This is a genomic window from Mesorhizobium sp. B2-4-6 (assembly GCF_006442775.1).
Classification (GTDB): Bacteria; Pseudomonadota; Alphaproteobacteria; order Rhizobiales; family Rhizobiaceae; genus Mesorhizobium.
Genome location: NZ_VFVI01000001.1, coordinates 673,434 through 730,297 on the forward strand (window position 1 = coordinate 673,434; position 56,864 = coordinate 730,297).

The 56,864-nt window shown below is 64.4% G+C and carries 52 protein-coding genes (2 of these 52 cut by a window edge); 29 read left to right on the forward strand and 23 right to left on the reverse strand.

Features of this window, described 5'->3' with window-relative positions; all coding sequences use genetic code 11:
- On the reverse strand, positions 1-180 hold the beginning of the coding sequence (locus tag FJ957_RS03275; RefSeq protein WP_181180485.1) for an SDR family oxidoreductase. The gene continues 597 nt to the left of window position 1, outside the view; 180 of the gene's 777 nt are visible here — the first part of the coding sequence; its start codon is at positions 178-180; its stop codon lies off the left edge, out of view.
- Between the two features lie 211 nt (positions 181-391).
- Here FJ957_RS03275 and FJ957_RS03280 point away from each other — a divergent pair, with 211 nt between their 5' ends.
- The 6 genes from FJ957_RS03280 (at position 392) to FJ957_RS03305 (ending at position 5,816) form a co-directional block, all read left to right on the forward strand.
- Positions 392-1,027 carry an RraA family protein gene (locus FJ957_RS03280; protein WP_140828471.1) on the forward strand — a complete coding sequence of 212 codons (636 nt, stop codon included), beginning with the start codon at positions 392-394 and terminating at the stop codon, positions 1,025-1,027.
- Between the two features lie 182 nt (positions 1,028-1,209).
- Entirely contained in the window at positions 1,210-2,319 is a 1,110-nt protein-coding gene (locus FJ957_RS03285; RefSeq protein ID WP_246685759.1) for a branched-chain amino acid ABC transporter substrate-binding protein, read from the forward strand.
- Positions 2,320-2,450: 131 nt separating this feature from the next.
- On the forward strand, positions 2,451-3,362 hold the full coding sequence (locus FJ957_RS03290; RefSeq protein WP_140707867.1) for a branched-chain amino acid ABC transporter permease: 912 nt from the start codon (positions 2,451-2,453) through the stop codon (positions 3,360-3,362).
- On the forward strand, positions 3,362-4,321 hold the full coding sequence (locus tag FJ957_RS03295) for a branched-chain amino acid ABC transporter permease (RefSeq protein WP_246674177.1): 960 nt from the start codon (positions 3,362-3,364) through the stop codon (positions 4,319-4,321). Before FJ957_RS03290 ends, FJ957_RS03295 begins: the two co-directional genes overlap by 1 nt.
- Complete coding sequence (locus FJ957_RS03300) at positions 4,318-5,088, forward strand: ABC transporter ATP-binding protein (protein WP_348642537.1); 771 nt, start codon at positions 4,318-4,320, stop codon at positions 5,086-5,088. Before FJ957_RS03295 ends, FJ957_RS03300 begins: the two co-directional genes overlap by 4 nt.
- Positions 5,088-5,816, forward strand: a complete 729-nt coding sequence (locus tag FJ957_RS03305) for an ABC transporter ATP-binding protein (protein ID WP_140828484.1) — start codon at positions 5,088-5,090, stop codon at positions 5,814-5,816. Before FJ957_RS03300 ends, FJ957_RS03305 begins: the two co-directional genes overlap by 1 nt.
- 399 nt (positions 5,817-6,215) lie before the next feature.
- Here FJ957_RS03305 and FJ957_RS03315 read toward each other — a convergent pair whose 3' ends face one another.
- From FJ957_RS03315 to otnK, 10 genes are all read right to left on the reverse strand, one after another.
- Positions 6,216-7,883, reverse strand: coding sequence for a N,N-dimethylformamidase beta subunit family domain-containing protein (locus FJ957_RS03315; protein ID WP_140828487.1), 1,668 nt, complete (start codon positions 7,881-7,883; stop codon positions 6,216-6,218).
- A complete protein-coding gene (locus tag FJ957_RS03320; protein WP_140828491.1) occupies positions 7,873-8,766 on the reverse strand; it encodes an SMP-30/gluconolactonase/LRE family protein in 894 nt (297 codons plus the stop codon). Before FJ957_RS03320 ends, FJ957_RS03315 begins: the two co-directional genes overlap by 11 nt.
- Before the next feature lie 25 nt (positions 8,767-8,791).
- The gene (locus FJ957_RS03325; protein WP_246685760.1) at positions 8,792-9,811 is read right to left on the reverse strand and encodes an ABC transporter ATP-binding protein; all 1,020 of its coding nucleotides are present in this window, start codon (positions 9,809-9,811) and stop codon (positions 8,792-8,794) included.
- Between the two features lie 2 nt (positions 9,812-9,813).
- Entirely contained in the window at positions 9,814-10,800 is a 987-nt protein-coding gene (locus FJ957_RS03330; protein ID WP_140828495.1) for an ABC transporter ATP-binding protein, read from the reverse strand.
- A complete protein-coding gene (locus FJ957_RS03335; RefSeq protein ID WP_246674193.1) occupies positions 10,797-11,528 on the reverse strand; it encodes an ABC transporter permease in 732 nt (243 codons plus the stop codon). Before FJ957_RS03335 ends, FJ957_RS03330 begins: the two co-directional genes overlap by 4 nt.
- Positions 11,529-11,629: 101 nt before the next feature.
- On the reverse strand, positions 11,630-12,643 hold the full coding sequence (locus tag FJ957_RS03340; protein ID WP_140828503.1) for an ABC transporter permease: 1,014 nt from the start codon (positions 12,641-12,643) through the stop codon (positions 11,630-11,632).
- A 30-nt stretch (positions 12,644-12,673) separates the two neighbouring features.
- On the reverse strand, positions 12,674-14,179 hold the full coding sequence (locus tag FJ957_RS03345) for an ABC transporter substrate-binding protein (RefSeq protein WP_246685773.1): 1,506 nt from the start codon (positions 14,177-14,179) through the stop codon (positions 12,674-12,676).
- Between the two features lie 246 nt (positions 14,180-14,425).
- Entirely contained in the window at positions 14,426-15,136 is a 711-nt protein-coding gene (locus FJ957_RS03350) for a GntR family transcriptional regulator (RefSeq protein WP_140828511.1), read from the reverse strand.
- A gap of 128 nt (positions 15,137-15,264) precedes the next feature.
- Positions 15,265-15,915, reverse strand: a complete 651-nt coding sequence (locus FJ957_RS03355) for a class II aldolase/adducin family protein (protein ID WP_140828513.1) — start codon at positions 15,913-15,915, stop codon at positions 15,265-15,267.
- Entirely contained in the window at positions 15,915-17,192 is a 1,278-nt protein-coding gene (gene otnK / locus FJ957_RS03360) for a 3-oxo-tetronate kinase (protein ID WP_140828516.1), read from the reverse strand. Before otnK ends, FJ957_RS03355 begins: the two co-directional genes overlap by 1 nt.
- Before the next feature lie 109 nt (positions 17,193-17,301).
- On the opposite strand from otnK, the gene FJ957_RS03365 reads away from it, so the two are divergent.
- On the forward strand, positions 17,302-18,534 hold the full coding sequence (locus tag FJ957_RS03365) for an aminotransferase class III-fold pyridoxal phosphate-dependent enzyme (protein WP_140828518.1): 1,233 nt from the start codon (positions 17,302-17,304) through the stop codon (positions 18,532-18,534).
- 6 nt (positions 18,535-18,540) lie between these two features.
- On the opposite strand, the gene FJ957_RS03370 is transcribed toward FJ957_RS03365, so the two are convergent.
- The 3 genes from FJ957_RS03370 to FJ957_RS03380 all read right to left on the reverse strand — a co-directional run bounded on the left by FJ957_RS03370 (position 18,541) and on the right by FJ957_RS03380 (position 21,182).
- Entirely contained in the window at positions 18,541-19,218 is a 678-nt protein-coding gene (locus FJ957_RS03370) for a GntR family transcriptional regulator (protein ID WP_140640404.1), read from the reverse strand.
- 102 nt (positions 19,219-19,320) lie between these two features.
- Entirely contained in the window at positions 19,321-20,298 is a 978-nt protein-coding gene (locus FJ957_RS03375; protein WP_140828521.1) for a transketolase C-terminal domain-containing protein, read from the reverse strand.
- Positions 20,295-21,182, reverse strand: a complete 888-nt coding sequence (locus tag FJ957_RS03380; protein ID WP_140828524.1) for a transketolase — start codon at positions 21,180-21,182, stop codon at positions 20,295-20,297. The genes FJ957_RS03375 and FJ957_RS03380 overlap by 4 nt, the downstream gene beginning before the upstream one ends.
- 105 nt (positions 21,183-21,287) lie before the next feature.
- Between FJ957_RS03380 and FJ957_RS03385 the strand changes: the two genes are divergently transcribed.
- Together FJ957_RS03385 and FJ957_RS03390 are read left to right on the forward strand one after the other, a co-directional pair.
- Entirely contained in the window at positions 21,288-22,655 is a 1,368-nt protein-coding gene (locus tag FJ957_RS03385) for an aminotransferase (protein WP_140828527.1), read from the forward strand.
- Between the two features lie 42 nt (positions 22,656-22,697).
- Complete coding sequence (locus tag FJ957_RS03390; protein ID WP_140828531.1) at positions 22,698-24,131, forward strand: NAD-dependent succinate-semialdehyde dehydrogenase; 1,434 nt, start codon at positions 22,698-22,700, stop codon at positions 24,129-24,131.
- A gap of 21 nt (positions 24,132-24,152) precedes the next feature.
- Here the strand turns inward: FJ957_RS03390 and FJ957_RS03395 are convergent, their stop codons facing one another.
- Positions 24,153-24,833 carry a GntR family transcriptional regulator gene (locus FJ957_RS03395; RefSeq protein ID WP_140828535.1) on the reverse strand — a complete coding sequence of 227 codons (681 nt, stop codon included), beginning with the start codon at positions 24,831-24,833 and terminating at the stop codon, positions 24,153-24,155.
- An 81-nt stretch (positions 24,834-24,914) separates the two neighbouring features.
- Entirely contained in the window at positions 24,915-25,463 is a 549-nt protein-coding gene (locus FJ957_RS03400; protein WP_210239793.1) for a VOC family protein, read from the reverse strand.
- A gap of 138 nt (positions 25,464-25,601) precedes the next feature.
- Here FJ957_RS03400 and FJ957_RS03405 point away from each other — a divergent pair, with 138 nt between their 5' ends.
- Both FJ957_RS03405 and FJ957_RS03410 read left to right on the forward strand, forming a co-directional pair.
- On the forward strand, positions 25,602-26,522 hold the full coding sequence (locus tag FJ957_RS03405; RefSeq protein WP_140828543.1) for an aminotransferase class IV: 921 nt from the start codon (positions 25,602-25,604) through the stop codon (positions 26,520-26,522).
- Positions 26,519-27,286: an SDR family NAD(P)-dependent oxidoreductase gene (locus FJ957_RS03410; protein ID WP_140828546.1), complete on the forward strand. Its 768-nt coding sequence runs from the start codon at positions 26,519-26,521 to the stop codon at positions 27,284-27,286. Before FJ957_RS03405 ends, FJ957_RS03410 begins: the two co-directional genes overlap by 4 nt.
- Positions 27,287-27,289: 3 nt before the next feature.
- On the opposite strand, the gene FJ957_RS03415 is transcribed toward FJ957_RS03410, so the two are convergent.
- The 3 genes from FJ957_RS03415 to FJ957_RS03425 form a co-directional block, all read right to left on the reverse strand.
- Complete coding sequence (locus tag FJ957_RS03415; protein ID WP_140828550.1) at positions 27,290-29,476, reverse strand: alpha-ketoacid dehydrogenase subunit alpha/beta; 2,187 nt, start codon at positions 29,474-29,476, stop codon at positions 27,290-27,292.
- A 186-nt stretch (positions 29,477-29,662) separates the two neighbouring features.
- Positions 29,663-30,784 carry an NAD(P)/FAD-dependent oxidoreductase gene (locus FJ957_RS03420; protein ID WP_140828554.1) on the reverse strand — a complete coding sequence of 374 codons (1,122 nt, stop codon included), beginning with the start codon at positions 30,782-30,784 and terminating at the stop codon, positions 29,663-29,665.
- 2 nt (positions 30,785-30,786) lie between these two features.
- Complete coding sequence (locus FJ957_RS03425) at positions 30,787-31,476, reverse strand: GntR family transcriptional regulator (RefSeq protein WP_140828556.1); 690 nt, start codon at positions 31,474-31,476, stop codon at positions 30,787-30,789.
- 163 nt (positions 31,477-31,639) lie between these two features.
- On the opposite strand from FJ957_RS03425, the gene FJ957_RS03430 reads away from it, so the two are divergent.
- The 8 genes from FJ957_RS03430 to FJ957_RS03465 all read left to right on the forward strand — a co-directional run bounded on the left by FJ957_RS03430 (position 31,640) and on the right by FJ957_RS03465 (position 42,962).
- Positions 31,640-33,016: an aspartate aminotransferase family protein gene (locus FJ957_RS03430; protein ID WP_140828558.1), complete on the forward strand. Its 1,377-nt coding sequence runs from the start codon at positions 31,640-31,642 to the stop codon at positions 33,014-33,016.
- Positions 33,017-33,270: 254 nt separating this feature from the next.
- Positions 33,271-34,329 (forward strand): TMAO reductase system periplasmic protein TorT, encoded by a 1,059-nt coding sequence (gene torT / locus FJ957_RS03435; RefSeq protein ID WP_140828560.1) that lies wholly within the window; start codon positions 33,271-33,273, stop codon positions 34,327-34,329.
- A 109-nt stretch (positions 34,330-34,438) separates the two neighbouring features.
- Complete coding sequence (locus tag FJ957_RS03440; protein ID WP_140828561.1) at positions 34,439-35,926, forward strand: sugar ABC transporter ATP-binding protein; 1,488 nt, start codon at positions 34,439-34,441, stop codon at positions 35,924-35,926.
- Positions 35,923-36,948, forward strand: a complete 1,026-nt coding sequence (locus FJ957_RS03445) for an ABC transporter permease (RefSeq protein WP_210239792.1) — start codon at positions 35,923-35,925, stop codon at positions 36,946-36,948. The genes FJ957_RS03440 and FJ957_RS03445 overlap by 4 nt, the downstream gene beginning before the upstream one ends.
- Positions 36,945-37,934: an ABC transporter permease gene (locus FJ957_RS03450; RefSeq protein WP_246685761.1), complete on the forward strand. Its 990-nt coding sequence runs from the start codon at positions 36,945-36,947 to the stop codon at positions 37,932-37,934. Before FJ957_RS03445 ends, FJ957_RS03450 begins: the two co-directional genes overlap by 4 nt.
- A gap of 26 nt (positions 37,935-37,960) precedes the next feature.
- Positions 37,961-40,021: a hydantoinase/oxoprolinase family protein gene (locus tag FJ957_RS03455; RefSeq protein WP_140828563.1), complete on the forward strand. Its 2,061-nt coding sequence runs from the start codon at positions 37,961-37,963 to the stop codon at positions 40,019-40,021.
- 26 nt (positions 40,022-40,047) lie between these two features.
- Positions 40,048-41,841 carry a hydantoinase B/oxoprolinase family protein gene (locus FJ957_RS03460; protein WP_140828565.1) on the forward strand — a complete coding sequence of 598 codons (1,794 nt, stop codon included), beginning with the start codon at positions 40,048-40,050 and terminating at the stop codon, positions 41,839-41,841.
- A 209-nt stretch (positions 41,842-42,050) separates the two neighbouring features.
- Positions 42,051-42,962 (forward strand): DMT family transporter, encoded by a 912-nt coding sequence (locus FJ957_RS03465; protein WP_140828567.1) that lies wholly within the window; start codon positions 42,051-42,053, stop codon positions 42,960-42,962.
- A gap of 32 nt (positions 42,963-42,994) precedes the next feature.
- Here the strand turns inward: FJ957_RS03465 and FJ957_RS03470 are convergent, their stop codons facing one another.
- From FJ957_RS03470 to FJ957_RS03485, 4 genes are read right to left on the reverse strand one after another with little or no spacing between them, the layout of a single operon-like run.
- Positions 42,995-43,696 (reverse strand): RraA family protein, encoded by a 702-nt coding sequence (locus FJ957_RS03470; protein WP_140828569.1) that lies wholly within the window; start codon positions 43,694-43,696, stop codon positions 42,995-42,997.
- A complete protein-coding gene (locus FJ957_RS03475; RefSeq protein WP_140828571.1) occupies positions 43,696-44,811 on the reverse strand; it encodes a mannonate dehydratase in 1,116 nt (371 codons plus the stop codon). The genes FJ957_RS03470 and FJ957_RS03475 overlap by 1 nt, the downstream gene beginning before the upstream one ends.
- A 2-nt stretch (positions 44,812-44,813) precedes the next feature.
- Positions 44,814-45,599 carry a glucose 1-dehydrogenase gene (locus tag FJ957_RS03480; protein WP_140828573.1) on the reverse strand — a complete coding sequence of 262 codons (786 nt, stop codon included), beginning with the start codon at positions 45,597-45,599 and terminating at the stop codon, positions 44,814-44,816.
- Between the two features lie 12 nt (positions 45,600-45,611).
- Positions 45,612-46,349, reverse strand: a complete 738-nt coding sequence (locus FJ957_RS03485) for an FCD domain-containing protein (protein ID WP_140828575.1) — start codon at positions 46,347-46,349, stop codon at positions 45,612-45,614.
- Positions 46,350-46,535: 186 nt separating this feature from the next.
- Between FJ957_RS03485 and uxuA the strand changes: the two genes are divergently transcribed.
- The 10 genes from uxuA to FJ957_RS03535 all read left to right on the forward strand — a co-directional run.
- Complete coding sequence (gene uxuA, locus FJ957_RS03490) at positions 46,536-47,720, forward strand: mannonate dehydratase (protein ID WP_140829528.1); 1,185 nt, start codon at positions 46,536-46,538, stop codon at positions 47,718-47,720.
- 121 nt (positions 47,721-47,841) lie between these two features.
- Positions 47,842-48,984 (forward strand): extracellular solute-binding protein, encoded by a 1,143-nt coding sequence (locus FJ957_RS03495; RefSeq protein WP_140828577.1) that lies wholly within the window; start codon positions 47,842-47,844, stop codon positions 48,982-48,984.
- The gene (locus FJ957_RS03500; RefSeq protein WP_140828579.1) at positions 48,984-49,835 is read left to right on the forward strand and encodes an IclR family transcriptional regulator; all 852 of its coding nucleotides are present in this window, start codon (positions 48,984-48,986) and stop codon (positions 49,833-49,835) included. The genes FJ957_RS03495 and FJ957_RS03500 overlap by 1 nt, the downstream gene beginning before the upstream one ends.
- Positions 49,836-49,861: 26 nt before the next feature.
- Positions 49,862-50,893 (forward strand): sugar ABC transporter substrate-binding protein, encoded by a 1,032-nt coding sequence (locus FJ957_RS03505; RefSeq protein ID WP_140640355.1) that lies wholly within the window; start codon positions 49,862-49,864, stop codon positions 50,891-50,893.
- 224 nt (positions 50,894-51,117) lie between these two features.
- A complete protein-coding gene (locus FJ957_RS03510; RefSeq protein ID WP_140828581.1) occupies positions 51,118-52,101 on the forward strand; it encodes an ABC transporter permease in 984 nt (327 codons plus the stop codon).
- Positions 52,091-53,623 carry a sugar ABC transporter ATP-binding protein gene (locus FJ957_RS03515; protein WP_140828583.1) on the forward strand — a complete coding sequence of 511 codons (1,533 nt, stop codon included), beginning with the start codon at positions 52,091-52,093 and terminating at the stop codon, positions 53,621-53,623. The genes FJ957_RS03510 and FJ957_RS03515 overlap by 11 nt, the downstream gene beginning before the upstream one ends.
- A gap of 63 nt (positions 53,624-53,686) precedes the next feature.
- On the forward strand, positions 53,687-54,682 hold the full coding sequence (locus tag FJ957_RS03520; RefSeq protein ID WP_140828585.1) for an ABC transporter permease: 996 nt from the start codon (positions 53,687-53,689) through the stop codon (positions 54,680-54,682).
- 1 nt (position 54,683) lies between these two features.
- Positions 54,684-55,469: an SDR family oxidoreductase gene (locus FJ957_RS03525; protein ID WP_140828587.1), complete on the forward strand. Its 786-nt coding sequence runs from the start codon at positions 54,684-54,686 to the stop codon at positions 55,467-55,469.
- Positions 55,470-55,488: 19 nt separating this feature from the next.
- Entirely contained in the window at positions 55,489-56,694 is a 1,206-nt protein-coding gene (locus FJ957_RS03530) for a CaiB/BaiF CoA-transferase family protein (RefSeq protein WP_140828589.1), read from the forward strand.
- 2 nt (positions 56,695-56,696) lie between these two features.
- Positions 56,697-56,864: the start of an enoyl-CoA hydratase/isomerase family protein gene (locus FJ957_RS03535; RefSeq protein ID WP_140828591.1), read on the forward strand. It continues 615 nt past the right edge of the window; the window shows 168 of its 783 coding nt (coding positions 1-168); it begins with the start codon at positions 56,697-56,699; its stop codon lies beyond the right edge, outside the window.

The window sequence follows — 56,864 nt, forward strand, 5'->3', positions numbered from 1 at the left end:
AAGATCCGCTTCGAGCCAGACGGCGCGCTCGCCGAGACGTTGCGCATGCTCGCGACCGCTGTCGGCTTTCACATCCACGAGCACGACCTTGGCGCCGTCGGCATGAAAGCGCTCGGCACAGGCGAGGCCCAAGCCTTGCGCCGCCCCGGTGATGATCACGACTTTGCCCGCATGCTTCACAGCCAATTCCCTTTTTGATGCCAAATGAGGATATGTTATCCAATCTATCGTCAAGCGCGAGCTTATGGCAAGCCCGGTGTGGTGGGCGCGAAAGCGGCTCGCAGCGTGGAATTACAGGGAAATCGGCTTTTTCAAACAGCTTCAAGTAAGCCGGTTGACTTTGCTCTTCAAATGATGATTGGATAATATATTCACAAACTGGAGGATGAAAATGGCGGGCGGGCAGCGGGAAGGTGAACTGGTCGATGCGTTCCGCGTCTTTGCCACGCCGTTGATCAGCGACAATCTTGCCCGGGTGCCCGGCGCCGTCGGGTTGCGACCGTTCCACAAGATCAGCGGCATCATGGTGGGACGGGCGCTGACAGTGAAGACGCGCCCCGGCGATAACCAGTTCATCCATCGCGCGCTCGACCTGGTGCAGCCGGGCGATGTCATTGTCGTCGATGGCGGCGGTTACGAAGGGCGGGCACTCGTCGGCGAGATCATGACAAGCCTCGCTGCCTCACGCGGCGCCGCGGGCATCGTCATCGACGGAGCCATCCGCGATGCCGGCGCCATCGGCCGCAATCCATTTCCCTGCTTCGCGCGATCGGCCATCCACCTCGGCCCTTACAAGGACGGTCCCGGGGCGATCAATGTTCCGGTCTCGGTGGGCGGAATGGTCGTCGGTTCCGGCGACATCGTCGTGGGCGACGAGGACGGCGTCGTGGCGTTTCCGCTCGAGGGCGCCACGGCCTTGCTGGCAGCCGTCAAGGCGCAGGAGGCGCGCGAAGCCGACATCATGCAGAGCATCAAGGAGAACCGTTACCAGGGTGCCTATGCCCAGGCTTCGGCCAGCAGCCATTGAGTTGCAGAGCCTGACGCCAGAGCCTCGAGCGCAGGCCGGCTGGCGATTGCAAACATTGCAGCTCCGCCTCTGAAGGAGGAGCGCAACCTGGCCGATCCGCCCAGGGCGGCTCGGCGACAATCAAGCAGAATGCATTACGGGCCATGACCCGGATGCGCCAACAGGGGAAAATGGAGAGAATGATGGTTGTTTCCTTCAAGAGGCTTGCCTGCGCCACCGCCCTTGCCGGGCTGACCATGACCGCGGTTGCCGCCGCTGCCGACGTCAAGATCGGCATCGTCGCGCCGATGACCGGCCAGTTGGCCAGCGAAGGACAGGACATGGAAAACGCGGTGAAGATGGCGATCGATGCCGCCAATGCCAAGGGCGGCGTCAACGGCGACAAGATCACCACAACCACCGCCGACGACGCCTGCGATCCGCAGCAGGCGGTCACCGCCGGCAGCAAGCTGGTATCGGAAGGCGTGACGGCAATCGTCGGCGGCTACTGCTCCGGCGCCGTGTTGCCGACGTTGAAGATCTACGGCGATGCCGGCGTTCCGTTCGTCATCATCGGCGCGAATTCGACCAAGCTGGTCGCCGCCAATCAGGGCAATGCCTTCCTCGCCAACTCGACCGGCGACATGCAGGCGACCACCGCCGTCGAGCTCTTCAAGAAGAACGGCTACAAGAAGATCGCCGTCATAGACGAAGGCGATGCCTATTCCTCCGACCTGGCAAAGCTCACCGCCGAAGCCTTCAAGAACGCGGGCGGCGAGATCGCCGCCAAGGAAACCACCACCGCCGGCGAGCAGGACTATTCGGCGGTCGTCACCAAGATTAAATCAAGCGGCGCGGATGCCGTCTTCTGGACCGCCTATCATGCCGGCGGCGCGCTTCTCACCAAGCAGCTTCGGCAGGCAGGCTTCCAGGGCGGCATCGTTCTCGGCGACGGCAACAATTCGCCGGAATATCTGGAGATCACCGGCTCGGCCGGCGAGGGCGTGTTTCTGCTGTCCCCGCCAACCGTCGATCTCCTCTCCGGCGCTGCCGATTTCAGGGCCAAGTACAAGGAGGCCTACGGCCGCGACGCCGGCGCCTACGCGGCACTTTCCCATGATGTCGGCGACCTGATCGTAGACGCCATCGCACGGGCAAAATCTGCCGATCAGAAGGCAATCATCGAGGCGCTGAAAGCAAGCGACTTCAAGGGCCTGGCTGGCGAAATCAAGTTCACCGACAAGAACACGCTGCAGACGTCGAACTTCCGCCCGGTCGTCGCCAAGGGCGGCAAGTGGGTCGCCGCCGAGTAACCGACGAAACATGCTGATGCCGAGGCGGCCTTTTTGCCAGCCTCGGCATCATTCCTGTTTTTGCGGCTATGTGGCGGGCTATCGATGCTTCGCCAAGGCTCGACTTTTTCAATCTCTGCACCGGAGCATCAATGACGCTCGACCTAGTCATTCAGCAACTGGTGAACGGCCTGATTGTCGGCTCGTTCTACGCCCTGATCGCGCTCGGCTACAGCATGGTCTTCGGCGTCATCAAGCTCCTGAATTTCGCCCATGGCGATATCTACATGAGCGGCGCCTTCGTTGGCCTCATCGTGTTTTCCTTCGTCGGCGTGTGGGTCGGCAATGGCTGGGCGGGCGTCGTCTGCGCCTTGCTGGTTTCGATGCTGGCCGTAGGGTTGCTCGGCGTCGTCATCGAGCGCTTCGCCTACCGGCCGATGCGCAACGCGCCGCGCCTGTCGATCCTGATCACCGCGCTCGGGGCCTCGATGGTGCTGAATGGCACCGCGCTTGCGCTGACCGGCGGGCGGCATTTCGCATTCAGCACCGACCTCGGTTTTGCGGGCCTGGACGTTTCGGCCGTGCACATCACCTACACACAGATCGTGCTTGTCGCAGCCTCGATCCTGCTGATGGCTGGGATGCAGGCCTTTGTCTCGCGCACCATGTACGGCAAGGCGATGCGCGCCGTGTCGATCGACATGGGGGCCAGCCGCCTGATGGGCATCGATGTCGATCGGGTGATCGCGCTGACCTTCTTCATGGGGTCGGCACTCGCGGCCGGCGGCGGCGTCATGGCGGGCGCCTACTATGGCAGCGTCCATTTCTTCATGGGCTTCATCATGGGGCTCAAAGCCTTCACCGCTGCCGTCATCGGCGGCATCGGCAGTGTGCCGGGCGCCATGCTTGGCGGCCTGCTGCTCGGCCTTCTCGAGGCCTACGGGTCATCCTTGCCCTTCGTCGGATCGGAATGGCGCGACGTCTTCGTGTTCGGTGCGTTGATCCTGTTCCTGGTCTTCAAGCCGACGGGCCTGCTCGGGCGCTCGGTTGTGGAGCGGGTGTGATGAGCGACGGAGCCAGGACCTTGCCAGCCGCCGCGCAACCGCCATTGGTGCGGCGCTCGCATTTGCTGCCGGGTCTCGCCGCGCTTGGCTGTGCGCTGGTGCTGCCGCACTTCGCCAATGCCTATGTAACGGAGGTGGCAACCACGGCGTTGCTCTATGTCGTGTTGTGCCTCGGCCTCAACATCGTCGTCGGCTATGCGGGCCTGCTTGACCTCGGCTACGCGGCCTTCTTTGCCGTCGGCGCCTACACGACCGGCATCCTGACCTCGGAATTCGGCTTCAACTTCTGGCTCACGATTCCCGTCGCCATGGTGGCTGCCTGTCTGGCCGGTGTCATCATCGGCGCGCCGACCTTGAGGCTGCGCAGCGACTATCTGGCGATCGTGACCCTGGGCTTCGGCGAGATCGTGCGCATCATTGCCCGCAACCTCGATATCACCGGCGGCGCCAGCGGCCTCGTCGGTATCGAGCGGCCGGAGATACTGGGCTTCAAGCTGATGCAGGTGCAGCACTTCTACTATGCGTTCCTGACGCTCGCGCTGCTTGCCGTTTTCGCCTGCCTGAGCGTCGAGCGGTCGCGCATGGGGCGTGCCTGGTTCTATGTCCGTTATGACGAGGACGCCGCCGCGGGGATCGGCATCAATCGCGTGTCGGCCAAGCTGCAGGCCTATATGATGGGGGCCGTGATCGCGTCGGTGGCCGGGTGTCTCTACGCCGCGAAGATGACCGCGATTTCGCCGGAAAGCTTTACCTTCAACCAGTCGCTTCTGATCCTTTTAGGCGTCGTCCTGGGCGGCATGGGCCGCATCCCCGGTGTCGTCCTGGGTGCGATTCTGGTGGCCCTGCTGCCGGAGGTGCTGCGCGGAGCTGGCACCTATCGTCCGCTGGTCACGGCTGTGGCGCTGCTGGCAATCATGCTCTTCAGGCCGAACGGCCTGTGGCCGGACAAGCGGGGTTGACCATGGCCTTGCTGGAAGTCCGCGATCTGCGCCTCAGCTTCGGAGGGCTGAAGGTCCTGCAGGATATTTCGTTCTCGGTGGAGAAGGGCGCCATCAACAGCCTCATCGGGCCGAATGGCGCGGGCAAGACGTCCCTCTTCAATTGCCTGACCGGCTTCTATAAGCCAAAGGGTGGCTCGATCCGGCTGGGCGGCCGGCCGATCACCGGATTGCCGCCGCACCGCATCACAGCGCTCGGCCTTGCCCGCACGTTCCAGAACATCCGCTTGTTCAAGGAGATGTCGGTTCTGGAAAATGCCATGTCCGGCCAGCATTGCCGCAGCCGCCACGGCATCGTCTCGGCAATCCTGCACCTGCCGTCGCAACGGCGGGAGGAGAATATGATACGCGCGGCGGGAATGCGCTGGCTCGAGTTCGTCGGCATCGCTGAACATGCGCATCGTCTGGCCGGCAGCCTCTCCTACGGTGATCAGCGACGGCTTGAACTTGCAAGGGCCTTGGCCTCGGCGCCCGAGATCATCCTGCTCGATGAGCCTGCTGCCGGGCTGAACGAGCGCGAGAAGCTCGATCTTGTGCATTTGATCCGCCGCATTCGCGACGAGACCGGCGTCACCGTGCTTTTGATCGAGCACGATATGGGCCTTGTCATGCAGGTGTCGGAAAAGATCGTTGTCTTCGACTATGGCCAGAAGATCGCCGATGGCGCGCCGGAGGCCGTGCGCGCCGATCCGAAAGTCATCGAAGCCTATCTCGGCACGGAGGATTGATGGATACGGATATTGTCCTTGCGGCCGACCGGATCGTCACGCGCTACGGCAGCATCGAGGCGCTTCATGGCGTCAGCCTCTCGATAAGGCGCGGCCAGATCGTGGCACTGCTCGGCGCGAACGGCGCCGGCAAAAGCACGACATTGCGAACGCTGTCCGGTCTCATTGCTGCGTCCTCGGGAAGCGTCCGGTTCCTGGGTGAGGACATAACCAGGGTCCCGGCCCACCGGTTGCCGCATCGAGGTCTTGTTCACGTTCCCGAGGGACGGCGCATTTTCGGCGACATGACGATCCGGGAGAATCTTGACCTGGGTTCGTTCACGCTGACCGACGATGCGGAGCGGCGACGGCGGCTGGATCATGTGTTCGAACTCTTCCCGATCCTGGCGCGAAGGCACAATGGCGACGCAAGGAACCTGTCCGGCGGGGAGCAGCAGATGCTGGCGATCGGAAGAGCTCTCATGGCGGCCCCACAGATGCTGCTGCTCGACGAGCCTTCAATGGGGCTGGCGCCACAGCTGATCAAGGAAGTCATGAACATCGTGCAGCGCCTCAATCGTGAGGGCGTGACGATCCTTCTGGTGGAGCAGAACAGCAAAGTCGCATTGAAGTTCGCGGACTACGGCTACGTTCTAAAGGGGGGACGTATAGTGCTTGAAGGGCGGGGAAGCGATCTTGCGAATAATGACGCCGTCGTCAGCGCCTATCTGGGCGGTGTCGCGGCCTGAAAGCTGACCGTTCTGCGCATCCTCTCAGCCGAAAACGCCCATCGGAATTCCGGCGACGTCCGCCTTCGCGGAGAGCAGCGTTCGGGCGGTCCGTGCGGAGCGATTTGATGAAGAGTGCCTTCAGGTCGCTGCTGCCGAAGCAAGGCATGGTCGGCGCCGGCGTCGGCAGCGGGAATATCCCGGCGATCCGGCCGTCCGGGGCGAATTTGGTGATCCGGCCAGCCGTCACGCCCCCGCAACCCGGCCGGCTTGCCGGCAGGGCGCTTTTGCTCGAGTGCCAAGGCGCTTTCAGGTCTTGGTCCGGGTCGTCGGTCCGTTACCGAAATGTTTTAAGTGTCCGTACCTTCCGGAGTGCGATGGCCAGGACAAACCGGCAAAACGACAGCCCGCCACGCAATTTCATGCATTGGTGAAACGGTCGAGCACGTTGCGGGTGATCTGCTCGGTGAAGCGGTCGCCGCGCTTGAGGCCCATCACCCACTCGCAGGTCGCGGCGGTCAGCACTTCGCCCTTGCCGCGCGTCATGTGCACCATCATGCCGGCGCCGTATTTATAGCGGGCAAGCCCTTCCGGCGTCACCTCGCCGGTGACGCATTTCACCAGGCCCTCATGGTCGCTGCTGCGGACATAGTAACGGAAGCCTTCGCCGTCCGGCTCGTCCTCGGCAAGCACCGCCGGCGCCATGGCGAGGATTTGGATCGTTTCCGGCTGACCGTCGACCGGGACAGGATAGGGGAGGCCATGCCTGAATGTGTAGTCGAGGCCGTCGACCTCGTAGGCGAAGATGCGCTCCTTGTCGCCGAAGATATCGGCATAGTGAAGCCCGGTGCGGGCAAACACCCAGTGCTCGGGACGGTAGACGGTGAAGCCCTTCTGGCCGTGCGGCGCGAAGCCGCCCCAGGACGCGTAGAGCCCATGCAATCCGTTGACGCCGACCGTCGAGGCGCCCGGCCAGGCAACGTCCTTGTCTTCCCATGCGGTCGACAGCAGATGCGCCTTATCGGTGCCGGCGACCGGGTCGGCATTGACGGCGTTGAACTTGTGGCAGATCTGGCGCTTGCCGTCGTCCTCCAGGCGGATCTGCCAGAGGAAGTTGGCGCCGAAGCGCGCAAGCCTGCCGCCGCGTTCGACATAGGCTTCGATCGCCAGCCGCATCTCGCGGGTCCAGTATTCGTCATGGCCGACAATGGTCACGCACGGATAGGCGTCGAGCAGCTCCGGCCTGTAGTGCAGGTCGGTTTGCGTGATCATGTCGAGCTCGTAGCCTTCCTTCTCAGCCCACAGCACGAAGTGGCGGTCGAACTGCGCCCAGCCGGCGGCGGCGTAATATTGGCCGAAGCCGTTGGCATAGGCCCATTCCTTCATCGGGTAGCGCGGCGCGTCGCCGAACTCCGGCAGCGGGTCGGCGCAGATGCGCGGCGCTCCGGGCGGCAGCCAGACGACGCCGCGGGTCCACGGGCGCTCGAGCGAAAGCACGGGCGAGGGCTGGTCTTTGCCCGCACCGACAACGCCAAAATAGTGATTGGCGCCGCCGAAATCATTGTAGGCGGTCCAGGTGCCGGTCGGCAGGATCATCAGGATCTTCGCGCGGCGCGTCGCCGCTGTCGGACGCACGACGAAGAAATGGTGCTGGACGAACTTGCCGCCATTGGCGCGGGCGCAGGTCGAGACGACCCGGTAGAAGCCCGAGCGCAGATCGGCCGGCAGCCGCCAGCGGTGGCTGACGGGCCAGCCGCAGCCGGAACGATATGCATCCGCCGGCGTCGGCGCGAAGACGCCGGCGATGTCCTCGACCTTGTGGATGGTTTCCGGCCGATAGCCGTCGCGGTAGATCTCCAGCGTCCAATGCGGCGCGGTGGTCGAGGAATGGAAGACCACCTCGTCGCCCGGGTCATAGGACATCGTGTCCGTGTAGGTATAGACCTCGGGCAGGGCAGGGTCGCCGCGCGGCGCTTCGTACCAGGGGTTGGAGTGCCAATGCTCGTCGGCGGACATGGCCCAGGCTTTGCGCGGGCGGATGTTGACGGGGCCGAGTTCGGGCGGAACGAAATCGTCTTCACGGGACATTGGCTGGCTCACTCAGATCATCAGCAGGGAAGGTCGGTTGAAGCGTATACGAGACGAGCTGGCCGGGCAGGCCGAGCGTCACCCAGAGCCGGCCGTCATGGACGCAGCAATTGGTCGGGTCGCTGCCCTCGCCGCAATCGATCATCTCGACCAGTCGGCCGGCGGTGTCGAGGATCGCGACCCGGTCGCCGGTGCTGCCGGTGACGTAGAGCAGGCCTTGATGGAAGACCATGCCGTCCGGATTGAAGCGGTCGTCGAAACGAACCCATTCGGTTATCGCGCCGACGCTGCCGTCATTCCAGTCGAAGCGCAGCAGACGATGCTCTATCGTGATGCCGACGATCAACGAACCGTCGGGATGGAAGACAAGCCCGTTCGGGAAGCCGGTCATCTTGGCCAGCGCACGGACCGTTCGATCCTGTCCCGCCGCAAGCAGCTGCCCGCCATGGTAGGCCGCGTCGTCGGCGCCCAGAACCTCCCAGTTCTGCGGATCGGTGAACACGATCCCGCCTTCCGGCGTGAAGATCAAATCGTTTGGCCGCGAAGGCTTCGCTCCGGGGAGTTGGTCGGCGAAGTTTTCCCAGCGGCCGTCGAGTTGCAGGCGCTGGATGCAACCGGAAATCATTGGCTCGGCGAAATGCAGCTTCTCAAGCGACTCAGGCGCAAGGCCGCCATTGTTGCAGATATAGAGCGCGCCGTCGGGGCCGAGCCGCATGCCGTTCGGCGCGCCGGGAAGCGTGGCCAGTTCGCGCACGGCACCGTCCTTGAAGGCACGCACCTTGGCGTGGAGCAGGTCGACGAAGGCGATCGACCCATCCGGGAGCGCCACCGGTCCCTCCGGAAAGCCCAGGCCCGTCACGTGGATTTCCTTCGACCGTTTCATAACGCCTCCCTCTTTCGATGTGCTTCTAGCTGGCAACGGCCAGCCCGCGCCTGGCCCGTCCCACCTCGGCGCCTGCCCGTGCCGTTTCCTCGGGCGCAAGGTGGCAGGCGACCATCTGGCCGGTGCCGGGCATGCCGCGCAGCGGCGGTACGTTTGTCCGGCAAATGTCGCGCGCCAGATGGCAGCGCGGGTGAAACCGGCAACCGGATGGCACGTCGGCAGGATTGGGCGGATCGCCGGTGAGCATGATGCGCTTCCAGCCGACCTGACGGCGCGCGGCAAGCGTCGGCGCGGCCGACAGCAGCGCCTGCGTGTAAGGATGCAGCGGCCGCTGCATGATCTCGTCGGCCGTTCCTTGCTCGATGATGGTGCCGAGATACATCACCGCGATGCGGTCGGCGACATGGCCGATGACATCGAGATCATGCGAGATGATCAGGTAGGAGATGCCGCGCTTGCGCTGGATGTGCAGCATCAGGTTCACGATCTGCGCCTGGATCGATGGGTCGAGCGCGGAAGTCGGCTCGTCGGCGACGATGATTTCCGGTTCGAGCGCCAGCGCCCTTGCAATGGCGATGCGCTGCAACTGACCGCCGGAAAACTGGCCGGGCAGCTTTTGGATATCGATGTTCTCCAATCCGACGAAGGAGAGAAGCTCGCTGATGCGTGGCTCAAGCCCGCCGCCCAGCTTGACGCCATGCGTGTCGAACGGCTCGCGCATGATTTCGGCGATGGTCATGCGCGCGTTGAGCGAGGCGAGCGGATCCTGGAACACGGCCTGCAGGCGACGGCGGATCGGCAGCATGGGCCGGCTGCCGAAACGGGTCACGTCGACGCCGTCGAAGCGGACGCGCCCATCCGTCACGTCGACCAGCTTGAGCGCCAGCCGGGCAAGAGTGGACTTGCCGCATCCGCTCTCGCCGACCAGCCCCAGCGTCTCGCCCTTCCCGACGGCCAGCGAGACACCGGCAACCGCCTGCACGGCGCGGCCGCCGCGGCGTTGCGAGAAGGTTTTCGAGACGGCATCGAGTTCGAGAAGCGCCATGGTCAGCTCCTCGCGATTTCAAGAGGCTTGGCTGCCTCGATCGGATGGTGGCAGGCAAGCTCGACGGCGCCGAATTGCCGACGCGGCGGCTCGATGCTGCGGCAATCCTCCTGCGCGCGCGGACAGCGCGGATGGAAGCGGCAGCCGGACGGGAAGGCGCCCAGCCCGGGCGCGCCGCCGACGATGGCGTTGAGCTCCTGCTTTGCCGGCGTCTGCGAGATCATGGCGCTGGTCATCAGCGCCGCCGTATAGGGATGCGAGGGCTGCAGCATGATGGAATCGGCTGGCCCGACCTCGGCGATGCGGCCGGCATAGAGCACGAGGATCCGGTCGGCCACTTCGGCGACGACGCCCATGTCGTGGGTGATCAGGATGATCGTCAGCGCCAGCTCGCGCTTCAGTTCGGCAAGCAGCTCAAGCATCTGGGCCTTGATGGTGACGTCGAGCGCCGTCGTCGGCTCGTCGGCGATCAGCAGGCTCGGGCCGGCTGCCAGCGCCATCGCGATCATGGCGCGCTGCCGCATGCCGCCGCTGATCTCATGCGGATAGGCGGAGGCGACGCGGCCTGGGTCGGGAATGCGAACGCGCTCCAGCATTTCCACGGCGCGCTTCTTTGCCTCGGCGCGGCCGGCAAGGCCGTGCGCGACGAGGGTCTCCGCAATCTGGTCGCCGACCGGCCAGACCGGATTCAGCGAGCTCAGCGGATCCTGATAGATCAGGCCGATCTCCGGGCCGCGCAGCTTGCGCAATTCGGCGTCGGGCCGCTTCAGCATTTCGCGGTCCTTGAAGCGGATCGAGCCGGAGACGAAGGCGGTGGGCGGCTGCAATCCGGCGATCGACATGCCGGTCAGCGACTTGCCCGAACCGGACTCGCCGATGATGACGAAGGTCTCGCCCTCGGCGACGTCGAAGGAAATGCCGTCGACCGCGACGAGGTTCTGGCCCTCGCGCTGGAAACCGATTGCGAAGTCGCGGACCGAGAGGATCATGCGGCCCGCTTCGACGCGAGCGCGTCGCCGATCAGCGAGAAGGCGGTGGCGGTCAGCATGATCATGGTGCCGGGAAAGACCAGATACCACCAGGCCGAGCCGAAATAGGGACGCGAGTCGCGGATCAGCAAACCCCATTCCGGCGTTGGCGAATTGGCGCCGAGACCGAGGAAGGAAAGGGCGGTGACGGCGACCAGCGCGTAGCCGATGTCGGTGGTGACGCGCACATTCACCTCCTGGACGACGAAGGGGATGATGTGGCGGCGCAGGATGGTCATCTCCGACACACCGAGCGCGCGGGCGGCCTCGACATGCGGCCGCTCGCGCAGGCGCAGCACCTCGCCGCGCACCAGTCGCGCATAACCCGGCCACCAGATGATGGCGAGCGACAGCGCCACGCTGTCGAGGCCGCGTCCGATCGAGGCGGCGACGGCGAGCGCCAGCACCAGCGCCGGGAAGCCGAAGAACAGGTCGACGATGCGCATCATCAGGTTGTCGATGCCCTGGCGCGCCATGCCGGAGATGGCGCCATAGATCACGCCGAACAGCGCGGAGGCAAAGACGATGGCGATTGCCACGCCGAGCGAATAGCGGGTGCCGTAGACGATGCGCGAGAAGATATCGCGGCCACCCTCGTCCGTGCCGAAGATGTGCGTGAGGCTCGGCGGCTTCAGCCGGTCGGCCATGGCGAGCGCGATCGGGTCGTGCGGCGCGATCAGGCCGGGCATAAGCGTGAAGGCCGCCAGGATCACCAGCACCAGCAGCGCGAGCGGCAGCAGCACGCCTTTCGGCCTCGCGATGGTCCGGCGCGCGGGCTGGTTGGAAATACTCATGAGCCGACACTCTGCACGCGCGGATCGATCACCGGATAGAGCAGATCCATCACCAGGTTGATGATCACGAAGCCGGCCGTCGAGACGATCGCCAGCGCAATCACCGGCGAATAGTCGAAGACCTGGAACGACTGGTAAGCGTAGAGGCCGATGCCGGGCCAGTCGAAGATGACCTCGACCAGGATTACCCAACTGATCATGTAGCCGAACTGCATGGTGGTCGCCGTCAGGATCGGCGACAGCGCATTGCGCAAGATGTGCTTGAACAGGATGCGGTTGGGCGACAGGCCCTTGCCGCGCGCCGTGCGCACATAGAGCCGGCTTTGTTCCTGGATGAGGGCGGCGCGCGACAGCCGCGTGCCGACCGCAAGCAGGTTGACGACGATGGTCGCGGCGGGAAGCGCCAGGTGTTTCAGGCTGGCGAGAAAGGCCGAGAGGCTGCCGGCCAGCAGGGAATCGATGAGCAGGAAGCCGCTGACCACCGGCGGCGCCGTCTCGCGGATCGGGAAGCGCGCGCCGAGCGGCAGCCAGTGCAATTTGTAGAAGAAGAAGAACTGCAGCGTCATGCCGAGCCAGAACACCGGGATGCCGGTGCCGATCATGGTGATGAGGCGGATCGCGCCGTCCACCGCGCCGCCGGGGCGGCGGGCCGCCAGCACCGCCAGCGAGAAGCTGATCGCCATATAGAGGACGAAGCTGACGATCAGGAGCTCCAGCGTCGCCGGCAGGTACTGCTTCAGGTCGGTGCTGACGCTGCGCCGGGTGCGGATCGACTCGCCCAGGTCGCCCTTGGCGAGGCCGATCATATAGGTGGCGAATTGTTCCGGCAGCGGACGGTCTAGACCGTGCTCGACGCGGATGCGCTGCACGGTCTCCTCGGAGGCGTTCTGGCCGGCCAGGAAGGCGGCCGGGTCGGCCGGGACGACACGACTGAGGAAGAAGGTTATGACCGCGACGGCGATGAGGACGACAAGACCCCAGACCAGACGCTTGAATAGGAAGGCGATCACAACCGTGCTGTCCGCATGCTCACCCCGGTGTTACTTGCTGTACATTTCCCAGAAGCGGGCGTTGATGTACTCGGCCGGGTCGATGCGGTAGCCGCCGATCCGGTCAGGTTCGGGCACCACGGTCTTCGGCCGCGCGGTCCAGATGATGTAGTGGGAGTCCACCACGATATCGGCCGCCTGCTTGAGCAGCTTGCCGCGCTCGGTCGGGTCGGCGATGGTCGGCAGTTTCGCCACGAGGTCCTGCAGCGTCTGGTCGAAGAATTTGCCAGAATTGTAGAACCCGCCCTTGAGATAATGCGCCGCGAAGAACTTGGTCGCGTCGGAGGGACTGAGATTGGCGTTGCCGAGCACGAAGCAGTTGCTCTTGTCGGATTTGATGGCGGTGATCGCCTCGACGAAGGGCTGCTCCTCGATCTCGACAGTGACGCCAAGCTGCTGGGCCGAGGATTGGAGAACGGTCGCGGCGAAGCGGAATTCCGGGAAGCCGGCGGGGACCGAGCATTTCATCTTGGCGTTGGCGAGACCCGATTTGGCAAGCGCTGCCTTGGCGCCGTCGAGATCGGTCTTGATCTCGGCCTCCTCCTTTTCCGGGCTGCCGGGGAACCAGGAGGGCACCGGGCCGCGGCCGACTTCGGCCTTGCCCTGGAAAGACTGCACCATGGCGTTGTAGTCGAAGGCCTTGACCAGCGCTTCGCGGAAATCCTTGTTGTTGGTCGGCGCCAGATCCATGTTGAGATAGATAGCCGGCCACGCCCATAGATTGTTGCCTTCGACCAGATGGAAGCCGCTGCTGGTGCCGATGCGCAGCGCCTCGTCGAGCGGCACGAAATTGGCGAGGTCGAACTCGCCGCCTTCGAGGCCGCGGGCGCGGTTGGCGCCGTCGGTGACGAAACGGTCGAGCACGCGGTCGAAGGGCTTTTCCGGGAACTTGCCCCACCATTTGTCGTTGCGCTTCAGCTCGATCTGGGTGCCGCGCGTCCAGGACACGAATTCGTAGGGGCCGGTGCCGTTGGCGTTCTCGTTGAACCAGGCCTGGCCGAGGTCGTCCTTGTGCTTGGCGATGTCCTCGTCGGACAGCATTTCGATGCGGCTGAGGTTGGACGCGAGGAAGACGGTCGGCGCCTTGGTCTCGATCTTGACGGTCTTGGGGTCGACCACGGTGACGCTGGCGATGTCGTCGACCAGGTAGGACTGCCCCTGGCCGATCTTCAGCAACCGGTCGAGCGTCGCCTTGACGTCGTTGGCGTCAAAGGCGGTGCCGTCGTGGAAGGTGACGCCGTCGCGCAGCTTGAAGGTCCAGACGTTGCCGTCCTGCTGCCATTCCGTCGCCAGCGCCGGCAGCAATTTAGACGGATCGGAGAGGTCGAAGTCGACCAGGCGATCGTAGATATTGCGGGTGACCGTGAGCTCCCAGTTCACGTTGGCCTTGGCCGGGTCGATGGTGCTCGGCTCGCCGGCATCGGCATAGACGAAAGTGGACGCGTCGTCGGCGAATGCCGAGTAGGAGACGCCGCCCATCAAAAGGCCGAGCGCCATTCCCAAAATCCCATTGCGAAGCTTCATTGTTCTCCCCTTATTTTTGACTTCTGGAAATAGAATATATCATATATGATGAAGGCCGCAAGCGCGCATGATGACGTTTCCGCGCCGCGTGGCGAGCGGTGAAATCGAGGATTGACGCAAGCGCTGAGGCACGGCGGAAAGGCTCGGTCCTCACGGCCAATCCGGAGATTTTCCTTGGATGAAGCGACGCCTGGACGTGGGTTTTCTTGAGAGTGCCGCCTAACGCCGCGACCGCCGCGAGGGCTCGTCTTCGGCGTTTTCCTTGCTCTCGATACCGGCGAGATGCTCGATGAATTTGCGGCCGCCCTCGATCAGGTCCTGTTCGAAGGCGCGGCGGAGCGCCGCCTCGTCCTTGGCGCGCAAGGCAGCGATCACGTTGACATGCTGGTGCTGGCCTTCATAGGTCGGGTGGCCATGCGGATAGAGCAGGCTGAGCAACGGGCCGGCCTGGATCCACAGTCTCTCGATCATCTCGATGAGATGCGGCATTTCCGATTTGCGATGGACGGCGAAATGGAAGTCGTAATTGTACTGAAGCGCGGCCGCGTAATCCTTGGTGCGCTCAGCCTCGATCAGCTTGTGATGGATATCTTCGAGGGTTTTCAGGAACGGCTCATGGATATGCGGCATCGCCTTGGCGGCGGCATAGGGTTCGAGCACCAGCCGGATGTCGCGCAGCTCCAGATATTCCTTGAGGCTGATCCGCCGCACGCGGATATAGTAACCCGGCTTCATCTCCAGCGCGCCGTCCTTGACGAGTTGGAAGATAGCCTCGCGCACCGGTGTCTCGCTGGTGCCGAGCTGCTGGGCCAGGTCGCGGATCTTCAGCCGGTCGCCGGGATGGAGCCGCGCCGACATCAACTCCTGGCGAAGACGCAGGTAGATCTGCGAAGACAGGCTCGTCGCCTGGATCTCAGGCAGGTTCTGCATTCGTCAGCGGACTCGCTTTTCGCATCTGGCCAATGGTTCTCAAGATCACACGCTGCCGGGTCTGTCCATATCGCGGGCCCGAGGTCATTCGAAAAATCCGATTCATAAGAAGGGTGTCTCCTTACTTGCTAGCCGGGCAACAAACCCGTCCCATAATTGCCGTATCGCTTTCCGACCCGCTCCATTTCCGCTTCGGGAAGCAGGGCTGGCTCGCCGACCTGCAACGCCATCAGATACTGACGCGCCAGCGTCTCCAGTTTCACCGTGGTCTGGAAAGCGGCTTCCAGCGTCTTTCCAATGGCGATCATGCCGTGATTGGCGAGCAGACAGGCGGTGCGATCCTTGAGCGCCTCGACCGCCGACGTCCCAAGATCGGTCGTGCCAAAGGTGGCGTAGCGGGCGCAGCGCACATCGGTGCCGCCAAAGGCCGCGACCATGTAGTGGAACGACGGCAGCGGCTTGCGCAGGCATGCCAGCGCCACGCAGGCATCGGCATGGGTATGGATCACAGCGTTGGCGGTGGGGTATGCATCGAGGATCGCGGCATGCATGTGCCATTCGCTGGACGGGATGCCTTCGCTCATGACGGCGCCGTGGGGATCGACATGGACCAGCCGCTCTGGCGTGAGATTGCTGCTGTTCGCCCCTGTCGGCGTGATCAGCATGCCGCCTGATATCCGGCGGCTCACGTTACCGCTGTTGCCGTGATTGAAGCCCTTGTCCTGCAGACGGCTGACCGTCTCGACAATGGCGTTGGGCAGATTGTTTTCGTTGATCATCAGTGCTCCGGATGCCGCATGGATTCCAGCGTCGGCAAAAACATGTCCGGTGGCCCGAGCTTTCCGGATTTGAGGCTGAGCGCGACGATCTCGCCTTCTTCCGTCGTCGCGCGCGCAATGCCGGGACCCTGGTAGGCGCCGATCCTCAAGCGATCTATTCCAAGCTGCTCGACCACCGATCCGGACGTCTCGCCGCCCGCGACGAGGAAGCGCCGGACGCCGCGCTTGCGCAGTTCCACGGAGAGCCTGCCAAGAATAGCCTCGGCGAAGGCCGCGGCGCCTTCGCGCCCATGTCTTGCCTGCGCAGCGCCGACCTGCTCCGGGCCGGCGGAGGTGGCGATCGCAATCGGGCCGTCGTTGAGATGTGTGCCCGCCCAGGCGAGCGCCTTCTCGACCGCCGCATCGACGCTTCCGACGGAAGCGATGTCGATGCGATGCACCGGCCTTGCCTGCTCGAACACAGCGAGCTGCTCCAGCGTTCGTTCCGCGCAACTGCCGGCCAGCACGACGCCCGGGCTTTCCACCGCCGGCAGCGGTCGCTTCGGCGGCGCGTGGTCCAGCCAGCCGCGCTCGCGCCAGAGCGCGGGATAGTGGCGCATGACCGGCGCATTGCCGGTCATCAGCGGCCAATCGACGGTGAGCGCCGCGACCGCGGCAAGATCTTCCGCATAGATTGCGTCCATGACGACGTGCCGGATGCCTTGGGCGGCCAGTTGGTCGACATAGGCGCGCCGGGTGGAAGGCTCGGCCCGAACGACATTGTGCGGCAACAGCCCGACGGCGAGTTTCGACTGCCGCTGCAGCACGCGAACGAGATTGGGGTCGGTCATCGGGGTCAGCGGATCGAACCGTTTGGGCGATTCCGAAACGAGCTGCGCGCCGACGAACAGATGGCCTTGGAAGACGCTGCGCGCGAGATCGCCGGAACTCGGGCAGAAGCCGGTGTGGGTGGCCCGCGTCAAGGCAAGCAGACTGTCGGCCACCGGACCGATATTGCCGTCATCGGTAGAATCGAAGGTGGCGCAATATTTGAAGAACAGCCGTCTCGCGCCGATGTCGAGCAGCCGCTGCGCGGCATCTTCCGATTTCCGCACGGCCTCGGCGGCCGGAACGACGCGGGTCTTTTGCGCGACGACCACAGCGGGCGAGTTGGCGAAATGCTGGACCAAAGCAGGCCTGGTCACGAATCCGCAGTCGACGCCGAGCGCCACCAGCATCGCGGCTGTCTCCATGCCGCCGGTGAGATCGTCGGCAACGATGCCGATGATGGGCTGCATTTTCTCCGCGTCCCCGAACTATTGTACGCGGATGATACATGATATATCGAATGCTGCAAACAAGTCTTGGCGAGTCGGGCGGCACGGCGCCAGACGGGGGCACCCTTCCATGGACCAACATTCGAAGAGCATCGACGGCGCCTTGCGTGCCCGCGCAAAGCGCGTCATCCCCGGCGGCATGTGGGGGCATCAGAATGCACCGCGCTTGCCGGCCGGCTATCCGCAATATTTCTCCCGCGCGCAAGGATGCCGTACCTGGGACGCGGACGGGCGCGAGTATATCGATTTCCTATGCGGCTGGGGGCCGATGATCCTGGGCTATGGCGACGCCGACGTCGAGGCGGCGGCCGACAGGCAGCGGGCGCTTGGCGATGCGATGAACGGGCCGAGCGAGCGGCTTGTCGAATTGGCGGAACTGATGGTCGAGACCGTTCCGCATGCCGATTGGGCGATGTTCTCCAAGAACGGAACCGACGCCACGACAGCCTGCCTGACGATCGCGCGCGCGGGCACCGGGCGCCGCAAGATCCTGGTCGCGCGCGGCGCCTATCACGGCGCCATTCCGTGGTGCTCGCCATCGGTCGCAGGCGTTACCGAGGAGGACCGGACGCATCTTGTCTATTACGACTATAACAACATCGAGAGCCTGGAGGCCGCGGCAGAGCTGTGCAGGGGCGATCTCGCCGCGATCCTGGTCTCGGCCTTCAAGCATGACCTTGGCAAGCCGCATGAATTGCCGACCGTGGCGTTCGCGCGGAAGGCACGTGCGCTCGCCGATGATGCCGATGCCGCGCTGATCGTCGACGATGTGCGCGCCGGCTTCCGCCTCGACATGGGCGGCAGCTGGGAACCGGTTGGCGTGCGGCCCGACATGGCCGCCTGGAGCAAGGCGATCGCCAACGGCCATGCGCTGGCCGCTGTCACCGGCAACGATCGGTTCCGCGAAGGAGCGACACGCATCTTCACCACCGGCTCCTTCTGGACCGCCGGCGTGTCGATGGCGGCGGCGATCGCTACGATCCGGAAGCTCGGCGCGGTCGATGCCGTGGCGCATATGCAGGCCATGGGCCAGTGTTTCCGCGACGGTCTAGACGCGCAGGCGCGGAAGCACGGTGTGCCCTTACGGCAAAGCGGGCCGGTGCAGATGCCGGTGCTTTTGTTCGAGAACGATGTGGATCGGAAGCTCGGCGACACGTTCTGCCTGGAAGCGCTCGCCCGTGGCGTCTACCTGCATCCGGCACATACGCTGTTCCTGTCGGTTGCCCACCAGCAGGCCGATATCGATCAGGCGCTGTCGGTGACGGACGAGGCTCTGGCGGCGGTCGCGCGGTTGCTGGCCTGATAAGGGTTACGGCGCGACGAAGCCTTCGTGCCCCTGCAGGAAGCGCAGAAAATCCTCGCCGCCCAGGATGAGGTCCTGCTCCATGGCGGCGCGTGCCTTTTCCGAATTCTTCTCGCGCAAGCCCTCGATGACCGTCTCGTGCTGGGCGGCGCCGACATATTTGTGCTCGCCTTCCTTGAAGAAGACGGTCAGCATCGGCCCCATCGAGACCCACAGGCTCTCGATGTGGGCGACCAGCATTTCCATGCCGGACAGCCGATAGACGGAGAAGTGGAAGTCGCGGTTGTAGCGGAATGAAAGTTCCGGATCGCTGGCCCGGTCCGCCTTCTCGAACACTTTCTGGATAGCGGTCAGCTTGTCGATATCATCCTTCGTCGCGTTCTGTGCCGCAAGTCCGGCGGCAAGGCCCTCCAGCGACAGCCTTATGGTGCGGACCTCCATGTAGCGCGCCAGCGTCAGCGCCGGCACGGTGACGAAACGCCCCGAGCGCAGCTCGAGTCCGCGTTCGCTGACCAGCCGCAGACAGGCTTCGCGGGCAGGGGTGACGCTGGTGCCGAGCTGGTCGGCGAGATCCTGCATTACCAGGCGCTGTCCCGGCCGGAACTGCCCCGCGATCAAGCCTTCGCGAAGGGCGACATAGGCGCGTGCGGAAAGGTTGCCTTGCTCGAGCGGCTGAATGTTCACGGCAAAGGTCTCCTCGGCATTGTTGTCTGGCGTCTTCTGCCGGCAGTGATTCTACAGGATATAACCAATAGACGCTTTTTCTCTGCCTGTATTGTCGGCCTGCTAAGCTAGCAGGGAGTGGGCGACGCTTTCGACACCCGCAGCATCGAGCTTGTAGTGACGGTAGAGATGGGTCGGCGGCGCGATCAGGCTGTACTCGTCCTTGATGCCGTGCCTGACGAGTCGTGCACCGCCGCCTTCCTCGGCCAGCACTTCGGCGACGGCGCCACCCAGGCCGCCGAGGATATTGTGTTCCTCGACGGTCAGGATGAAGCGCGACTTGCGCGCCGCTGCCGTCACCGCCTCGCGGTCGAGCGGCTTGATCGTGTGCATGTCGATCAGGCCGACGGAATGCCCCTTGGCGTTCAATGCTTCCATCGCTTGTTTGGCCGAGTGCACCGCCATGCCGCAGGCGATGATGGTGAGGTCGTTGCCGATGCCGTGGATCACGGCCTTGCCGAATTCGAACGGCGCGTCCCCGGCATAGACGACCGGGTCGTGGCCGCGCGAGATGCGGAAATAGATCGGCTGCGGATGGTTGACGGAAGCGCGCAGCGCCGCGGCGAATTGCGGGCCGTCCGCGGTGGAGACGACGGTGAGGTCGGCAATCGAGCGCATGATCGCGATGTCTTCCGTGGCGTGGTGCGAGGTGCCGTAGAAGCCGAGCGAGATGCCGGTGTGGTGACCGATCAGGCGAACCGGCTGCGCGCAATAGGCGACGTCCATGCGGATTTGCTCGCAGCAAAGCAGCGCGAGGAAAGACGCGAAGGTCGCCACATAGGGCATGACGCCGGTCGTCGCCATGCCGGCAGCGGCCGAAACCATGTTCTGCTCGGAAATGCCGAATTGCGTAAAGCGCTCGGGAAAGCGCCGGGCAAAGCCGACGAGTCCGTTGGAATGCTGCAGGTCGGCGGTGCCGGCGACGACCGGATGGCCGGCTTCGGCAAGCTCGATCAGCGTGTCAGCCAAAGTGGCAAGCGAAGGCGCGCGCTTGTTCAGCTCGCGGTACTGCCAGCTGTCGGGATGCAAGGCCGCGCTCATTCCGCACCTTCGAGGATCATGTCGCGGGCACGCGCTTCGTCCTCCGGCGCAAGATAGCCGAGATGCCAGCCGGGTTCGGTTTCCATGTAGTCGATGCCTTTGCCCTTGACCGTTCTGGCGATGACGCAGCAGGGTTTTTCGCGGCCGGTATCGGCTTTGACCTTGCGCAGCAGGTTGGCGAGCGCGACGACGTCGTGGCCGTCGACCTCATGCACTTCCCAGCCGAAGGCGCGCCACTTCTCATCGAGCGGTTCGACCGTAGCGACGTCGTCGACCTTGCCGTCGAGCTGGTAGCCGTTGCGATCGACGATCGCGACGAGCTTGCCCAGCCGGTGTGTGGTGGCGCTGATGGCGGCCTCCCACACCTGCCCTTCCTGCATCTCGCCATCACCGAGCAGGACGAAGACGTTGAAGTCCTTTCCGTGGAAGCGGCCGCCCAGCGCCATGCCGACGCCATTGGACAGGGCATGGCCGATCGAACCGGAGCTGAAATCGACGCCGGGCACCTTGCGCATGTCGGGGTGATCGCCGAGCGGGCTGCCGAGGCGGGTATAATCGTCGAGCCAGGAACGGTCGAAGAAGTCGAGATCGGCGAGGATTGGAAACTGGCCGACCGCCGCATGGCCCTTGCCCATCAGGAAACGATCGCGTTCCGCCCAGCTCGGCTCGCCGCGGCGCAGCCGCATCGTGTCGTAGTAGAGTGTCGAGAAGATCTCGGCGCAGGAGAAGACCGACGAGTAGTGGCCGACCTTGGCGATCGAAATCAGCCTGATCGTCTCCAGCCGCACGAAGCGCGCGCGCTCGCGCAAGCGGGAAGCCTGTTCGTCCGATATCCCGTCATTGCCGCCGTTGCTCGGCCATCGGCTCGCGCCTGTGGACGCCATGCTTTATCTCCTCCGCTTCCAGTTATCCGACCCTCGACAACTTATAAGTTATAAGATATCTGGTTGAGCCGCAAGAACAATCATCCGCTCTTGGGGAAACAGGAAATGCTGCACAATTCGGCTCGGGCAATCGACATGAGCCTGCATCTGCATTCGCAGACGGACCCGCGGCGGCACGAGCAGGATGGGCCGCTGATCATCTCGGGCGGCGACGGCGTCTATGTCCGCGATGATGCCGGAAACCGCTATATCGAAGGCATGGCAGGCCTGTGGACGGCGTCGCTCGGTTTCAACGATCAGAGATTGGCCGCCGCTGCGGCTGCCCAATTCGCCAAGCTCGCCAACTACCATACGTTCAACCATCGTTCGAACGAGCCCTGCATCGATCTGATCGAGCAACTCGCGGCGGTCTCGCCAATTCCGGACTGCAGGATATTCCTGGCCAATTCGGGCTCCGAAGCCAACGATTCCATGGTCAAGCTCGCCTGGTACTATCAGGCGGCGCGCGGCAAGCCTGAGAAGCGGCGCATCATCAGCCGCAACGGCGCCTTCCATGGCAGTACGGTGATGGGCGCTGTGCTGAGCGGCCTGCCGCATATGCACCGCTCGTTCGGCATGAACACCGACGACGTCCTCTTTGCCGGCAAGCCGCATTTCTACCGCGAAGGACGGGAAGGCGAGGGCGAGGAGGCGTTCGCCGACCGGCTGATCGCCGAACTGGAGGCGATGATCCTGGCGGCCGGTCCCGAGACGATCGCGGCGATGATCGCCGAGCCGGTGATGGGGGCGGGCGGTGTCATCGTGCCGCCGCAAGGTTACTTCCCCAAGCTGCGCAAGCTGCTCGACGAGCACGACATCCTGCTTCTGGCCGACGAAGTGGTCTGCGGCTTCGGTCGTACGGGCAATTGGTTCGGCAGCCAGACTTTCGGTTTCAAGCCCGACATGTTCTCGGTCGCCAAGGGCCTGTCCTCGGGCTACCTGCCGATCGCGGCGGTGGTCGTGTCGGACGCGACCTACCAGGCGGTCGCGGACGAAGGGCACCGGAACGGCGTTTTTGGGCACGGCTTCACCTATTCAGGCCATCCCGTCGCCTCGGCCGTTGCTGCCGAAGCGTTGCGCATCTATCACGAGATCGATGTCGTCGGCCGCGCCCGGACGCTGGGCGCGCAGATGTTGGAAGCGCTTCGCAACGCGCTTGCCGACCACCCGATGGTTGGCGAGATTCGCGGCGTCGGCCTGCTGGCCGGCATCGAACTGGTCGCCAACAAGCGCACCAAACAGGGTTTTCCGGCCGAGGCCAGGATTGGCGCGCAGGTCGAACGCGCTTGCCGGCACCGCGGCATCATCCTGCGCAACATGGGCGACGTGTTGGCGCTCTGCCCGCCTTACATCATCGAGCCGGACCAGATCGACGAACTCGTCCGCGCGCTTTTTCTCGCCATCGAAGACACAAGGGAGAGCCTCTCGCTCTGAGGCTTGGCTGCCATGACAATCACCATCAGACAGGACAAAAGCATGTATCCCGAAGTCGAGCTTTTCATCGACGGCAAGTGGGGACCGGCGGCTGGCGGCAAGACGCTCGAGGTTCGCAATCCCGCCACCGATGAAGTCATAGGCTCGGTTGCGGTGGCTGGCGCCGCCGATCTCGACCGCGCCCTGGCCTCGGCGGAGCGCGGCTTCAAGGTCTGGCGCAAGGTCTCCGCCTTCGAGCGCGGCAAGGTGATCCGTGAAGCGGCGCGGTTGATGCGCGAGCGTGCCGGCAGGATCGCCGGCCTGCTCAGCCTGGAACAGGGCAAGCCGCTGAGCGAGGCGACGATCGAGGTTCTGGCCTCGGCCGATATCCTCGACTGGTTCGCGGAGGAGGGGCGTCGCACCTATGGGCGCATCGTGCCGGCGAGAGCCAGCAACGTCCATCAACTGGTCGTACGCGAGCCGGTCGGGCCGGTCGCGGCGTTCACGCCGTGGAACTTCCCGGTGTCGCAGACGATCCGCAAGATCGGCGCCGCGCTCGCCACCGGATGCTCGATGATCGTCAAGCCACCGGAAGAAACGCCTGCCTCGCCCGCCTGCCTCGCCGACGCCTTCAAGGATGCCGGGCTTCCCGACGGCGTGCTTAATCTCGTCTATGGCAACCCGCCGGAGATTTCGAGCTACCTGATCCCGCATCCAGTGATCCGGAAGGTGTCCTTCACAGGCTCCGTCCCCGTCGGCAAGCAACTCGCGGCGCTCGCCGGCCAGCATATGAAGCGCGTAACGATGGAACTCGGCGGGCATGCGCCGGCGATCATCTTCGACGACGCCGACCTCGACAACGCGGCGGCCCTGCTGGCGGCTGCCAAGTTCCGCAATGGCGGCCAGGTGTGCGTCTCGCCGACGCGTTTCCTTGTCCAGGAGAAATCCTACGCGCCGTTCGTCGACAAGCTCGTCGGCCATGCGCGCGCTATCAAGGTCGGCGACGGGCTGACCGAGGGCACCCGCATGGGGCCATTGGTCAATGAACGCCGGCTGCAAGCCGTCGAGGCGATGATTTCCGAAGCGGTGGCCGAGGGCGCCAAGCTCGAGACCGGCGGCAAGCGCATCGGCAACAAGGGCGCTTTCTTCGAGCCGACCGTGCTCAGCGACTTGCGTCCCGGGATGCGCATCATGAACGAGGAGCCATTCGGTCCGGTGGCGCTGGCGATGCCGTTCGCGACGTTCGACGAGGCGGTGGCCGAGGCAAACCGGCTGCCCTACGGGCTCGCGGCTTACGCCTTCACCCGTTCGCTGAAGACGGCGACCGAGCTCGGCGCGGAGATCGAGACCGGCATGCTGACGACGAACCATCTCGGCCTGGCGCTGCCGGAAGTACCCTTCGGCGGCGTGAAGGACAGCGGCTACGGTTCCGAAGGCGGCTCGGAAGCGCTGGAGGCTTATCTCGTCACCAAGTTCATCAGCCAGGCGGGATTCTAGTGGCTCCCGCCAGCGCGTGGGCTAGGCGAACATCTCGTTATGTTGTTCGAGCTGCAGGCGGGTGCGACGGATGTGGCCGTAGAGGATGAGGCCGGCCTGTTCGCCGTCATGCCGTCTCAGCGCTTCGAGGATCAGTCGATGCTCGTGATGCACCGCCGCCATGCCGGCCTTGCCGACCGATGCGGCGAAAGCGCGGCGGTATTGCTGGGTGGTGTTCCAGAATTTATGGATCATCTGGGCGAGCTGAGGCATCCGCGCGCCCTCATAGCTCAGGAGATGAAACTCGCGGTCGAGCTGCAGGAACTCGTCGATGCCGTCGGCGGCCTCGATGCGCGAGACGAGGTCTTCCAGGCGCGCAAGCGTTTCGGGCGAAAGGTTGGCGCTGCTTTCGGACAGCGCCAGCGGCTCCAGACGCTCGCGGATCTTGTAGATCTCGATGCATTCGGCGCGGTCGAGCTTGGAAATCCAGGCGCCGCTGTTGGGCACGAGGATGACCAGCCCCTCGCTTTCCAACTGCCTCAGCGCCTCGCGAACCGGAATGCGGCTGATGCCGTACTCTTCGGCGAGCTCTTCCTGGCGGACGCGGCTGCCCGGCTGCAGCCGCCCCGACAGGATGGCGTCGCGCAGCGCATCGGTGACGCGGCCGCTGGCCAGGGCGGCGCCGTTGCCCTCGGTTCCGCCGCTTGTGCGTCTGCCGGCCATGATCTCAATTCCCCGCATCGTGTTTATCTCGCGGATGTTAGTGCATCGGCGAACGGGTGGGAATCGGCACGAACCAACCGCTCACAGGTGAGGGCTGGCCGGATGCCAGAGCCGGCGGTCCGTCTCGCGCTCATAGGCTTTGCCCCCGGGGAAGGAGACCAGCTCGAGCTGCATGCCCCAGGGGCTCAGGAAATAGACCCAGGTCTGACCGGCGCTAGGCCCCTCGGTGCGCACCGTCGGCTCGCCGAGCACACGCACGCCATGCGATCTGAGATAGGCGACAGCCTCGCCGATATCGTCGACATAGAAGGCGAGGTGGTGTCCGCCGACGTCAGCGTTGCGGGGCTGGGTGCCGTTCCGGCCGGGGGCGGAATATTCGAAGATCTCGAAGTTGGAGCCGTGACGGCAGCGCAGGAATTTGAGCCGCTTCATCACCGTCCGGGGGTGGACGTTGAGATGGGCTTCCATCCAGTCGCCGTCGGACTGGAAAGGCCCGAGCTCGTAGAACGGCTCGCAGCCAATCACTTCGACGAAGAAACGGACGGCTTCGTCGAGATCGGGCACGGTGAAGCCGATATGCTCGGTGCCGCGCAGTCCGGGCAGGCCTTTCACGGTATCCGCCGCTTCCATGCTCATATCGTTACGATGTCTCGCAATTCCTGCAGAAACGTATCCAATTGAGGATGGTTGGCAAGAGAAATACCGGTTGTGGCCGAATAAATCGAAGCCATTGTATCCAACACTAGCGCCGCTCTGGAGGAGGTTTGCATGAACGACAGGACAGCCTACGACCCCGCATTGGGCATAGCCTTCGTCAACGGAAGCTACGTGCCGCTCGCCGAGGCGGCGATCCCGATCACCGACCGGGGTTTCGTCCGGTCCGATTCGACCTATGACGTCACCCATGTCTGGAAGGGCCGCTTCTTCAGGCTCGACGACCATCTCGAGCGTTTCCTGGCTTCCATGCGCGGCCTGCGCATGAGCCTGCCGCTGGCCAAGGCGGAGATGGCCGATGTCCTCATCGAATGCGTGCGCCGCAGCGGACTTCGCGACGCCTATGTGCAGATGACCTGTACACGCGGCGTGCCGCCGGCAGGCACGCGCGATCCGCGGCTTTGCCAGAACCGGTTCTATGCCTTCGCGCAGCCTTTCGTCTGGATCGCCAATGACGAGCAGCGCCGCGACGGGCTGAAGATGGTGGTGAGCTCGGTGCAGCGCATCCCGCCTGAATCGCTCGATCCGCGTATCAAGAATTTCCACTGGCTCGATCTCACCATGGGCATCTTCGAGGCCTACGACAAGGACGCCGTCGTTGCCGTGCTCAATGACGGCAAGGGCAATGTCACCGAAGGCGCGGGCTTCAATGTCTTTTCGGTGAAGGGCAACGTCATCGCAACGCCGGACCGCGGCGTCTTCGAGGGCATGACGCGCCGCACGGTGATCGAGATGGCCGGCGAAGCAGGCGTGACCTGCGAGGTGCGGCCGCTGCCGATCGAGGAACTGCGCGACGCCGACGAGATCTTCATCTCCAGCTCGGCCGGCGGCATCATGCCGGTGACGGTGCTCGACGGCCGCATCTACGGCAACGGCAAACCCGGACCGATCACCAACCGCATCCACGATCTTTACTGGGCAGCACACAGGGCGGGTCCGCTCTGCACGCCAGTCAGTTACGAGACGACCGTATGAGCGCGCAAGCACAACGCGTCTTCCTGGTGACCGGCGGCACGCGCGGTATCGGCGCGGCCTGCGTCGAGCGGCTGGCGGCGGATGGTGCGCGGGTCGTCTTCACCGGGCGCGACCGGGCCGCCGCCGATGATGTGATCGCCGCGGTTCCCGGCGCCGTCTTCGCCGCCGGCGACGCGACCAGCGAGGCCCACTGCAAGCGCGCAGTCGACGTCGCGCTGGAACTCGGCAGGGGGTGTATCGCCGGCCTGGTCAACAATGCCGGCGCCGGCGGGCGCGGCGCCTTCGACCAGACGACGCTCGACGATTGGAACAGGACGATGACGGCCAACGCCACCTCGGCCTATCTGTTCACGCGTCATGCGCTCGCGGGTCTGCGGGCCGCTCGCGGCGCCGTGGTGACCATCTCGTCGGTGGCCGGCCTGGTCGGCGAGGAGGGGCTTGCGATCTACACCGCCTCCAAGGCAGCGCTGATCGGCCTGACACAAGCGCTGGCGCTCGAATACGGCTCGGAGGTGCGGTTCAACGCTGTCTGCCCGGGTCAGATCGCAACGCAGATGATGGCAAAGACGCTGGCCATTCCGGGCCGGCGCGAGAAGCTGGAAAAGCGCATTCCCGCAGCGCGCCTCGGCACACCGGAAGATGTCGCGGAGGCGGTCGGCTGGCTGCTGTCTGCCGCGGCGGGCTTCGTCAACGGTGCGGTGCTCAGCGTCGACGGTGGCGAGACCGCCGGCTTCATGACGCCGCGCGACGATCCGAAGGCCTGACTTTCAGCCAAGCGGCCGACCTTGGTCAGCCATCACCTGGCGCAAGCCGCACTCGATGTCGGCGGGGCGTGCGCAAGCGGCGCCCTCGAGCACTTTGGAAATGCTCGGCGAGGCTTCGCCGCCATGGACACGCTGGATCGGCTGGTCGAGCCAGTCGAAGCAGCGGTTCTGGATCTCGGCGGCGAGCAGGCCGCCATAAGACGTGCCGCGCGCGCCTTGCTCGACCACCAGCACGTTGCCGGTCTTGCGGATCGAGGCTTCAATGGTCTGCCAGTCCAGCCCGGCGCGATCGAGCGAGCGCAGGTCGATGACCTCAGCATCGACGCCGAGACGTTCGACCGCTTCAAGCACCGGCCGCACCATTGCGAGGTAAGTCAGGATGGTCATGGCCGTGCCTCGGCGAACGACCTTCGCCTTGCCGAGCGGGATGAAATAATCGAGGTCGTCGATCGGCGCCGGTCCGGTCGAATTGTAGAGATCGACATGCTCGATGACGAGCACCGGGTCCTTGCAGCGCAGCGCGCTGTTCATCAGGCCGACATAGTCGAAGGGCGTCGAAGGGGCGACGATGCGCCAGCCGGGCGAGGTGGCGAAGATGCCGGCCGGATCCATGGAGTGCTGCGAACCGTACCCGGTGCCCATGGCGACCTTGGTGCGCAGCACGAGCGGCACGTCGATATCGCCGCCGAACATGTGGCGCGCCTTGCCGATCTGATTGAAGACCTGGTCGGCGGCCACCCACATGAAGTCCGGATACATGAACTCGACAACCGGAATATAGCGGCCATCCATGGCGATGCCGCCGCCGAGCCCGGCAAAGGCGGCTTCGCTGATCGGCGTGCCGAGCACCCGGTCGGGGAAGGCGGCGGCAAGGCCGCGCGTCGCGCCGTTGGTGCCGCCTTTCAGCCGGTGCACATCCTCGCCCATGACGACGATGCGGTCGTCCGTTGCCATGCGGCGCTGCATGACGCTGGCGACGGCGTCGATGAATTTGGCGTCGCTGTCGATCGCGCCGCCGAAGGTTTCCAATTCCTCGGTGCGCGTCCTTGCGAATTCCTGGAGGTCGCCGCGTATGCCGTGGTCGCGGAAACCTTCGTCCGGCCAGAGCGCGGGCTTGATGCGATTCTTGCCGTCCACCTGCTCGACGAGTTCGGCGGCGACATCGGCCATCAGCGCAAGCGCGCGTTCGCGCAGAGCGGCAACACCCGAGCTGCCGATGATCTGACGCTGTTCCATTTCGCTCGCCAGCCGGTCGAGCGGGTCGCGCGCCCGCCAGGCCGCTTCCTCCGTCTTGTCGCGATAGCCGAAGGCGCTGCCCGGCAGAGGGCCGTTCTGATGGAAGTAGCGATAGACGTCAGCCTCGACGATGGTCGGCCCCCCACCGTTGCGCATCAGTTCCATGGCTTCCTTCGTCGCAAGATAGACGGCGAGGGGATCCATGCCGTCGACTTTCCAGGCCGGAATGGCGAAAGCCGATCCGCGTGCCGACAGGCGCGGCTCGGCGGTCGCTTCCTCGACATGGGTCGAGACGGCATAGCGGTTGTTCTCGATGAAGAAGCAAAGCGGCAGCTTCCAGGCGGCGGCGATGTTCATCGTCTCCAGCACCGAGCCGATATTGACCGCGCCGTCGCCGAAATAGGCAAAGGCGACGTCGCCTTTGCCCGCCCGCTTGTGCGCCCAGGCGGCACCGGCCGCCAGCGGCACGCCGCCGCCGACGATCGCGTTGGTGCCGAGATTGCCGGCCTCGGCCCAGCGCAGATGCATCGAGCCGCCGCGCCCTCGGCAAAAGCCTTGCGCCAGGCCGAGGATCTCGGCGAGCGACCTCTGGGCCAGACTGCGGATTTCCGATGAAAACTCCGCTGCGGGCAAGAGGCCGCCGGGCGCGACATAACGGATCGACTTGGCGAGAAACTGGTGATGCGCGCGATGGGATCCATTGATCTGATCGCCAGCGCGCATCAACGCGGCCGAGCCGACGGCGCCGCCTTCCTGGCCGACCGCGGAATGGGCAGGACCGTGCACCAGGCCCTGGCCCGCGAGCTCCAGCACTTTCTCCTCGAAGGCACGGATGAGATGGGCCGAAACAAGCATCGATTCCAGCACGGCCGGATCGGCGTCGTCCCAGTCGGCGCGTGTCGTGCGCAGTTCGCGCCAGGGGGCTGATGGGGCCAATGTTGCGTAGTCGGGCATCAGGACTTCCTGGCGGGCTCGTGACTGGTTGAGAAGCGTATTGGATACGATAGTGACGTTTCTCGCCTCTTGGAAGGCGAAACTGCCAAAACGGATTTGCCATTGGATACAATGAGTGAATTTGTCAGCTTACGTCGCGGTAGGCGCGCGGGTGCCGACCGGCTTTGATGCCGCGTGTCGGCGCCGTCAGTCCGCCTCATGCGCGAGAATGCGCGTCACATGTTCGGCAATCGCCAGGCTGGAGGTCAGGCCGGGGCTTTCGATGCCGAACAGATTGACCAGCCCGGCGCTTCCATGGGTCGTCGCATCCTGGATGACGAAGTCGCTGTTGGCCTCGCCCGGACCGGAGAGTTTCGGCCGAATGCCGCTATAGGCCGGCTGCAGGCTGTCGTCGGCCAGATCCGGCCAGTATTTGCGGATCGCATCGTAGAAGCGTTTGCCGCGCGCCGGATCGACGCGGTAGTCGAGCGTGTCCGTCCATTCGACGTCGGGCCCGAACCGGGCCGTACCGCCGAGATCAAGTGTAAGATGGACGCCAAGCCCGCCCGGTTCAGGCACGGGGTAGACCAGCCGCGAGAAGGGCGCCCGGCCCACCACCGAGAAGTAGTTGCCTTTGGCGTAGCGAAGCGTCGGCAAAAACCGTCGGTCGAAGCCTTCGAGCGAGCCCGCCAGCGCAACGGCGCCAAGGCCGGCCGCGTTGACGAAGCGCGACGTCGCGATCTCGAAACCCTCGCCGCTTGCCGTGTCCATCGTCTGGAGCACGATGCGGCCGGTGTCGATGCGGCCCGAAACGATGCGCGTGTTGAGCGACAGCATCGCGCCGCTTTCCTCGGCGTCGCCGAGCAAGGCGAGCATGAGCGCGTGGCTGTCGATGATGCCGGTGGAGGGCGATAACAGGGCTTTCGTGCAATGAAGCGTCGGTTCCAGGGCTTGGGCTTCAGCGGCGGAAACGAAGCGCAAATCGTCCACACCGCAGGCTGCTGCGCTGGCCCGGATCGCGGCAAGCATGGGTTCCTGGGCCTCGCCGGTAGCGACGATCAGCTTGCCGGAGCGCCGGTGCGGGATCGCACGCTCCGCGCAGTAGCGGTAGAGCAAGTCGCGACCGGCGACGCAGAGCCGGGCCTTCAGCGACCCTTGCGGATAGTAGATGCCAGCATGGATCACCTCCGAATTGCGCGAGCTCGTCTCGGTGCCGATGGCATCCGCCGCCTCGACGATGAGCGTGTCCAGGCCGCGTGCGGCCATCTCGCGCGCAATTGCAAGACCGACGACGCCGGCACCGGCGACGATGCAGTCGATCTGTTCCATTCTCAGCCCGCCTTGGCCGTGCCGGCGGCGCGCCTGCTGAACATTCGTTCGAGAATCACGTTTCCACCCTCGGTGATGTCGGCGATGATCGCACGTTCGGCGGCATCGGCATCTTTCCTTTCGACCGCGGCGAGCACTGCGTGGTGATTGTCGATCATGGTCCTGCCGCCTTCATGATAGGATTCCGCAATCAGGGGGCCCATCTGCAACCACAGCCGGTTCAGGATGCCTCGCAGCACCACCATGTCGCCGATGTCTGCAAGCGCGAAGTGGAAGGTCTGGTTGAGCTCCAGCCCTTCGGTCCAGTTCCTCTCGGCGATAGCACTCTCGTTGCGGGCAATCAGATCGCGCAGCCGCTCGATATCCCCGGCCGTCGCCTTGAGCGCGGCCTCGCGCGCGGCGAGACCTTCGAGCTTCAGCCTGATCTGGCGGATCTCCCGATAGCGTTCCAGCGTGATGATGGGCACGCGCACCTCGCGCGCCGATTTCTGCACCAGCGCCTCGTCCTGGATCAGGCGCAGGATCGCATCCCGCACCGGCGTGACGCTGGTTCCGAGCGACTGTGCGAGGTCGCGGATGGTCAGCCTGGCATCCGGAGCGAAGCGTCCCTTGACCAGCGCCTCGGCGACGCGCGCATAGACGGTCTCGCCGAGATTTTCGCGCTCGAGCGTTTCGAAACTGAAGCTCGCCATGCCGTTCCCGTCCCGCTTTCTTGCTGTCGGCCCAAAAGGGCTTGACAGTATATCTTATAAGAAACATGATGCATCAAACAGCATAATGCAAGAGGGAACTGCAACCCTTGGACGAGGGGAGGCAGGGCAATTCCCGCTTGGACGCCTGCAGACAGGAGCCGTCATGGACGCCAGACCGAATTCCCCCGAAGCCCGCGATATTCGCTACCACCTGCATGGCTATACCAATGCCCGCAAGCACCAGGAGGCGGGTCCGCTGGTCATCGAAAAGGGCGATGGCGTCTATGTCGAAGACATTTCCGGCAACCGCTACATCGAAGCGATGGCGGGCCTGTGGAGCGTCGCCGTCGGCTTCTCGGAAAAGCGTCTGGTGGACGCTGCGACAAGGCAGATGTCGAAGCTGCCCTTCTATCACGACTTCGGCTCGAAGGCGCATTCGCCGCTGATCGACCTGGCCGAGCAGTTGGTGCAGATGGCGCCGGTGCCGATGAGCAAGGCCTATTTCACCAATTCCGGTTCTGAGGCCAACGATACCGCGATCAAGATGATCTGGTATCGCTCGAACGCGCTCGGCCAGCCGGCGCGCAAGAAGATCATCAGCCGCAAGCGCGGCTATCATGGCGTCACCATCGCCTCGGCGAGCCTGACCGGGCTGCCCAACAATCATCTCTCTTTCGACCTGCCGATCGCCAATATCCTGCACACGTCGACGCCGCATCATTGGCGCGACGCCCAGCCCGGCGAGAGCGAAGAGCAGTTCTCCGCGCGGCTCGCCGACGACCTGGAAAGACTCATCCTTGCCGAGGGGCCTGAAACGATCGCCGCCTTCATCGGCGAGCCGATCATGGGCGCCGGCGGAGTGGTCGTTCCGCCCGCCGGCTATTGGGAAAAGATCCAGGCGGTGCTGTCGAAATACGACATCCTGCTGGTGGCCGACGAGGTCATCTGCGGCTTCGGCCGCACCGGCGAGATGTTCGGCTCGCAGACCTTCGGCATCAAGCCCGACATCATGGTGCTGTCGAAGCAGATTTCCTCCTCCTATCTGCCGATCTCGGCGCTCATCATCAACGACAAGGTGTTCGAGCCGATCGCCGACGAGAGCGACCGCATCGGCACCTTCGGCCATGGCTTCACCGGCGGCGGTCATCCGGTCGCCGCGGCCGTGGCGCTGGAGAACATCAAGCTGATCGAGGAGCGGGACCTCGTCGGCAATGCGCGCAAGGTCGGCGCGCATCTGCAGGCGCGGCTCAACAAGCTCGCCTCGCATCCACTGGTGGGCGAGGTGCGCGGCGTCGGTCTCATCGCCGCCGTCGAGCTCGTCGCCGACAAGGCAACCAAGGCGCCTTGGGGCAAGCCGGCGGCGCTCGGCGCGCTGGTCAACGGCTTTCTGCAGCAGAACGGCGTCATCTCGCGCAATATGGGCGACGCGATCGCTTTCTGTCCGCCGCTGATCATCACCGAGGCGCAGGTCGACGCTTTGGTCGATGCTTTCGAGCGTTCGCTCGACGCCGCCCTGCCGCAGGTTCGGGCGCAGGGCTAAGCCAGCCTATCGCAGTCGAAACGCCCTGTCGGGTGACGGCCCATCACACATTGACACATAAGATATAAGATGTAAGTTGTGAATTGCGCGATCGAAATAAGCTGAATGGATACATTCATACGAAATTCAGCGTTTGAAGTTTGAAATGCCAACGAAGAAGTGGCAGATTGGATACAAAACTGATCGGCTGAACCGGTCGATCGGGTAGATAACTCCAGGCCCTCCAAGGGCAGCTGTTCAAATGGGAGACTGATATGAGTGGATTGAAGAAGTCACTGGCTTTGGCGCTGTCGGCGACGGTGCTGTCGGCCGGAATGGCGCATGCCGCCGACTGGTGGCCGTTCAAGATCGCTTCGGCGAAGGATGGCGACCTCAAGAAAGTAGGAGAGATCGAATACAAGCCGCTCGACAAGGCAGAGAAGCCCTGGAAGCTCTGCGTGCTCTTCCCGCATCTGCAGGACAGCTATTGGGTGTCGGTGGACTACGGCATCGTCGAGGAGGCCAAGCGCCTGGGCGTCAAGGTGACGGTGCTGCAGGCGGGTGGATACACCGCGCTGCCGAAGCAGATCTCGCAATATGACGACTGCGTTGCCGCGGGCGCCGACGCCATCCTGATCTCGGCGATCTCGGAAGCCGGCGTGGCCGCCAAGATCAACGAGGGCATGGGCAAGGGCATCGTCAACATCGCCGTCGCCAACCCTATCCTCGATACGCCGATCACCGCCCGCATCACGCCCGACTTCTACCAGAAGGGCTTTCAGACCGGCGAGTATGTGAAGAAGTTCCTCGGCGACAAGCAGGGCACCGCCGTGGCGTTCCCGGGCCCGCAGGGCAGCGGCTGGGCCGAGACCTACATGAACGGCTTCCGCGACAGCACCAAGACCGGCAATATCAAGCTGGTCGGCGAAATGTTCGGCGAGGCCAGCGTGCCGGCGCAGCTCAAGCTGGTCGAGGACGCGCTGCAGACCCATCCGGACGTCAACGTCATCTGGGGCGGCGCGCCGACAGCGGAAGCCGCGATCGGCGCCGTCGCCGACGCCGGCCTGAGCAACGTGACCATCATGTCCTCCTACGAGAACCAGACCATGCTGAAGGCCGTCAAGGACGGCTCGGTGCTGGGCTTCGCCACCGAGTATCCGGTCATCATGGGACGCATCGGCGTCGACCTCGCGGTTCGCGCGCTGGAAAAGAAGGATCACGAAAAGGTCCTGCTGGTTGCCCCCGGCATCGTTACCAAGGACAATGTCGACAAGATCGACACAACCCAGATCTTCGCGCCGGACAGCTGGCGCCCCGAGTTCTCGGTCGAATAGTGTAGCCGCTTACGCGGCCCGCACATCGCGGTTGGATCGCGATTCTCCCGGCCTGGCCGCTTCGTCGGAAGCGGTCAGGCGACTTAGCTCGCCAGCCTTGGGTTTTTGGATGCTGGAAGTTACAGGATTCACTAAGAGATTCCGCGGCATCGCCGCGCTCGACAATGTCGACTTCTCCCTCAATGAGGGCGAGGTCCACGCGCTGCTTGGTGAAAACGGCGCCGGCAAGTCGACGCTCATCAATCTCATCGCCGGCACCTTCCCGTGGGCGGAAGGCGTCTACCGCATCAATGGCCGCACCATCACCAGCCTGACGCCGCAGGTGGCGCAGGAGATCGGTATCGCCGCCGTTTTCCAGGAATTCAGCCTGGTGCCCGACCTCACAGTGGTCGAGAACATCTTTTTAGGCCGCGAGCAGTCGTCCGGTCTGTTCCTCAAGCGCAAGCAGATGCGTCAGGCGGCGGCGGAGCTGCTGGACAGCCTCGGCTTCCATCTGCCGCTCGACGAGAAGGTCGCCTTCCTGTCGCGCGCGCAAAAACAGATGGTCGAGATCGCCAAGGCGCTGCGCATGCGGCCGAAGGTGCTGATCCTCGACGAACCGACCGCGTCGCTTACCGACGGCGAGGCGGAGAAACTGTTCAACGCCGTGGCGCTGCTGAAAGCGCGCGGCGTCGGCATCATCTATGTCTCGCATCGCATGAGCGAGATCCGCAATCTCTCCGACCGCGTCACCGTGCTGCGCGGCGGCAAGAAGATCGGCACCGTCGTGACCGCCGAGATTTCGGACGAGGGGCTGATCGAGATGATGGTCGGTCGTCCCGTCGAACAGCTGTTTCCGAAGATCGAGCACAAGCCCGGGGCAGTCAGGCTCGAGGTACGAGATATCACGACGGAAAAGCACTCGGTCATTGGCGCGTCCTTCACGGCGCGCGCGGGCGAGGTGGTCGGTCTCGCCGGTCTCGTCGGCTGCGGGCGCAGCGAGCTCTGTCGCGCCGTCTTCGGCCTGGAGGCCATCGAGGCGGGCGCGATCATGCTGGGCGACAAGGCGGTCGAGTGGCCGACGCCGACGTCGATGCTCGCCGCCAATGTCTGCTATTTCCCGGCCGACCGCGGCTCGGAGGGGTTGGCGCTGGCGCGCTCGGCGCGCGAGAACGCAACCATGAGCTCGCTCGACCTGCCGGAACTGTCGTTCGGGCCGGTGCTGAAATTCTGGCGCGAGAACGAGACGATCAAGACGCCGCTCGCCAATCTTGCGCTGAGACCCATGGCGCCCGAGCGCAAGGCGTCCGCCTTCTCCGGCGGCAATCAGCAGAAGCTGATGCTGGCGCGCGGGCTGATGAAGCCGTTCGACGTCTACCTGTTCGACGAGCCGACCGTCGGTATCGACGTCGGCGCCAAGGCCGATGTCTACAACCTCATCAAATCGCTGGTCGAGGCCGGAGCCTCGGTCGTGGTCTCGACATCCGAATTGCCGGAGCTGATCAATCTCGCCTCGCGAGTCTATGTCATGCATGAAGGCAAGGTGGTCGCCGAGCTTGCCCAGCATGAGCTCAGCGAAGCCCAGGTCCTGTCGCATTATTTCGGAGGGCGCGCATGAGCTCGGAAACGGCGACCATGACCGTTGCCAACGCGCCATCGCATCGCGCCAGCCGGCTCGACCGCTTCCTCATGCAAGGCGGCATCGTCATCACCTTCCTGGTCGTGGCGGTGGTCGCGACCGCGCTGATCGAGCCGCGCTTCCTCAACCGGCTCAACCTGCTCAACATCATGCGCAATTTCGCGCTGCTGCTCATTCCGTCGCTGGCGCAGATGCTGGTGATGACGGCCGGCGGCTTCGACCTCTCCGTCGGGGCGGTGGTGGCGGCGACCTCGGTGGTGACGGCTGCCGTGATGCTGGTCGGCAGCGGCTATTTCCCGGGCATGGAACTGGTGGTCATCCTTGCCTCGCTGGTCATCGCGCTCGGCGCCGGCGCGCTTGTCGGGCTGGTCAATGCCGGGCTTGTGGCGACCTTCTCGCTCTCGCCCTTCATGGTGACGCTGGCGATGATGTCGGTGCTGATGGGCATCGCGCTCTATTTCACGCAAGGCATCCCGATCTACGGTGTGGCCGACTCCTTCATCGTCAATATCGGACGCGGCCAGTTCCTGGGCCTGCCGATCGTGCTCTGGGTCGGGTTGGCGGTGCTTGCCGCCTGCATCGTCATGCAGCGCTTCACCGCGCTCGGCCGCCATATCTATGCGGTGGGCAGCGACCAGCGCTCGGCGCGCTTGTCGGGTGTCTCCACCGGCCGCACGCTGATGGCGGCCTATATGCTTGCCGGCCTGCTCGCCGCGCTCACCGGCTTCCTGATGACGTCGCGGCTCGGCTCCGGCCAGTCGACGATCGGCGGAACCCTGGCGCTCGAAACCATTGCCGCCGCAGTCATCGGCGGCGTCTCGCTGCGCGGCGGCGTCGGCCGCGCAGAACTGGTGGCGCTCGCAGCGCTGTTCCTGTCGGTCATCGCCAACGCGATGAACCTGGTGCAGGTCGACAGCAAGTACCAGACGCTGGTGCTCGGCGCCGTTTTGATCATAGCCTTGGCCATCGAACGGCTTCTGCTGAGGAAGCGGCAGTCATGAGCATGGAGGCCAAGACGCAACCGATGGCTCAGAGCCCCGGCCTTTCGCTGAAAGCGATCTTGCGCGCGGCGCGCCTGCCGATCGCCATTGTCGTTGTCCTCATCCTCTTCGGCCTGGTCGAGCCGCGTGTTCTGTCCCTCGGCAATTTCCGCAACATCGCGCTGCAGGCGAGCTATCTTGCGATCTTCGCCATGGCGCAGACCATGGTGCTTCTGACCCGCGGCTTCGATCTTTCGCTCGGCTACACCGTCTCGCTGGTCAGCGTCGCCGCCTCGATGGCGATGGTGGCAATGGGCGGTGGCGATGTCTCGATCCTCTATGGCGTCGGCGCCGCGGTGCTGATCGCCGGTGCGATCGGCCTCGCCAACGGCGTGCTGATAGCCGGCATCGGCATCAACCCGCTGGTGACGACGCTCGGCATGGCCAACATGGTGCTGGCCTTCGCCTCGACGATCAGCGGCGGCTTCCCCGTCACCGGCCTGCCGAAGAGCCTCACCGCCGAATTCGCGCAGGGATCGCTGCTCTCGATTCCGATGCCGATCTGGATTGCCGCCCTGGTATTCATGCTCTTGTTCCTCGTGCTCAAGGCGACGCGCTTCGGCCGCAGCCTCTACATCATCGGCGCCAATCCAAGGGCGGCGGTCGCGGCGGGCATTCGGACCGTGCCGGTGCTGGTGCTGGCCTACACGCTATGCGCGCTGCTTGCCGCGCTCGGCGCGCTTCTGCTCACCGCGCGCACCGGCTCGGGTGAGCCCAATCTCGGCGGCAATCTCACATTGGAGGCGATCGCGGCCGCCGTGGTCGGCGGCGTGCGCCTCTCCGGCGGGGAGGGCGGCGTGGGCGCGGCCGTGCTCGGCGCGCTGTTCGTCACCGTGCTCTCCAACGGCATGAACCTCGTCCAGATCGACGGCTATCTGCAGCAGATCTGCCTGGGCGTCATCATCATCGTCAGCCTGATCGTCAATCGCGACGAAGCCAGGCGCTGATACTCCAACCTCTTCGGGAAGCTCGTATGGCCTATCAAGTTTGCATCGATATCGGCGGCACCTTCACCGACTGCCTTGTCTCGAACAGCAAGGGCGAGATCGCCATCTTCAAGTCGCCGACGACGCCCGGCGAATTCGAAAAAGGCTTCATCAACGTGCTGCATGTCGCGGCTGAGGGCTACGGCCTGAGCGGCGCCGATTTCATGAAGCAGATCGACCTCGTCGTGCACGGCTCGACCGTGTCGACCAACGCGCTGGTCGAGCGCAAGACGGTCAAGGTCGGCCTCATCCTGACCGCCGGTCACCAGGACATACTGGTGTTGCGCGAAGGTCCGCGCAAAGGGGCTTTCCAGTGGCGGCTGAACTATCCCGATCCCTATGTGCCGCGCCATCTCACCAAGACGGTCGCCGGCCGCATCGATGCGCGCGGTCGCGAGCTCGCGCCGCTTTCGTTGGATGACGTGCGCAAGGCCGCCGCCGAGTTTCGCGGCCTCGGCGTCGAGGCGATCGCCGTCGGCCTGCTGTGGTCGGTGGTCAATCCGGCGCATGAGCTCGCCGTGCGCGAGGTCCTGAACCAGGAGTTGCCCGGCATCCCGGTGACGCTCAGCCACGAGATCAACCCGATGCCGCGCGAGTACAAGCGCATCATCGCGGCCGCGATCGATGCTTCCATCAACCCGATCGTGCGCACCTATATCGAGAAGCTGAAGACGGCGCTCGACGAGGAAGGTTTCGAGGGCGAATTGCTGCTTGCCAACTGCGTCGGCGGTATGATGCCGCTGGCCGACATGATCCGCAAGCCGATCTACAGCGTGATGTCCGGCCCGACGCTGGCGCCGATGGCGGCGCTGGCGCTTTCCGACGAGCCTGACATCATCGTCGGCGACATGGGCGGCACCACGTTCGACGTCTCGGCGCTGCGCGACCACCAGATCATCGTCACGCCGGACAGCATGATCCATGACGATTCACTCGGCATTCCCAAGGTCGATGTGCGCTCGGTCGGCGCCGGCGGCGGCTCGATCGCCTTCGTCGACGAAGGCGGCCTGCTGCAGGTCGGCCCGCGCAGCGCCGGTGCCCGGCCGGGTCCTGCCTGCTACGGCCAGGGCGGCACCGAGCCGACAGTGACGGACGCCAATGTCGTGCTCGGCATCGTCGATCCCGATTACTTCCTCGGCGGCAAGATGCAGCTGAAGCGCGAGCTGGCGGAGGCGGCGGTCGACAAGATCGCGACGCGGCTCGGCGTTTCGCGCGAGGAGGCGGCCTACGCAATCTACACCACCTCCAACCACAACATGGTGGCGGCGATCGAAGAGATCACGGTGCGCGAGGGCATCAATCCGCGCGACTCTTTCTTCGTCTGCGGCGGCGGCGCCACCGCCATCCACATCGCCGAGATGGCCGATATCCTCGGCTTGAAGCGCTACATGGTGCCGCGTTTCATGGCCGGCCTCAGCGCTTTCGGCGGCCTGATCTCCGACATCCGCTCCGAAGAGAGCGCGGTGCTGCTCACCTCCGATGCCGGCTTCAACGTCGCCGGCGTCAACGATGCGCTGAAGCGGCTGAAGCAGACCGGCAACAACTTCCTCGCCGAAGCCGGCGTCGCGGTGGAGAACCGTCAGTTCGAGTTCTCCTTCCTCGGCCGTTACGAATACCAGTCCTTCGAGATCGAGGTGCCGTTCGAGGCCAAGGACGGCGTGGTCGATGAGAGCGATCTGCCGGCTCTGGTCGAGGCCTTCCACAAGATGCATGAGCGCATCTATTCGATCCGCGCCGACAACGACGTCGTCGAATTCACGGCCTGGAAGCTGCGCGCCATCGGCAAGCGCTCCGGCCAGGACATCTGGCAGAAGAACACGCTGCCCGACCAGATCGGCGCCATCGACCTGAAGGCCAGGCGCGGTATCTACCAGCAGGAGAGCGGGCGTGTCGAAACGGTGCCGGTCTATGAACTTGCGCAGTTGCGCGCGGGTGCGCAGGTTGCCGGCCCCTGCCTGGTCGAGGCCGAGACCTTCACCGCCTATCTCAAGGACCAGCACCAGGGCCAGATCGACCGTTACGGCAATCTCGTCGTGAACATCGTCTAGTCAAATCTACACAAGGGAACGATCCTATGGACTCCATCAACAGGCTCGAACTCGACATCGCGGAGCGGCGGGTCGACCCCTTCCTGATGTCGGTGCTGAAAAGCCGCTTCGAGGCGATCGTGCGCGAGATGACCCTGGTCGTCATGCGCGCCAGCCGCTCGGCCGTGATCAAGAACGCGCGCGACTTCTCCTGCGCCATCTTGACCTACGATCATCGGCTGGTCTCGGTCGAGGACGCGCTGCCGATCCACGTCATGTCTATGGACATGGCGACGCGGCCGCTGACCGACCTGTTCGACGACATCACGAAAGGCGACATCTTCCTCAACAACTGCCCCTACACCGGCGGCACCCATCACGCCGACCTGATCATGGCGATGCCGGTGTTCTTCGAGGGCGAGCCGCTGTTCTGGGTCGTGGCGCTGTCGCACCACGCCGACACCGGCGCGCCGGTGCCGTCGACCTATCTGCCCTTCGCCAAGAACATCTTCGAGGAGGGGATGCATTTCCCTTGCGTGCGCGTCGCGCAGAATTACGAGGAGAAGAAGGACATCCTGCGCATCGGCACGATGCGCAACCGCGTGCCGGACATGTGGCTGGGCGACGTGCGCGCGCAGATCGGCGCCTGCCGCACCGGCGAGCGCCGCATCGGCGAATTGTTCGCCCGCTACGGCCGCGCCACCATCCTCGGCTTCGTCGAGGACTGGTTCGACTACGGCGCGCGCTGCGCCAAGGCGGCGATCGCCAAGCTGCCGGCCGGCAGCTACAGCTACGAAACGCGCCACGACCCGGTGCCCGGCGTCGCCGACGAAGGCATACCGGTCAAGGTGACGATCAATGTCGATCCGGAGAAGGGCGAGATCGTCGTCGACGTGCGCGACAACATCGACAATGTGCCGGGCGGGCTCAATCTGTCGGAGAATACGGCAACAGGTTCCTGCCGCATCGGCGTCTTCAACAATCTCGACGAGAGCATTCCGCACAATGAGGGCGCGAAGTCGCAGATCAAGGTGCTGCTGCGCGAGGGAAGCGTCGTCGGCAAGCCGAAATATCCGGTCGGCACTTCGGTCGCCACCACCAACGTCAACGACCGCCTGATGATTGCCGGCAATTGCGTCTTCTCGCGCATGGGCGCCCCTTACGGCCAGGCCGAAAGCGGCTCGCACCTGCCGGCCGGCGTCGGCGTCATCTCCGGCGAGGATCCGTTCAAGCACGGCAAGTCCTATGTCAACCAGGTTTTCGTCGGCTATGCCGGCGGCGGCGCTCGCCATGGCTTCGATGGCTGGCTGACCTATTGCGGCCCGGCCAATGCCGGCCTCATTCAGCTCGACTCGGTCGAGGTCGACGAGTCGATGTATCCGATCGTCATCGAGCGCCGTGGCGTGCTGCCTGGATCGCAGGGTTTCGGCGAGTTCGAGGGCGCGCCGGCGACCGGCGGCGTCTTCTATCCGCTCGACCACGACATGACGATCGTCTACGCCGCCGACGGCACCAGCTTCCCGCCACGCGGCGTGCTGGGGGGCGGCGACGGCAAGGAGAGCGAGACGATCAAGCTCCGGGCCGACGAGAAGATCGTGTTGCCGGCCTTCAGCGAAGAGACGATCGAGAATGGCGCCCGTATTGAGTTCACCGCCTGCGGCGGCGGCGGTTACGGAGACCCGCTGAAGCGCGATCCGAAGCGTGTCGCGGCGACCGTCAATCGCGGCTGGCTGAGCCGCGAGGATGCCGAGACGGTCTACAAGGTGGTTCTGGTCGATGCCGACGAGCCTGGCCTGCTCAAGGTCGACGAAGCCCGTACAGCCGCCCTCAGAACGGTTTGACTCCGATAGAGCGTTTCACCGTTTCACGGAAACGGCGAACCGCTCTATCCCTTTGTTTTTACGCAATTCCGGACGGAAGGTTACGGCGAAAACGCCGAACTTAACCGCTCACACTTTTCCTGGAATTGCCTAGGCGCGGAACAGGTCCGCGAGAGACCTCGAATTCGCGGTCGGTGGTTGGAGAGGGAGCGCCTGCCCGGCGGTGTGCGATGCATGACGACCGACCCGTGCCGAGCAGCGGCCTGCCACCGATAGACGCTGCTCTTCTGTTCTTGGCAGCGGCGATCTACGGCGGCATCTTTCCGGTCAACCGGCTGGCCGCCGAAGCGCAATGGCCGCCTGTGGGTTTCGCCTTCGCCCAATCGCTCGCGGCAGGCGTGATCCTGGCCTTGGCGGCGGCAGCGGCCGACGGTCGGTTCGCCGTCAACGCCGGGCAGATGCGCACGTATCTGATCATGGGCGGCCTGGTGGTTGGCCTGCCGATCGGCATACTGGTGTCGGCCGCTCCGCATGTCGACGCCTCGGTGCTCACTCTGGTGCTTTGCCTATCTCCCATATTCACTCTCGCCATCGGCGCGCTGGCGGGCCTTGATCGCTTCGATTGGCGCACTTTCGTTGGCATGATGCTCGGAGTGGCCGGCGTGGCTGTCCTCGCGCTGCCCGGTGTAGGCGTTGTCGGCTCGGAAGGCATCGTTTGGTTTCTGGTGGCTCTCATTGCCCCGGTCATGTTTGCTGCCGCCAACAACTGCGCCAAGTGGCTGCGCCCCGAAGGCGCGTCCTCCGTAATGATGGCGGCCGGAACATTGTTGGGAGGGGCTGTCGTTGCCGGCGTTGTCATGCTTGCGCTCGGCGGTGCGGCGTTGCCTTCCGAGTGGACGGGCAGGGCCGCGATGCCGCTCGTTCTGGCGACGGCGATCAATGCCGTCTTCTTCGTCCTGTTCTTCGTATTGGTCGCTCGTATCGGGCCGACGCGCTTTTCGGTCTTCAACTATCTGGCCGTGGCCGCCGGCATCCTCTGGAGTCTGGCCGTCTTCGACGAACGGCCGGCCGCCTCGTTCTGGGTGGCCCTGTTCCTGATGCTCGCAGCCATGTACCTGGTGCTGTCGCGCAAGCCCGACTGATCGTCCGGTTAAAGTTGATCGGCCATGACCGCTCACATGATGCCGAAGGTCTTGTAGGCATCCACCGCGCTCATCCCTTCGCGGATCGCCTTGGCGACGCGTTTTTCTCCGCGGACTTTTTCGAGGGCCAGGCGCACCACCTCTTCCTCGACTTCAGCGGGGATAACGAGGACGCCTTCCTTGTCGCCGAACAGCAGCGTTCCCGGCTCTATACGGACCCCGCCGATCTCGAGCGCGCAGCGATAGTCTATCACCTTGCCGCGCATGCCCTGGTCCTGCGCGTAATAGCCGGTGCAGAAGCAGGGAAATCCCAGCGCCTTGATGGCGTCCGTGTCGCGGGCGAAACCGTCGACCAGGGCGCCGCGCGCGCCAAGGATCTTCGCACGCGTCGACATCAACTCGCCCCACAGCGCGTAGCGGGGCGAGGCGCCGCTGGCGACGTAGATCTCGCCGGGCTTCAAATCGTCGAGCGCTTCGAACATCAACCCGAACGGCTTGCTCATCAACGGGTTGTGCGTCGGTCCGTTGGACGGAAAGATATCGGTCTCGAGCACGGGCATGGCCCTGCCAAGCAATCGCGTGCTTTCGTCAACGGGCCTGAATACCGGCGGCAGGAACTGATGCTGCAGCCCCAGCGTGTCCATCACGTCGCCGACGACCGCGACGAAGAGCTCGTTCTCGAACAGGCGGTACATTTCGGCGTCGTCGGCATAGAGGCGCGTCGATCTGGTCATCAGGCATGCATCCGTATGTCGGTGGATTGAATGGTCCGCGAAGGTCCCAGCGCCGCGGCATTCTGCACCAGCGCGCGCATATAGCCGAGCGCGAAAGCCTTCCCTGCGTGCCAGGGCGCGTCGCAGGACATCTCCGGCGTATGATCGGGGATGAGGACGCCCTCATAGTTTTCGTCGCGCAAGATACGGACGATCTCGGCCATGTCGATGTCGCCGTCGTCGACGAAGGTCTCGTGATAGTTCGGCACCTTGCCGCGCACGTTGCGGAAATGGATGTAGCCGATGCGCTTGCGTCGGGCGAAGCGCCGGACATGCCCGTAAATCTCGTCGGCGCCCGGCATTTCCTGCAGCGAGCCGAGACAGAGCTCCAGCCCGTTGGATGGTGAATCGACGATGTCCATCAGCCGGTCGTATTTCTCCGGCCGGTTGACGAGCCGCGCCGCGCCCCGCAGCGCTTCGGCCGGCGGGTCGTCCGGATGGGCGGCAAGCACCACGCCGGCTTCCTCGGCTACCGGAACGACTTCCCGCAGGAAGGCGCCGAGCCGCTGCCAGAGCTCGTCGCTGCTCACTCTCACCGGTTCCACGCCCGGCCGGCCGGCGCGGTAGCGCATGTTCCAGACGACGCCGTCGGGGAGGGGCAAATCGGGGTCGATGGCCGCAAGGTCGAGCCCAACCGACATCGCCTCGCCGCGCGCGAAGGGCCCGCGCGACCAGCCCCAGACACCGGCGATGGAGAAGTTGTAGCCGATGCACGGGATGCCGGCGCGGCCGGCATCGCGGACAAGCCGCTTCAGTCCTTCGATCTGCTTCGTCCTGTCGGGACCATCGAGCAAAATGTCGGACCAGAAGCGCGGCGAGAAATTCTCGATCGCGGCGATTTCCAGCCCGTTGCCGCGCACGGTCCTGACCAGGCCAGCGAAGTCCTCATAGTTCCACAGCGCATCGATGGAGCAATCGCCCCAGCCTTCCGTCTCGCTGCCGGCCGACAGCGAAGGATCGCGGCCGCGAAAATAATTGGTGAGGTGGGCGACGATGTGGGTGGCGCCCGCCTGGCGGGCGAAGCGGAAATTGTCCGGTGTCAGCGACTCCCGGTAAAGGCCAAGACCGATCTTCATGGTCATTTCACGCCGATGCCGGCGGTCAGGCCGCCGTCGATCTTGTAGTCCGCGCCGGTGCAGAAGCCGGCCTTCGAGGAGCACAGAAAGGCTATGAGCTCCGCCACTTCCTCGGGTTCGCCGATGCGGCCGAGCGGATGGGCCGCGCCGAAGCGCCTGTAGGCTTCCTCGACGTCGGCATCGCTGCCGTTTTCGCCACGCGCGGCTTTCTCGAGGATCGGCGTGCGGATCGAGCCCGGGCTGACCGAATTGACCCTGATGCCGGCGGCCGCGTAGTCGAGCGCCAGCGAACGCGTCAGCGTTTGGATGGCGCCTTTGGTGGTGGCATAGGCGGCGACGTTCTGCTGGCAGGCGAAACCCTGAACCGAGGCAACGTTGACGATGGCGCCGCCGCCGCGCTTGATCATTTCCGGGATGCCGAAATGGGCGGTCAGATAGATCGAGCCGACATTGACCGTCATCGCCTTGTTCCAGGTTTCCCAGTCGGTCGTCGTCGCGGTTCCATAGGGATGGACCGCCGCCGAATTGACGATCACGTCGAGGCCGCCGAAGCGCTCGACGCCGGCAGCGACGGCGTCGCGGACCTGGTCTTGCACGGAGACGTCGGTGTCCACGACCAGCGTGTCGGCTCCTGAGCTTCCCAGCTCCGCTCGCATCGCGGCATTGGCCGAGCGATCGATGCCGCAGGCGACGATCGCGGCGCCGCCGGCGGCAAGGCGCCTGGCGGTCGCGAGACCAATCCCGGTCGTCCCGGTCACCAGCGCGACCTTGCCTTCAAAATCCTTCATTGCGGGAACTCCTCAGTCATTGTCGGAAGCCGGTTCTTCCGGCAGGAATCTCAGGGCGAAATCGAGATGGCGGCTCACCAGGTAGGCGTAAGCCAGCCTGTCGCGTGCGCGGAGCGCGGCGATAATCTCGCCATGCGCGGCGCGGGTGTCGGCCAGCACCGGGCGCATTTCCTTGCCGATGGTCATGATCCGCAGGATCACGGGCGACAGGAAGGAATACATGTCGGTGAGCATGCGGTTGCCCGCCAGCCCGATCAGAGCCATGTGGAAATTGAAGTCGTTCTCGGCGGCTTCCTCGATCGAGCGGCTGTCGACGATCCGGGCATTGATCTCGTCGAGCGCCTCGATCTGCTCGCTCGTGGCATTGAGCACGATGTGGTCGCCGATGCCGACCTCGATGATGCGGCGAAAACCCTGGATGTCGGCGAAGGACGAGCGCGAGACATCCATGTGGGCGGCGAAGAAATTCTGGATGGCGATGCTCTGCCCATTGGCGAGCACCGCGCCGACGCGCGGCTTGGGCTCGATCAGCCCGTAGGTGCGGATGGTGCGCAGCGCCTCGCGCACGGTGTTGCGGCTGGCGCCGGTGATCTCGCTGAGCTCGCGTTCCGTCGGCAGCACATCGCCGACATTGAGCTGTCGCGCGCGAATAAGGTCGAGGATCCGTCCTGCCGCGGTGTCGACCGCGGAGCTGCCGCCGGCGCGGCGGGCGGTGACATTGTCGCGTACGGCCTGAGGGTTTTCCGACATCGATCCTCCCAATTGTTGGACCAGAATATCCTAAGGTTCAGGGAAAACAACCAAATTTGGCCGCATCTTGTCCAATTTTCTGCAGTCAGCTGGTGAGAGCAGCCGCTTGTGAGTGCCAAAGTTTTAATTTGACTCTGATTGTGGTCCAACAATAAATTCCTCGACTTCTTGGAGAGGAAAGTGGCAATGGAACAATGCTGGCGCTGGTATGGTCCGGACGACCCGGTGACACTCGATCATGTCAAACAGGCGGGGGCGACGGGCGTGGTCTCGGCCCTGCACGGCATCTATGACGGGCGTGTCTGGCCGCTGGAAAACATCCTCGAGCGCAAGCGCATCATCGAGGCGGCAGGACTGACCTGGTCGGTGGTCGAGAGCATTCCCGTCCACAACTCGATCAAGATCGGTTCGCCGGAGCGGCTCCGTTATGTCGGCTTCTACAAGGATACGATCCGCGCGCTGGCGAAGGCCGGCATCGCGACGATCTGTTACAATTTCATGCCCGTGGTCGACTGGACCCGCACGGATCTGGCCTACCGCTTGCCGACGACGGGTTATGCGCTGCGCTTCGACGCGATCGATTTCGCGGCCTACGACCTGTTCGTGCTGAAACGCGAGAATGCGCGGGACGGCTATACGCCCGCCCGCATCGCCGAGGCAGAGTCGCGGTTTAAGGAACTCGGCGCGGAGAAGATCGACAGGATCGAGCGCAACCTCATCGCCGGCCTGCCCGCCACCGAGCGCGCCTACAACCGCGACAGCTTTCGCGAGGCCTTGGCTGACTATGATGCGATCGGGCCGAAGGAATTGCGCGAGAACCTGGCCTGGTTCCTGCGCGAGATCATTCCGGTGGCCGAACAGGAAGGGGTGCGCATGTGCATCCATCCCGACGATCCGCCATTCTCGCTCTACGGCCTGCCGCGCATCGTCTCGACCGCCGAGGATGCGCGCTTCATCCTCAATGCCGTCGACAGCCCGGCCAATGGCCTGACCTTCTGCACCGGCTCCTACGGCACGCGCGCCGACAACGATATCGTCGCCATGGTCAAGGAGTTCGCCAGCCGCATCCATTTCGTCCATCTGCGCAACGTCACCATCGAGGATGACGGCTCGTTCCACGAGGCCGAGCATCTCGAGGGCGGCACCGACATGGCGCATGTCATCCTCGCGCTGATGCAGGAGGAGGCGCGCCGCCGCAAGGAAGGCCGCGCCGACTGGCGCATCCCGATGCGGCCGGACCACGGGCACCTCCTCGCCGACGACATCGGCAAGGCCAGGATCAATCCCGGCTACTCGCTGATCGGCCGGCTCAAGGGTCTCGCCGAGTTGCGCGGCATCATGCGGGCCGTCGAGCGGTTCGGGCTGGCTTGAGGCCGCAGCCAGGAAGAGGATCGCTATTTTGCGTATGTAAAAACTATTTGCCCAGGTAAAAATACCTGCTACTGGTTTGCGGGCAGGGCACGTGCCCGGTTCCAGGGAGGAATTGCCGGATATGACAAGACTGCGCGGTCTTGCGTGGGATCATCGACGTTGCTGGGGTCCGCTGGAAGCCAGTGTGGCGCCGTATCGCGCCGCCAATCCGGGCCTGGAAATCGAGTGGGACCGCCGCAGCCTCTATGAATTCGGCGAGGGCGCGCTCGGTCCTGTGCTCTCGACCTACGATCTGGTGGTGTTCGACCATCCCTTCATCGGCGACATCGCCCAGGACGAGCTGATGGTGCCGTTCGACGCTTATCTGTCGGCGGAGCAGTTCCGCTTCTTCGAGCAGGATTCCGTCGGTCCGTCCTGGCGGTCCTACGAGAAGAACGGGCGCCAATGGGCACTGCCGATCGATGCCGCCTGCCACGTCGCCTCGTATCGCCCGGACCTGCTGGAGCGCTACGCGCCTGTGCCCCGCACGCATGAAGAGGTGGCGGCGCTCGGCCGGCTGGCGCGCAAGGATGGCAAATGGCTCGGCCTGCCTTTCGTGCCGACGGACGCCATGTGCCTGCTACTGACGCTTGGCGACCCACAGGAGGACGGCGAGCAATTCATCGCGCCGGACATGGTCGAGCAGGCCATCGGGCAATTGCGCGAGCTTGCGGCGCTGTCGCATCCGAACTCGTCCGGTTGGAATCCGATCCGCTGCTACGACCACATGGTCGCGCATGACGACGTCGTCTATGTGCCGTTCGCCTTCGGCTATGTGAACTATGCGGCGAAGACCGACAGGCCTTATCTGCGCTTTGCCGACGTGCCTACCGCGCGATCGGCCGGCGCGCTGCTCGGCGGCGCCGGCATCGGCGTCAGCGCCCAGTCGAAGCACAAGCAGCAGGCGATCGACTACGCCCTGTTCCTGTGCTCGCCCGACTATCAGCGCGGCGACTATGTGAAGTCGGGAGGACAGCCGGGATCGCTGGCAGCCTGGAAGGACGCCGAGGTCAATCGTCTCTCCGGCGATTTCTTCTCCTCGACATTGCGCACGATCAGCTCGTCCTATCTGCGTCCGACACATCCAGGCTTCATCGCCTTCTTCCGCGAATGCGCGCCGCGCGCAGCCGCGGCCATAGCCGGCGACATCGGCGCCGCGGAGCTCGCCGAGCACGTGAACCGCCTCTACCGCGAAACCAGGCAACCGCAACGGAGCGTTGCGTGATGGCTGCCGGTATTGCCGAAACGCTCGAGGAAAGCGAAAGCGGCCGCAATGGATATCGCGTGCCGGCGGTGGAGAAGGCGCTCGACGTGCTGGAGTTCATGGCCTCCAGCGCCGATGCGATGACCCAGACCGAGATCGCGACCGGCCTTGGCAGGTCCATCCACGAAATCTACCGCATCCTGCTTTTGCTGGAGAAGCGCGGCTACATCTTCCGCACGCAATCGGACCGCTTCCGGCTGTCGCTGAAACTGTTCGAGTTGGCGCATATGCATCCGCCGGTGAACAGGCTCGTCGAGTCCGCGCTGCCGGTGATGCGCGAATTGACCGCCAATGCCGACCAGAGCTGCCACCTTGTGGTGCGCGAAGGGCAAAACGCGCTGGTGGTGCTGCAGATCGATTCACCGCTGCCGATGCGCTATTCGGTTGCGCTCGGATCGCATTTCCCGATCCTGGAAACCAGTTCCGGCGCCGTGCTGCTCGCCCACTCCAACCGGGCCGAGCGCGACCGCATCGTCGAGCGCATCGTCGCCGCCGGCGAAGGCCAGGGAACGCGCGGGGAAATCGAGGCACGGTTGAACGAGGTGGCCAAGCTCGGCTACGAGATGCGCGCGTCGCTGGCCGTCGAGGGCTGCACCAACATCTCCATGCCCGTGCGCGACCATGTCGGCGCCGTCATCGCCGCGCTCACGGTGCCACTGCTGCCGCAGAAGGCGGCGCGCTTCGACCGTCAGACCGTTTTCGAACGAACCCGGACAGCCGCCGAGAAGATATCGGCCGCGCTCGGCTGGGGCGAAGCCAACAGCTCTTCACGTGCCGACCCGGAACGGCGGGATTACCCGTTCAGCGACTGAGACAAGCGAAAACCTGGGAGAGAAAAATGCACTGGTCCAAATCAATCCTGCTCGCATCCGCGGCCATGCTGGCCATCGGCGCGGCGGCGGCGCATGCCGAGAACATGCCCAAGCACATCGGTTACGTCACCAACTACGCCACGCATGAGTGGTACCAGAACGTCATCAAGGGCATGAAGGCGCACGGCAAGGAATTGGGGATCGAGGTCGAGGTGCAGGACGCCAATCTCGATATAGCCAAGCAGGTCGCCGCGGCCGAAGACTTCATCGCCAAGGGCGTCGACGTGCTGATCATCACCCCGGTAAATGAGGAAGGCGTGGTGCCGCTACTGCGTCAGGCCAAGGCCGCCAACATCCCGGTGGTGCTCGAGGGCAACCCGGTCAAGGGCATGACCACGATGGTCGCCATCTGCGACTACGACACCGGCTATTTCTCCGGCGTCGAGGCGGGCAAATATGCCAAGGAGAAGCTCGGCGGCGTCGCCAAGGTGATGAATGTCGGCCTGCCGTTGCTGTCGGCGACGGTGCTGCGCTCGCAAGGCTTCATGGACGGGCTGAAGACCATCGTCCCCGACGCGGTCATGGTCCACGACCTTGACGGCGGCGGTAATCCGGATCGCGCGCTTGAAGTGTCGTCGGCCGCACTCGCCAAGAATTCCGACATCAACATCATCTACGGCATCAACGATTCGTCCTCGCTGGGCGGCCTGCAGGCATGGAAGGCTGCCGGCAAGTCGCAGGACGGCCTGCTGACGGTCGGCACCGGCGGCGAAGGACTTGCCTTCATCAACGCCATGCAGAACGAGCCGTCCTACCGCATCGAGGCCGCCATGTTCCCGGAAAAGGAAGGCTTCACGACCATCGACGCGGCGGTCAAGCTGTTCAACAACGAGCAGGTGCCGGAGCACATCGTCAGCCCGACCGCGCCGATGACTGGCGACGAGTGGAAGAAATACTATGATTATGACGGCACGACCCGCACCATCAAATGGGACGCCGTCAATGCGCTGCAGCCGCCGGCAAAGTGCATGAAGACCTCGGCCGACCTGAAGAAATAGGTCGATCGACACGGTCCTTCCCGCGTCGCGGGAAGGACCGCCAGCCAGGCGCCGACGGCCAGCGAAGACACGGCGTCGGTGCCTGGCCTTAGAGCCGGATGATTTCAGGTCTGTTCGACCTGAAATCTGAATCCGTCTCTAAATCCGAGAGATAGAGCATGATGTCGTCCGAAAACCGCTTCACACTTTTCGGTATCATGCTCTAGCGACGGGAACGGACTGATATGAGCGAGCTTACACACGCTTCCGCGCAGAAGCGTTTCATCGGCGGCCAGCTTCTCGGCAGCAGCCAGCTGGTGCTGGGCGCCATCCTGGCGGTGCTTTGCATCGCCATCTCGGTCGCGGCGCCGCAGTTCTATTCGGAGGCCAACATCATCGCCATCCTGCGCCAATGCGCGCTGGTGCTGATCGTCGCCTCGGGCATGACCATGCTCATCATCACGGCGGAAGTCGACCTGTCGGTCGGCGCCTCGCTTGCCTTTGTCGGCTGCATCGGCATGGCGGTGCTCAATTCCACTCACAGCCTCGCGCTCGGCATGCTGGCGGCACTCGCCTTTGCCGGCGGCGTCGGCCTGTTCAACGGGCTCGTCGTCACCAGGCTCAGGGTGAATTCGCTGATCGCCACCATCGGCACCATGATGATGCTGCAGGGTGGCGTCTATCTGTTCACGCGCGAAGCGGTGCAGAACCACAATCAACTGGCAAGCTTCACCGATCTCGGCGCCGGCTATGTCGGCGCCGTGCCGGTTCCCGTCATCCTGGCGGCGCTGATCTTCGTGGTCGCCTATGTGACGCTGCGCTTCACCACGCTCGGCCGCTATCTCTACGCGGTCGGCGCCAACGAAAAAGCGGTGCGCCTGTCCGGCCTGCGTTCGGAACGGCTCAAGCTGCTCGCCTTCGTCGTCACCGGCCTGTGCGTCGGCGTCGCCGGCATGATCCTGTCGTCATTGATGAATGCCGGCCAGCCGACCGCCGGGCGCGGCTTCGAGCTGACGGTGATCGCCGCTGTCATCCTCGGCGGCACCAGCCTGCTCGGCGGCCGCGGCTCGCTGTTCGGCACGCTGCTCGGCGTGCTGGTGCTGAAGGTGATCGACAATGGCATCATCATCCTCGGCTGGAACCAGGACCTGCAGATGGTGGTGCCGGGCATCGTCATCATCCTGGCGACCTATCTCGACATCATCCGGAACAAAGCCAATGTCCGTTGATTTCCTTCATCCCGGCGAAGGCGCGGCCATCGACCCGAACGTGTCGGCGCTGGATCTGCGCGGCATCGGCAAGCGGTTTCCGGGCGTGGTGGCGCTGGACAATGTCGACTTCACCCTGGAGGCCGGCAAGATCCATGCCCTGATGGGTGAGAACGGCGCCGGCAAGTCGACCCTGATCAAGATCATGGCAGGCGTCTACGGCAAGGATGCCGGCACGGTCCGCATGCGCGGACGCGAGGTCGACATCAAGTCGCCGCGCGACAGCCTGAGGGAGGGCATCAAGGTCGTGTTCCAGGAGATCGCATTGATCTCCGAATTCACCGTCGCGGAAAACATCTTCCTCGAAGGCTATCCGACCGGCAGGACCGGCTCGATCGACTGGAAGAAGATCCGCGCCGACTCGGCGGCGCTGTTCAACCGCATCGGCTTCAACGTCGATCCGGCGGCCCGGACGGGATCGCTGCCGGTCAGCCAGCAACAGATGGTCGAGATCGCCCGCGCGCTCGCCCACGAAGCCCGTGTCGTCGTGATGGACGAACCGACATCCTCGCTGACGCCGAACGAGGTCTCTTTGCTGTTCACCGTCATCCGCCGCCTGGCATCGCTCGGCATCGCCGTGGTCTATGTCAGCCACAAGCTCGACGAGGTGTTCGAGATCGCCGACACGGTGACGGTGCTGCGCGATGGACGCCACATATCGACCAAGCCGATCGGCGAGCACACCAACGACACGCTGATCCAGGACATGATCGGCCGCCGGATCGACAACCTCTTTCCCCGCCAGCGCGGCGCGGCAGGCAGCAAGGTGGCGCTCTCCGTCGAGAAGCTCAGCACGGCGAAGAAGCTCATCGACGTGTCCTTCGAGGCGCGCGCCGGCGAGGTGCTCGGTTTCTTCGGATTGATGGGCGCCGGCCGTACCGAGCTCGCCAAGGCGATCGTCGGCTACGATCCGATCATTTCGGGCACCATCGCGGTCGACGGTCAGCGCCTCGCGCCGCATGATACGCGCACCGGCGTGCGGCTCGGCATCGGCCTGCTCACCGAGGACCGCAAGAGCGAAGGCCTGATGGGCGAGCTGCCCGTCTACCAGAACGCCAGCCTCGCCTCGCTCGGCGCGTTCGCCCGATTGGGCTTCGTCGACAAGGCGAAAGAGCATCAGGCGGTGCAGAACTATGTCGACCGCTTCCGCATCAAGACGCCCAGCCTGTTCCAGCAGATCAAGAATCTGTCGGGCGGTAACCAGCAGAAGATGCTGATCTCGCGCTGGCTGATGCGCGGCCTGAAGGTCATCGTCGTCGACGAGCCGACGCGCGGCATCGATGTCGGCGCCAAGTCGGAAATCTTCGCGCTGATCGACCGGCTCGCCGGCGAGGGCCTGGCGGTCGTCATGATGACGTCGGAGATGCCTGAGCTGCTCGGCCTCGCCGATCGCATCGCGGTGATGTGCGAGGGCCGCCTGACCTCGATCATGTCGCGCGAGGAAGCCACGCAGGAGAAGATCCTCAATGCGGCGATCGGATAGAACCATGGCGCATCGCCGCAGCATTCCTTGCGACACGCGTAATTCCTTCGAAGGGAGCAAGCGATGAGCCTTGCAAGCACGGCTTCCGCAAAAGACCGGCCATCCATGCTGGCGCAGCTCTTTGCCCGGCAGGAACTGGCGCTGCTCGTCTGCCTGATCCTGGTGCTGGCGTTCTTTTCCGCGACGGTCGAGAATTTCTTCTCCGTGCGCAACATGACCAACGTGCTGGGCCAGGCCTCGCTGGCGCTAACCGCCGGCATCGGCTGCGCCATCGTCTTCATTTCCGGCGAGGTTGACATCTCGATCGGCTCGCTGCTGGCGACCATCGCGCTGCCGCTGATCATCATCATGAACGACACCAACTCGCTGCTGCTCGGCGTCGGCGGCGCGCTGCTGTTCGGCCTGATCATCGGTGTCGTGAACGGCTATCTCGTCGCCTATGCCGGCATCAACTCGCTGATCGTGACGCTCGGCACGATGTTCATCATGCGCGGCGGCGTCTATCTCTACACCGGCCAGCGCGCCATCCCCGACGACGCCAGCCTCGATTCCTTCATCGCGCTGTCCGATGGTCGTCTGTTCAACATCATCCCGTATTCGGCGGTGATCGCCATCGTGCTCCTCGCCGCCTTCGGCTACATGATGCAGCACCGGCCGTTCGGGCGGCAGATCTATGCTGTCGGCGGCAATCAGGAAGTGGCGCGGCTGGCCGGCTATGACGTGCGGCGCGTCAAGTTCATCTGCTTCATCATCAGCGCGCTGCTGGCGACGGTTGCCGGTATCATCCTGGCGGCGCGTGTCGGCTCGGCGCAGCATACGGCGGGGCTCAACTTCGAATTCCAGGTCGTTGCCGCGACGGTTCTCGGCGGCGTGAGCCTTGCCGGCGGCATCGGCAGCCTGACAGGGATGGCGCTCGGCGTGCTGATCCTGCAATTCCTGTCGAACGGCCTGCGCGGGCTCGGGCTGCCGACCGAATGGCAGCTGGTCATCACCGGCATGATCATCATTGCCGCGGTCGCCTTCGACGAAGCGAAGCGCCGGCGAGCGAATGGAGGCTGACATGGCTCGTCTTGAAGGAAAAACCGCAGTCATCACGGGTGCGGCCGACGGCATCGGCCACGCGATCGCCGAGGCGATGGCGCGGGAAGGGGCGCATGTCTTCCTCGGCGACATCGCCGATGAGGCCGGCGAGGCGTTCGCCGCGGCACTTCGCGCGGCCGGCCGCCGCGCCGACTATGTCCATTGCGACGTCTCCCAGGAAGCCGATATCGCCGGCCTGATCGACAGCGCGGTGAAGAACACCGGACATCTCGACGTCCTGGTCAACAACGCCGCCATCGCCATCGGCGGCATGCCGGTGCACGAGATGACCGACGAGCAATGGCACCGGCTGATCGCGGTCAACCTGACCAGCGTGTTCCGCGGCTGCAAATACGCGCTGCCGCATATGATCGCGCAGAAGTCCGGCTCGATCATCAACATGGCCTCGGCGCAGGGCCATATCGGCCTCGATGGGTGGACCGCCTATGCCGGCGCCAAGGGCGCGGTGATGGCGATGACGCGCCAGATGGCGGTCGAGTTCGGTCCAATGAACATCCGCGTCAACTCGATCTCGCCGGGCACCATCAACACGCCGATGAACGACAGGCTGATCAAGGAGATCGGCGGCAATCTCGCCAAGGCCTGGGTCAAGATGCATCCGCTCGGCCGCATCGGCGAGCCTTCCGAAGTGGCCGAGGCCGCGGTCTATCTGGCATCCGATGCGGCCGGCTTCACCACCGGCACCGACCTGCGCGTCGATGGCGGGCTGACCGCGGCGCCTCGCTACGTTCCCGAACTGCTTTGAAAACGAAACGAGACATGAAATGAACAAGGCCCTCGAAGGCGTCCGTATCCTCGATTTCAGCCATCTGCTGCAGGGGCCGTTCGCCACGCAGCTGCTGGGCGACATGGGCGCCGATGTCATCAAGATCGAGCGCGCCGGCGCCGGCGACATGTTCCGCGGCATGACCTTCTTCGCCAAATGGGTCGGCGGCTCCGAGAGCCCGAACTTCCTCGCCTGGAACCGCAACAAGCGCTCGATCGCGCTCAACCTGAAAAGCCGCAAGGTGCATGCCGTCATCATGGAGATGGCGAAGAGCGCGGACGTGGTGGTGCAGAATTTCCGCCCCGGCGTGCTGGCCAAGCTCGGTTACGGCTACGAGGACTTCAAGGCCGTCAACCCGCGCATCATCTATTGCTCGGGTTCCGGCTATGGCGAGGAGGGCCCCTATGTCGAGCGTCCCGGACAAGACATGCTGATCCAGGGACTGGCGGGGCTGATCGCCAACACCGGCCGCGGTGATCAGGCGCCGGTGCCGGCAGGCGCTGGCCTGGCCGACCAGATCGGCGCCATGAACATGGTCTATGGCATATTGTCGGCGCTCTATTATCGCGAGAAGACCGGCAAGGGCCAGAAGATCGAGGTCAATCTGCTGGCCGGCCTGCTCGCGCACCTCAACCAGGAATATGTCGCCGTGCTCAATCTCGGCGAGGATTTCGTGCGGCCGAATTCCGGCATCGGCCATCCCGGCATGCAGGCGCCGTTCGGCATCTACGAGACCAAGGACGGCGGCTATGTGTCGATCGCCATGAGCCCGTTCAAGACGCTTTACGAGGTGCTTGAGGCGCCGCAGCTCGCCGTCTATGACGACCTCAAGACCTTGTTCGACAAGCGCGACGAGGTGTTCGAGAAAGTCAACGCCGAGACGAAGAAATTCGCCACGCAGGACCTCTTGGCGCGGCTGCTCAAGGCCGACATCTGGTGCGCCGAGGTGAAGGACATTCGTCGCGCGGCGGAAGACCCGCAGGTCATGCATATGGGCATGATCACCAGCTACGAGCATCCGCGCGGCGGCAAGGTGAAGGTGGTGGCGCCAGCGGTCAAGATGAGCGAGACGCCCGCGACCATCGAGCGACCGGCGCCGCTGGTCGGCCAGCATGGCCGCGAGATCCTGGCCGAGTTCGGTCTGTCGAAGGACGAGATCGCAGCACTCGAAGCGTCGGGCGACATGACCGTGGACGCGGCCTGAGGATGCGCGCCTATCAGACACTCACGGTCGAAACCCAGGGCCGGGTCGCGGTCGTCACCTTCCGCCGCGCCGACCAGCTCAACGCCATGAACCGGATCATGCAAGGCGAGATCACGGGGGCGTTCGAGGCGCTGTCCTCTGATGCGAGCGTCGGCGCGATCGTGGTAACC

Excerpts from the sequence above, each read along its gene's own strand:
- FJ957_RS03280 (WP_140828471.1), top strand. The coding sequence starts at position 392 with ATGGCGGGCGGGCAGCGGGAAGGTGAACTGGTCGATGCGTTCCGCGTC.
- FJ957_RS03285 (WP_246685759.1), top strand. The coding sequence starts at position 1,210 with ATGGTTGTTTCCTTCAAGAGGCTTGCCTGCGCCACCGCCCTTGCCGGG.
- FJ957_RS03290 (WP_140707867.1), top strand. The coding sequence starts at position 2,451 with ATGACGCTCGACCTAGTCATTCAGCAACTGGTGAACGGCCTGATTGTC.
- FJ957_RS03295 (WP_246674177.1), top strand. The coding sequence starts at position 3,362 with ATGAGCGACGGAGCCAGGACCTTGCCAGCCGCCGCGCAACCGCCATTG.
- FJ957_RS03305 (WP_140828484.1), top strand. The coding sequence starts at position 5,088 with ATGGATACGGATATTGTCCTTGCGGCCGACCGGATCGTCACGCGCTAC.
- FJ957_RS03315 (WP_140828487.1), bottom strand. The coding sequence starts at position 7,883 with ATGTCCCGTGAAGACGATTTCGTTCCGCCCGAACTCGGCCCCGTCAAC.
- FJ957_RS03320 (WP_140828491.1), bottom strand. The coding sequence starts at position 8,766 with ATGAAACGGTCGAAGGAAATCCACGTGACGGGCCTGGGCTTTCCGGAG.
- FJ957_RS03325 (WP_246685760.1), bottom strand. The coding sequence starts at position 9,811 with ATGGCGCTTCTCGAACTCGATGCCGTCTCGAAAACCTTCTCGCAACGC.
- FJ957_RS03330 (WP_140828495.1), bottom strand. The coding sequence starts at position 10,800 with ATGATCCTCTCGGTCCGCGACTTCGCAATCGGTTTCCAGCGCGAGGGC.
- FJ957_RS03335 (WP_246674193.1), bottom strand. The coding sequence starts at position 11,528 with ATGCCCGGCCTGATCGCGCCGCACGACCCGATCGCGCTCGCCATGGCC.
- FJ957_RS03345 (WP_246685773.1), bottom strand. The coding sequence starts at position 14,179 with ATGGCGCTCGGCCTTTTGATGGGCGGCGTCTCCTACTCGGCATTCGCC.
- FJ957_RS03350 (WP_140828511.1), bottom strand. The coding sequence starts at position 15,136 with ATGCAGAACCTGCCTGAGATCCAGGCGACGAGCCTGTCTTCGCAGATC.
- FJ957_RS03355 (WP_140828513.1), bottom strand. The coding sequence starts at position 15,915 with ATGATCAACGAAAACAATCTGCCCAACGCCATTGTCGAGACGGTCAGC.
- otnK (WP_140828516.1), bottom strand. The coding sequence starts at position 17,192 with ATGCAGCCCATCATCGGCATCGTTGCCGACGATCTCACCGGCGGCATG.
- FJ957_RS03365 (WP_140828518.1), top strand. The coding sequence starts at position 17,302 with ATGGACCAACATTCGAAGAGCATCGACGGCGCCTTGCGTGCCCGCGCA.
- FJ957_RS03375 (WP_140828521.1), bottom strand. The coding sequence starts at position 20,298 with ATGAGCGCGGCCTTGCATCCCGACAGCTGGCAGTACCGCGAGCTGAAC.
- FJ957_RS03380 (WP_140828524.1), bottom strand. The coding sequence starts at position 21,182 with ATGGCGTCCACAGGCGCGAGCCGATGGCCGAGCAACGGCGGCAATGAC.
- FJ957_RS03385 (WP_140828527.1), top strand. The coding sequence starts at position 21,288 with ATGCTGCACAATTCGGCTCGGGCAATCGACATGAGCCTGCATCTGCAT.
- FJ957_RS03390 (WP_140828531.1), top strand. The coding sequence starts at position 22,698 with ATGTATCCCGAAGTCGAGCTTTTCATCGACGGCAAGTGGGGACCGGCG.
- FJ957_RS03395 (WP_140828535.1), bottom strand. The coding sequence starts at position 24,833 with ATGGCCGGCAGACGCACAAGCGGCGGAACCGAGGGCAACGGCGCCGCC.
- FJ957_RS03400 (WP_210239793.1), bottom strand. The coding sequence starts at position 25,463 with ATGGAAGCGGCGGATACCGTGAAAGGCCTGCCCGGACTGCGCGGCACC.
- FJ957_RS03405 (WP_140828543.1), top strand. The coding sequence starts at position 25,602 with ATGAACGACAGGACAGCCTACGACCCCGCATTGGGCATAGCCTTCGTC.
- FJ957_RS03410 (WP_140828546.1), top strand. The coding sequence starts at position 26,519 with ATGAGCGCGCAAGCACAACGCGTCTTCCTGGTGACCGGCGGCACGCGC.
- FJ957_RS03415 (WP_140828550.1), bottom strand. The coding sequence starts at position 29,476 with ATGCCCGACTACGCAACATTGGCCCCATCAGCCCCCTGGCGCGAACTG.
- FJ957_RS03420 (WP_140828554.1), bottom strand. The coding sequence starts at position 30,784 with ATGGAACAGATCGACTGCATCGTCGCCGGTGCCGGCGTCGTCGGTCTT.
- FJ957_RS03425 (WP_140828556.1), bottom strand. The coding sequence starts at position 31,476 with ATGGCGAGCTTCAGTTTCGAAACGCTCGAGCGCGAAAATCTCGGCGAG.
- FJ957_RS03430 (WP_140828558.1), top strand. The coding sequence starts at position 31,640 with ATGGACGCCAGACCGAATTCCCCCGAAGCCCGCGATATTCGCTACCAC.
- torT (WP_140828560.1), top strand. The coding sequence starts at position 33,271 with ATGAGTGGATTGAAGAAGTCACTGGCTTTGGCGCTGTCGGCGACGGTG.
- FJ957_RS03440 (WP_140828561.1), top strand. The coding sequence starts at position 34,439 with ATGCTGGAAGTTACAGGATTCACTAAGAGATTCCGCGGCATCGCCGCG.
- FJ957_RS03445 (WP_210239792.1), top strand. The coding sequence starts at position 35,923 with ATGAGCTCGGAAACGGCGACCATGACCGTTGCCAACGCGCCATCGCAT.
- FJ957_RS03450 (WP_246685761.1), top strand. The coding sequence starts at position 36,945 with ATGAGCATGGAGGCCAAGACGCAACCGATGGCTCAGAGCCCCGGCCTT.
- FJ957_RS03455 (WP_140828563.1), top strand. The coding sequence starts at position 37,961 with ATGGCCTATCAAGTTTGCATCGATATCGGCGGCACCTTCACCGACTGC.
- FJ957_RS03460 (WP_140828565.1), top strand. The coding sequence starts at position 40,048 with ATGGACTCCATCAACAGGCTCGAACTCGACATCGCGGAGCGGCGGGTC.
- FJ957_RS03465 (WP_140828567.1), top strand. The coding sequence starts at position 42,051 with ATGCATGACGACCGACCCGTGCCGAGCAGCGGCCTGCCACCGATAGAC.
- FJ957_RS03470 (WP_140828569.1), bottom strand. The coding sequence starts at position 43,696 with ATGACCAGATCGACGCGCCTCTATGCCGACGACGCCGAAATGTACCGC.
- FJ957_RS03475 (WP_140828571.1), bottom strand. The coding sequence starts at position 44,811 with ATGAAGATCGGTCTTGGCCTTTACCGGGAGTCGCTGACACCGGACAAT.
- FJ957_RS03480 (WP_140828573.1), bottom strand. The coding sequence starts at position 45,599 with ATGAAGGATTTTGAAGGCAAGGTCGCGCTGGTGACCGGGACGACCGGG.
- FJ957_RS03485 (WP_140828575.1), bottom strand. The coding sequence starts at position 46,349 with ATGTCGGAAAACCCTCAGGCCGTACGCGACAATGTCACCGCCCGCCGC.
- uxuA (WP_140829528.1), top strand. The coding sequence starts at position 46,536 with ATGGAACAATGCTGGCGCTGGTATGGTCCGGACGACCCGGTGACACTC.
- FJ957_RS03495 (WP_140828577.1), top strand. The coding sequence starts at position 47,842 with ATGACAAGACTGCGCGGTCTTGCGTGGGATCATCGACGTTGCTGGGGT.
- FJ957_RS03500 (WP_140828579.1), top strand. The coding sequence starts at position 48,984 with ATGGCTGCCGGTATTGCCGAAACGCTCGAGGAAAGCGAAAGCGGCCGC.
- FJ957_RS03505 (WP_140640355.1), top strand. The coding sequence starts at position 49,862 with ATGCACTGGTCCAAATCAATCCTGCTCGCATCCGCGGCCATGCTGGCC.
- FJ957_RS03510 (WP_140828581.1), top strand. The coding sequence starts at position 51,118 with ATGAGCGAGCTTACACACGCTTCCGCGCAGAAGCGTTTCATCGGCGGC.
- FJ957_RS03515 (WP_140828583.1), top strand. The coding sequence starts at position 52,091 with ATGTCCGTTGATTTCCTTCATCCCGGCGAAGGCGCGGCCATCGACCCG.
- FJ957_RS03520 (WP_140828585.1), top strand. The coding sequence starts at position 53,687 with ATGAGCCTTGCAAGCACGGCTTCCGCAAAAGACCGGCCATCCATGCTG.
- FJ957_RS03525 (WP_140828587.1), top strand. The coding sequence starts at position 54,684 with ATGGCTCGTCTTGAAGGAAAAACCGCAGTCATCACGGGTGCGGCCGAC.
- FJ957_RS03530 (WP_140828589.1), top strand. The coding sequence starts at position 55,489 with ATGAACAAGGCCCTCGAAGGCGTCCGTATCCTCGATTTCAGCCATCTG.